The organism is Roseateles sp. (genome assembly GCF_044373315.1).
GTDB lineage: Bacteria > Pseudomonadota > Gammaproteobacteria > Burkholderiales > Burkholderiaceae_C > JACDQM01.
This window is the reverse complement of record NZ_JBILQK010000016.1, coordinates 1-56305: the sequence shown is the minus strand read 5'-3', so window position 1 is coordinate 56305 and position 56305 is coordinate 1. Positions and strand designations below refer to the sequence as shown.

Here is a 56305-nt window from a genome sequence, read left to right as displayed (position 1 = left end):
TACTACTTCCTGTCGGGCTACGACCCCAGCTACACCGACCCGCGCGGCCGCTATGTCTACCTGAGCCTGCACTACGCGATGAAGTAAGCGCCATCAGCGCTGTACGCCAAGACAAAGGCCCGGCAATGCCGGGCCTTCTTGCATATTGAGCGCAGACACGAGCGCGCCTGTCGGCGCAGCAAGTCTCAGCACAGCGTGCTGGTGCAGGACGCCTTGGCGGCAGCCAGGCGCTGCTCGGCGCCGACGCTGCGTCCCTCGATCACGACTTGCGGCAGGCGCACGATCTGCTGCGTCTCTTCGGACGACGGCACAGCACGCTTGCCGACCACCACCACGCGCTCGAGCTTCACCACCGCAAGGTGGCTGGCGCTGCTTCCGTCCACCTGATGCGTCAGCGCCAGCGTGACAGCAGCGACGAGTGCGAGGACGACGGTGGCGACAAAAGTCTTGGTGGCGGTGCGGCTCATGGTGAACTCCTTGATGGCTTGGCTGGCTTGATGGCCTGTCTCAGTGATTGCAGTTTCGGCGCCCGGCCCCTGCAATTCCAGCCACAAGCGACGAGTTGCAGGCTGATGCGGATCAAGGGTCGCCACGGACGATCAACTGAACCCCAAGCCGATGCCACAGCTGCTGGTGTTCACCATTGACGTTAGCTTGCCAATGCTGGACAGCCGCTGAAATGCACAGAGCCCGGACCAGCCGGGCTCTGCTCAACGGTTTGAAACGATGCGACTCAGGCGCGCCCGGCTCGTACGCGCTTGCCGGCCGGCAGCTGCGCATGCACCGCGGTCGGCGCAAGGGCATTCGGAGCGGCCACCGGCGCTGGCACCGTCGGACCTGCGGCACGTGTCAGCGTCTGCACCGGTGTGGTCTGCTCCGCCAGCCAGAGGCCGATGACGGCAGCGCCGGCCACGGCGACGAGGGCAGTCAGGAAGGTACTGCTGCTGTGATTGCGGTTTCTCATGGCAGGCTCCGAAGATGGCCAGGCTGTCAGTGCGGCTCTACTGTGCAGAGGTCCGCAGACGCCTGCCAGCGGTGGGCGACGAACTGCGAATCCCGGGCGCCGGCTGGCGCATGGCTAGGACGAAGTGCAGGCGGCGCAGAGCCGAGTCAGGGGCGCAGGCTCGCTGCGCCCTTGACTCGGCTCTCGGGCACGATGCGGTCAACGGACTGGAACATCAGCCGACCTCAGATGCCCGGAGCGGACTGGGCAGCCGCCAGGCGCTGGTTGTTCAGGCTGCGGCCCTCGACGATGACGCGCGGCAGCCGAACCACGCGGGTTTCAGCGTGCACCGACTTGCCGGTGATGACGACCATCGGCAGCTTTTCGATGCGCTGTGCGGGCTGGGCGTGGGCGATGCCGGCGGTGGTCAGGACGACGGCGATGAGGGCTTGGATCTTCAGCTTCATGATGGACTCCTTGTCGGTGGACTCGAACCCCTGATTGGGTGTCGATGGAGTCAGTATCGGCAGCGCCTGCGGGCCTTGCCAGGCGCCTGAGACGAGTTGCAGGCTGGCTGCGTCGAAGTGCAAATGCGCCGGACGAACGTCCAGCCGCGCGGCGTCTGGAGGGCTTCAGTCAGCCGGCCCCAGCACCTGGGTCAGCAGCGAGGACCACACGCTGCGCACAGAAGCCGATGTCTGCGGCTCAGGCGTCATGCCCCAGTCGGCCGAACCCAGCCAAAGGGTCAGCAACAAGGTCAGGCCGAGCAGGGCGAGATGGCGCTTCTTCATCGCTTTCGGATGGCTGGGGCGGTGCGGGCGCGAGTATGGCGCAAAGCGGAGTGGCCTGCTACACCCGTCCCCCGGCACTCCCCCAATTTAACCGGCACGGCCGCGTCCGAGCGGTGCGGATCGCACCATGACGCCCGTGGCAGCGAGCTCGACGCCGGCCTCGGCTCTATCATGGACGGTTTTTCACGCTCGCCCCGGCCCATGTCCTCACCGCTGCCAGATACCCCGAGCGCCACCTCAGCGCCGACGATTCGCGTGCCGTTCCAAGAGGCACCGATGATCCGCGTGCGCGGCGCTCGTACCCACAATCTGAAGAACATCGATGTGGACCTGCCGCGCAACCAGCTGGTGGTGATCACCGGCCTGTCCGGCTCGGGCAAGTCCAGCTTGGCCTTCGACACGCTCTATGCCGAGGGCCAGCGCCGCTACGTGGAAAGCCTGTCGGCCTACGCGCGGCAGTTCCTGCAGCTGATGGACAAGCCCGACGTTGATGTGATCGAAGGGCTGTCGCCAGCGATCTCGATCGAGCAGAAGGCGACCAGCCACAACCCGCGCTCGACCGTCGGCACGGTGACCGAGATCCACGACTACCTGCGCCTGCTCTATGCGCGCGCCGGCACGCCCTTCTGCCCTGACCACCACCTGCCGCTGGAGGCGCAAAGCGTCAGCCAGATGGTCGACGCAGTGCTGGCCATGCCCGATGAATCGAAGCTGATGTTGCTGGCGCCGGTGGCGCGCGACCGCAAGGGCGAGTTCGTCGAGCTGTTCGAGGACATGCAAGCCCAGGGCTATGTGCGCTTTCGTGTCGACGGCCAGACAGTCGAGGCACCCGACGTGCCAGCCCTGAAGAAGGCCGAGAAGCACGATATCGACGTGGTCGTGGACCGGGTCAAGGTGCGTGCCGATTCCGCCGACCAGCTGCGCCAACGCCTGGCCGAAAGCTTCGAGGCCGCGCTGCGCCTGGCCGAGGGTCGCGCACTGGTGCTGAACATGGACACCGGCGCCGAGACGCTGTTCTCCAGCAAATTCGCCTGCCCGATCTGCAGCTACTCGCTGCCGGAACTGGAACCGCGCCTGTTCTCCTTCAACTCGCCCGTGGGCGCCTGCCCGAGCTGCGAGGGCTTGGGCCAGCTGACGGTGTTCGACCCGGACCGTGTGGTGGCCTTCCCAACGCTCAGCCTGGCCAGCGGTGCCGTCAAGGGCTGGGACCGGCGCAATGCCTACACCTTCTCGATGCTGGAGAGCGTGGCCAAGCACTATGGCTTCGACATCGAGCTGCCGTTCGAAGAACTGCCCGAGCAGGCGCGCAGCGTTCTGCTGCAAGGCTCAGGCCTGGACGAGATCAGCTTCACCTACGAAGCTGAAGGTGCCAATGGCAAGAAGCGCTCGGTCAAGCGCTCGCATCCCTTTGAAGGCATCCTGCCCAACCTGACCCGGCGCTTCAAGGAAACCGATTCCAGCGCGGTGCGCGAGGATCTGGCGCGCTATATGGCCGCCAAGCCCTGCCCGCACTGCGAGGGCTCGCGCCTGCGCCGGGAAGCACGCCATGTCGTGCTGCAGCCTGCCGACGCCGCGCCCGGCTTCAAGGGCCGGCCCATCTATGAGGTGGAGCATTCGACGCTGGCCGACTGCCTGCACTATTTCGAAGGTCTTAAGCTCAAGGGCGCCAAGGCCGAGATCGGCGACAAGGTGATCCGCGAGATCGCCTCGCGCCTGCGCTTCCTCAACGACGTGGGCCTCAACTACCTCAGCCTGGACCGAAGCGCCGACACGCTGTCAGGCGGCGAGGCACAGCGCATCCGCCTGGCCTCGCAGATCGGCTCAGGCCTGACTGGCGTGATGTATGTGCTGGATGAGCCCAGCATTGGCCTGCACCAGCGCGACAACGACCGCCTGATCGCCACGCTGCGCCATCTGCGCGATCTGGGCAACTCGGTGCTGGTGGTCGAGCACGACGAGGACGCAATCCGCGCCGCCGACTATGTCCTGGACCTGGGTCCCGGCGCCGGCGTGCATGGCGGCCGCATCATGGCCCAGGGCACACCGGCCGAGGTGGCGGCCAACCCGGCCTCGCTGACCGGCCGCTATCTGTCCGGCAGCGCCAAGATCGAGGTGCCGACCAAGCGCCACAGCCTGGCCGACATGAAGGAGCCGCGCACGCTGAAGATCGTCAACGCGCGCGGCAACAACCTCAAGGGCGTGAGCGTCGAAATCCCGGTGGGCCTGCTGACCTGCGTCACCGGCGTTTCCGGCTCGGGCAAGAGCACGCTGGTGAACGACACGCTGTATGCGGCGGTGGCCAAGAAGCTCTACCAGAGCCACCAGGACCCGGCGCCGCATGACGAGATGGAGGGGTTGGACGCCTTCGACAAGGTCATCAACGTCGACCAGTCGCCGATCGGCCGCACGCCGCGCTCCAATCCGGCCACCTACACCGGCCTGTTCACGCCAATCCGCGAGTTGTTCGCCGAGATGCCCACCGCGCGCGAGCGCGGCTACGGCCCCGGCCGCTTCAGCTTCAACGTGGCCGGCGGCCGCTGCGAGGCCTGCCAGGGCGACGGCGTCATCAAAGTGGAGATGCACTTCCTGCCCGATGTCTACGTGCCCTGCGATGTCTGCCATGGCAAGCGCTACAACCGCGAGACGCTGGAGGTGCTCTACAAGGGCAAGAACATCACCCAGGTGCTGGGGATGACGATCGAAGATGCGGCGGAATTCTTCAGCGCCGTGCCCAGCATCTCGCGCAAGCTGCAAACGCTGCTGGACGTGGGCCTGGGCTATGTGAAGCTAGGCCAGAGCGCCACCACGCTCTCAGGCGGCGAGGCGCAACGCGTCAAGCTGGCGCTGGAACTGTCAAAGCGCGACACCGGCCGCACGCTCTACATCCTGGACGAGCCAACCACCGGCCTGCACTTCGCCGACATCGCGCTGCTGCTCAAGGTGCTGCACCAGCTGCGTGACGCGGGCAACACCATCGTCGTGATCGAGCACAACCTGGACGTCATCAAGACCGCCGACTGGCTGGTGGACATGGGTCCGGAAGGGGGCTCAGGCGGCGGGCAGCTGCTGCTGGCCGGCACACCCGAACAGCTGGCTGACTGCGCAAGCAGCCACACGGGCCGCTATCTGAAACCCTTGCTGGTCAGGTAGGGCGGCGGCGCTTGGCGACCCAGGCCACCACAGCCAAGCCGGACAGCAGCAGCGCCCAAGTCTCGGGCTCGGGCACGGGAGGTGTGACGGTGGGGATGCCGGGCGGCAAGGTCGGCACCAGAGGCGGCGCGCCTGGAATGAATCCTGGGCCGGGAGGTGCAGCCGTCACCGTCGTCGTCGGCAAGGGGCTGGACAGTTGCGCAAAACTCGGCCCGGCCGGAGATGGGGTGCTGCCTCCGGGCACACCGGCGCCCGGCGGCTCGAGTTCCAGTTCAGTCTGAGGATCAGCAGCCGGCGGAGCGACTGCCACGATCGTGGGCTTTGCCGCGGCGATGCGCTGGATGCGGCTGACGTTGCGGCACACAGTCGGCACCAGAATGCAGTGGCCGTCTTCGCAATAGACCAGACCGCGCTCCTGCATCTTCGCAGTCCACTTGCTGCGGGTCACGGTGCGGCAGACGCTGCCGGCGCCGAAGTGCATGTCGCGGATCTCGGCGCCGTACTGAGCCTTGCCTTCGATGCCGTCACGGGTGATCAGCGCGATCTCGTCGTACTGGCGCGCCTGCATGCGGGCCTTGAGCTTGGCACGCACCGGCGCCGGAATGTCCTGATAGCGGTCAACCGCAGCCACCACATCACCCATGAAAGGATTGACGCCGGGCTTGTCCCAACTGCATTGGGGCAAGGTCGCGGTTGAGGCGGCCAGTGCGATGGAGGCGAGGATGGACATGGTTTTGCTTTGGGTTCCGCTCCAGATCCATAGACCTGGCGAGTACCTACAGTTTACGGACTGCTGGGGGCAACCCTAGGCTGCCGCCCCCTTGATGAGGGGTTGTCCAAAGCTTGCATATGTCACGCTTTTGGACACTTCGCTGCGTTCATGGCGAGCTGCAGCGGAAATCGGGCACATGCACAGCCGGAACAACACAGCGCCGGTGATTCGCTGCTATCGTGCGCGGCGCGCTGAGCCGTGCTGCTGCTGCGCTTTCCGTGCCTGCCTGTCCGCTGCCATGTCAGATCTCACCACTTCACGCCTTGTGCTTTACGTCGAAGACGACCGCATCAACATCGTGTTGATGGAAGAGGTGTTCCGCCGAATGCCAGGCTGGCAGCTTGAGTGCGCTGAAGACGGCAGCCAAGCCTTGCACATGCTCACTGAGCTGCAGCCCGATTTGCTGCTGGTCGACATGAACCTGCCGGACATGAGCGGCCTGGACTTGCTGGCGCAGCTGCGGCGCGATCCGCGCCACAGCGAATTGGCCTGCGTTGCGCTGTCCGCCGACGCCCTGCCCGAGCAGGTGCAGGCGGCGCTACAGGCCGGCTTCAAGGAGTACTGGCTCAAGCCTATTGATGTGCCACAACTGACCCGCGCCCTGCAATCGCTGGATATTGCCTGAGCCTGGCTGAGGCCATGCAGCCTGCAGCTGGCAGGCCTGTCGAACCCAGACAAAAAAAGGCCCGGAAATTCCGGGCCTTGTGCACATGAAGACTTGCAGCACCGAAGTGCTGCAAAGCCAGCATCACTTCAGGTGGCTGTTGATCAGCTTGGTCATCTCGAACATATCGGCCTTGGCCTTGCCGAAGATTTCCTTCAGCTTGGCATCGGCAACGATGATGCGCTTCTGCACTTCGTCCTGCAGCTTGTGCTTCTTGATGTACTCCCACACCTTCTTGGTCACATCGGTGCGCGGCAGCGGTGCCGAGCCAACGATGGCGGCCAATGCAGCGCTGGGGGTCAGCGCCTTCATGAAGGCCGCATTGGGAGTGCGCTTCTTTGCAGGAGCCGCAGCCTTCTTGGCCGGTGCAGCCTTCTTGGCCGGTGCAGCGGCCTTCTTTGCCGGAGCTGCCTTCTTGGCCGCAGGAGCCGCCGCCTTCTTGGCCGGAGCGGCCTTCTTGGCCGGGGCCGCCTTCTTGGCGGGAGCAGCCTTCTTCGCAGTTGCCATTTCGATTCTCTCCATCAAAGGTTGTGTTGATGTGCCGGGGTCCGGGTGAAGGTCTGAGCCTTCGATACTCTCTGGCGCCCTGCGCGAGCAATGGTACTGCGCGCCTCTCTCATTGAGAAGGCTCTCATAGAGGAGATTTGCGTCAGGAGCGCGAGATTTGCCCGATCAACACCCCTGAATGTCGCGGCTGTGCATCACTCCTGCGATTGCCACAGCAGATGCGGCCCGATCTCGTCGCAACTGCGGCAGCCACTGAGCGCCATAGCGATCTCGAATTCATCGCGCAAAAGGCGCAGCGCATAGGCCACGCCATGCGCGCCGGCGGTCGCCAGCGCATGCACATAAGGCCGGCCCAGCAGCACTGCATCGGCACCCAAGGCCAGCGCCTTGAGCACGTCGGTGCCGCGCCGGATACCGCCATCGACCAGCAGCGGCAGCTCAGGCCCCACCGCTTCGCGCAGGCGCGGCAGCAGCGCTGCCGTTGGTGGCAGCGTGTCCAGCGTGCGGCCGCCGTGGTTGGAGACCACGAGCCCGGCCACATCGCGGCGCTGCGCTTCGCGCGCATCGTCCGGGTGCGCGACGCCCTTGAGCAGCAGCGGCAGGCGGCTGTGCTCGCGCAACCAGTCGACCTGCGCCCAGGTCGCCGCGCGCGGCATCAGGCCGTCGAACAGCAGGCTCTGGCCGAGCTGAAGTTCCACCGGTCGTTTGAGCCCGCCGAGGTTGACGGCACGGATCTGCGGCGGCAGCTTGAAGCCGGCGCGGCGCTCGCGATCGCGCGCGCCGTGCACGGGGGCATCGACGGTCAGCACCAGCGCCTCGTAGCCCGCCGCCTCCACACGGCCCAGCAGTTCGCGCATGAAGCCCGGGTCGTCGCGCCAGTAGAGCTGGAACCACAGCGGCCCGCGCTCAGCTTCGCTCGCCATGGCCCGGGCCACGACGTCCATCGCGACGCTGGACTGCGCGCTCAGCACCAGGCCCACACCCTGCGCCGCAGCGGCCAGCGCGCTGGCCAGTTCGCCCTCCGGATGGGCCAGCTGCTGATAGGCGATGGGCGCCAGCGCCACCGGAACCGGCCAGCGCCGCCCCAGCAGCTCGATGCGGGTGTGGCCGCCGGACAGATCGCGCAGGACGCGCGGCCACAGCCGGATGGCGTCCCACGCCGCACGGTTGACGCGCAGCGTCAGCTCGTCGGCCGCGCCACCATTGAGATAGGCGAAGGCCTCGGTGCTCATGCGTTCGCGCGCATGTGGCTCGAAGTCGGCCAGATTCGCCACATCGGGCGGAATCTGCTGCAAGGCGCCGCCGCTCATGTGTCGGCCCACATGCGCAGCAGGTTGTGATACGTGCCCGTCAGCTGCACGGTAGCGGGCGACTCGCCATGCTCGGCGCGCAGGCGCAGCAAGCTCATGTCCAGCTCGTACAGCAGACGACGCTGCTCATCGCTGCGCACCATGCTCTCGACCCAGAAGAAGCTGGCCAGGCGCTGGCCGCGCGTCACCTGCGTCACGGCATGCACGCTGGTACCGGGATAGAGCACCATATCGCCGGCTGCCAGCTTGATGCGTTGTTCGCCGAAGGTGTCGTGGATCAGCAGCTCGCCGCCGTCGTATTCATGCGGCTCGGCCAGGAACAGCGTGCAGGAGATGTCGGTGCGCACACGCTGCGTGCCGCCGGGCAAGTAGCGCACGGCCTGGTCGACGTGCGCGCCGTAGGTGTTGGCGGCATCGCCATAGCGGTTGAACATTGGCGGCAGCACCCGCTTAGGCAATGCGGCCGAGAAGAACAGCGGATGCTGCTCCAGCGCCTGCAGCACCAGTGCCTGCAGCGCCAGGGCCTCACGACTGTCGCGCGGCAACTGCTCGTTGTTCTTGACCTCGGCAGCCTGCGCGCCGGCCGTCTTGCGTCCATCTTCCCAAGACGCTTGCGCCAGCAGTGCGCGCGCTCGCGCCAGCGCTTCGGCACTCAGCACTTGCGCGATCTTCAGCAACATCATGGACTCCTTGGCGAGCAGTGCTCGGAATCGAGTAGGTGCGCCCTGCCGGGTGCACATGAAAAATGGCCCGGGGACGAGCCCCGGGCCGTAGAGGCCTTCTCGAAAGAAGGTAGCAGATCAACCCGTTGCTGGCCTTAGAACTTGTAGCTGCTCGTCAGCGCGACGATGCGGCCGGTGCCAGGGATGTAGTGGCCGCCGGCATACAGCGACTCGGCATACAGCTTGTTGCTCACATTGCTGACGTTGAGCTTGAAGCTCAGCTTGTCCTGGATCGCTGTGTACTCGGCCATCAGATCGCCCGTCACGAACTTGGGCGCAAAGAAGCCTGGGTTGCGGTTGGGCTGCTGGCCGCTGCGGCCGTTCAGACCCGCGCCCAGGCGCCATTGCGGCGTCAGCTGGTAGGTGGTCCACAAGGTGCCGGAGTAGCGCGGCGTCAGCGAGGGCCGCGTGCCCTGGCCTTCCGAGCCGGCCACGCCGACGTCGATCTTGGCCACCGGCATCCACATGAAGGAGGCAAAGACTTCCCAGCCCTGGGCCAGTCGGCCGGTGAAGTCGGCTTCAAAGCCGGCGGCATGGCGCTTGCCCGACAGCGTCACCAGGTTGACCAGCGGATCGGTGTTGCGCTCGTGCAGCTTGGTGCTGCGGAAGACCGCAAAACGGCTGGTCATCTTGCCGTCCGCCGAATCGAGCTTGGCGCCCAACTCCACATTGATGGACTTCTCGGGCGGCGTGCTGGCATTGTCGGCACCCAGCGAGTAGGCATCGCCCGAGGTGTTGAACGACGTCGCTGCGCCCAGATGGAAGGACATCAGGGCATTGGGCTGGAACAGCACTGCCGCGCGTTGGCTCCACTCCGAGATCTTCATGCGGTAGCTGGTGGTCGTCACCGGTGTCGCGGCGGCGTTGGGAATCGCGTAGGTGCTGTAGTCGCCGTCCAGGCTGTCGTAGCGCAAACCGGCCAGCAGCTTCCACTGCGGCGCGATCGTCACCAGATCCTGCGCATAGGCGCCCCAGCCCTTGGAGCGGTACTCGTTGGCCAGGCGCAGGCGGCGCAGGCTCTCGTCGACGGACGCGCCATCGTTGGGCGTGCCCACCGTGGTGGTCGGCTTGGCCGGCACGACGCCGCCCTGCGCGGCGCTGAGCTGGCTGTAGACCTGCTTCTTCTCGTCGGCAAAGTCGACACCGGCCTGCAGGCTGTGCTCAAGGCCGATGGCCTTGAACTTGGAGGCGAAATCGCTCTGCGCGGTCAGCGTCTGCATGTCCTGGATCTTCAGATGCGTGCCCCGGTTGATCACGGTTCTGGGACCGAAGGTGGCAAGCGAAACGGCTGTCCGGTCGGGCTGCGCGGCAGCTGCCGCGAAGCGCACCGTGCCGGAGCGCTGGTCACGCGTGTAGTCCGCCTTGCGCACCTTGGTGATCAGCTCGGCGTTCTGGCCAAAGCGGTGCGTGTGGGTCAGCATGCCGTAGTTCGCCGATCCCTTGTTGTAGTCGCTGGCTAGGCCGTAGTAGGCCGTCGGGTCCAGCGGCAGCAGCCTTGTTTCGCTGACGGCAGACGTGGTCGTCGGGCGGATCCAGGGCATGCCGTAGTTCATGCCGTTGTCGTTCTCCAGCGCATAGATCGTCGCGCTGAATTCGTCGCGCTCACCGATGCCCCAGCGGTAAGTGCCAGCCAGGCCGGCCTTGTCGATCTTGCTGCCGGCGCCGTTGTTGTCGGCATAGCTGTACATCGTGCCCACGCGCAGCGCCGAGGACTCGCCCGTCTTGGCATTGAAGTCGCCCACCGCACGCACGCCGCCGTGGCTGGACAGCGTCAGGTCGATCTGGTTCTCATTGAGCAGGCGCGGGGTCTTCATGACCTGGTTCACCGCACCGCCTGTGGAACCACGGCCGAACAGCATCGAGGCCGAGCCGCGCAGCAGTTCCAGGCGGTCGTAGAAGAAGGTATCGCGCTCATAGAACGCCGGGTCACGCATGCCGTCGATGAAGACGTCGCCCGTGGCCTGCAGCGGGAAACCGCGCAGACGGATGTCCTCCTCGCCGCCCTCAGCCGCCATGAAGGTGATGCCGGCGGTGTTCTTCAGCAGCTCCTTCATGGTGTCGAGGTTGCGGTCGTCGATCAGTTTCTCGGTGACGACGGTGATGGACTGGGGAATGTCACGCAGCTCCTGGCGCCCCTTGCCGATGCGGGTCTCGGTGGCCTGGTAGTCCGCCTTGCCGGGTTTTTCGGCGCTTGCCTTGCCGCGCACCACCGGCAGCGTGGCTTCAGCCTTGGCAGGCTCGGCCGGCTGCTCCGGCACGCCCTGGGCCAACGCGGCGGATGCCAAGCCGAACCCGGCCGCCAGTGCGCCCAGCGGCAGCAGGGCCGTGTTGCGCTTGCCCGATGCCGGGCTCTTCTTGTGCGTCTTTTTTGAAGACATATCTTCTCCTCGTTAGAAATTCTGGGCATGGCTCTGCCCGGTGAGCCGCCCATTGATGGCGTCCCACTTGATGGGGTTGCGTCAGCTCACGCGGGGGCCGGCAGCCTCAGCGTGACTCGGGCTGGCTCACGAAGCCGACCTTGCTGAGCCCCGCCTTGGACGCATCGGCCAGGGTCTCGGCGACCACGCGATAGGCCACGTCCTGGTCGGCGCGCAGATGCACCTCGGGCTGATCCGGTTTGGCACCCTCAAGGGCGAAGCGGCTGATGGCGTCGGCACGGCTGATCGCCTCGCCATTCCAGAAGCGCTGGCCCTGGGCGTCGATGGCGAACTCGATTTTCTGGGGCACCACCGCCTGAGCGGTCGAGCTCACCTTGGGCAGGTCCAGCTTTACCGCATGGGTCAGCAGGGGCGCGGTAACGATGAAGATCACCAGCAGCACCAGCATCACGTCGATCAGCGGCACCATATTGATTTCAGCCACCGGCGCGCTTGCGCGCTTGTTGTCGAAGGAAGCGAAAGCCATGGCTCTGGTCCTCAGGCCGCCGCGGGCTTGAGCGGCCGCACATTGCCTGCCTGCTGGCCGCCGGCGCCCGGCGCTTCGCCCAGGGTCAGGAAGCTGTGCAACTCGTAGGCAAAGGCATCGAGCTGTGCGCTCAGCACACGGTTGCTACGGGTGAAGGCGTTGTAGGCGATCACCGCCGGGATGGCCACAGCCAGGCCGACGCCGGTCATGATCAGCGCTTCGCCGACTGGACCCGCCACCTTGTCCAGCGTGCCGGCGCCACTGACGCCGATCGCCAGCAGTGCGTGATAGACACCCCAGACCGTGCCGAACAGGCCGACGAAAGGCGCGGTGGCGCCGACCGTGGCTAGCGTGGTCAGGCCGGACTCCAGACGGGTCGTCTCCTCATCCAGCACCTTCTTGATCGTGCGCGTGATGAAGTCATTGGCCGAGCCGGCTTCGGCCAGACGCGAGGCACCATGGCGGGCGTGATGGGCCTGGGCATGCAGCGCGTGGGCGCTGAGGTGCGAGAAGGGATCGCGTGCGCCGTGCGTGTTCAGCTCGGCCGTCACCGCATCAAGGGAGCGGGCGTTCCAGAAGAACTCAAGGAAGCTGGCGCTGCGCTTAGATCGCAGCCACTGGCTCAGGCCCTTGGCCGCGATCAGCGCCCAGGAGGCCACCGACATCAGTACCAGGGTGGCAAACAGGAACTTGCCGACCGCGTCGGTCTGCATGATGAAGTGGCTGAATCCCAGGGTGGGGGTGGCGGTGACGTCCATGTTCTCGCTCGGTAATGACAAAGTGTTCAGCGGTCCAGCTCGTAGGACAGCAGGGCCGTGGCCTCCCACTCGATGGGCTGGCCGTTCTCAAGATGCGGCGCAAAGCGCGCGCTGCGGATGTCCTGCAAGGCCTGCTGGTCAAGTCGGGCGAAGCCCGACGATTTCTTTAGGCTGACCTCCTTCAGGCGGCCGCGCACATCGACCAGCACGCGCACCTGCACCAGGCCCTGCTCGCCCAGACGGCGCGACAGCAGGGGCACCGTCAGCTGGGGCTCGACGAGATAGCGCACCGCACTAGACGGCAATTGCTTCGGCGCCGGTGGGGCCGACACCGCCGGCACCGGGGCGGGCGCCACCGGCTCGGCCGACACGGCCACTGGCGCCGCAACCGCTTCGACGGGAGGGGCCACAAAGGTCGGAGGAGCCGGGGTCGCCGTGGGCGCGGCCGCGATCAAGGGCGCAGGCGCAGGTGCCTTGACCGGCTGGCGCGCCGGGGCAGGCGCAGGGGCGGGTGGCTTCGGCAGGGGTGCCGGCGCGATCAGGCTCACCATCAGGGGCGCGACCTCGACCACCGCTTCCCTCACCGACTGCACCTGCATCAAGGCCCAGCCGCCCGCCAGATGCGCCAGCAAGACGCCACCGATCAGCAGATGCCGGCCGCTGCGTCCAAGCTCATCGGCGGCTCGCGCGGGCGGCCGCGGGGCGGTGCCGCTTCGTAAGGGCAGCACGGCAGTGTTGGGCGGGACGAGTGGTGCGGTACTCACGTGACTTGTGCTGAAGTGGGGCCATCCGGCAGGCCCCGCTCGAAGCGAGGCCTGCCGTGTTTGCGTGAGCGAATAGTAACACTAATGCGAACTATTCTTATTTAACAAACGGAGCCTGTAGGCCTATTCAGGGGCAAAGTCGCGCACAAAGTGAAAAGCCCCCGCAGACCAGTCGGTCGGCGGGGGCTTGATCGGCCCAGCGTGGCGGCGCCATGCGCCGCGCAGCAGAACTTATTGGCCGCGGATCTTGGGTGCGGTGCGCACGCTCAGGATCATGGTGAAGGCCAAAACAACCACCACCACACCCAGCGACACCAACACCGGGATCTTGTAGATGTCGATCAAAATCATCTTCGTGCCGATGAAGGCGAGCACCACTGCCAGCCCGTAGCTCAGCAGGTGGAACTTCGATGCCATCGCTGCCAGCAGGAAGTACATGGCGCGCAGACCCAGGATCGCGAAGATGTTGGACGTCAGCACGATGAAGGGGTCATTGGTGATGGCGAAGATCGCAGGGATGGAGTCCACCGCAAAAATCACATCGGTGATGCCCACCAGCGCGATGACCAGCAGCAGCGGCGTGGCCAGCTTCTTGCCGTTCTCCACAGTGAAGAAGCGCTCGCCATCGAAGTTCTGGCTGACCGGCATGATGCGGCGCAGCAGCTTCAGCGCGGGATTGCTTTCCAGATCAGGCTCCTGCCCGGCCGCCCACCACATCTTGATGCCAGTGATCAGCAGGAAGGCGCCGAACACGTAGAGGATCCAGTGGAACTGCGCGATCAGCCAGCTGCCGACCAGGATCATCACCGTGCGCAGCACGATGGCGCCGATGATGCCGTACATCAGCACCCGCTTCTGGTAGGCCGGCGGCACCGAGAAGTAGGTGAAGATCATCAGGAAGACGAAGATGTTGTCGACTGCCAGCGATTTCTCGATCAGGTAGCCGGTCAGGAACTCGAGCGATTTGGTGGTCGCGAGTTGTGAATCGCCGGTGCTGTCCTTGATGGCCCACCAGAACAGGACATTGAAAGCCAGGCTCAGGCCAACCCAGACGAGCGACCAGTTGATCGCTTCCTTGACGCCAACCTCATGCGCGCCTTGCTTGCGCAGCACGACGAAATCGACGAACAAGGCCACCAGCACGCTGGCGACAAAGAAGATCCACAGCCAAAGTGGCGCGATCGTGGTCATAGGCAAACCCCGCAAGAACAGAAAAAAGACCGGCACAGCCGATAGCGAACCGAAAGGTCTTGCGGGGCGGAGCCGGCGCATGACCGGCAGCTGCGAGGCCCGGGCGCGTACTGTCGCAGCACTCGCCGTATTGACGGACCTTCGCCACGGCCGCGGCCGCGTAGCTACTCCCCCTTCGGAACCCGCGATTGTGCCAGCAAGCCCGACTTCTGCAAAACCTGGGGGAGTCACGTACAGCATCCACGGCGTGACTCCGTTCACGCGGCGCCTGTATGCTTGACGCATGAAAACCTTGACGCGATGGCTGCTGCTGGCGGGCGCCCTCTTGCTCGTGGCCTGGCTTTACCCGGGCGTGGTGGTGACCAGCTATGGCTCGGCCCTGATCGCCGCCCTGGTGCTGGGGCTGTTCAACACCTTGTTGAGGCCGATCCTGGTGTTGCTGACGCTGCCCGTCACGGTGCTGAGCCTGGGCCTGTTCCTGTTTGTCATCAACGCCCTGCTGTTCTGGGCCGCGGCCTCGGTACTGGAAGGTTTCGCGGTCACCGGCTTCGGCGCCGCCTTGATCGGCTCGCTGATCTACAGCCTCTGCGGCATGGTCATCGACGTGCTGATCGAGCGCCTGTTCCCGACGCCCGAATAGCTCAAGCCGCGCGTCGGGTCAGCTGCCCAGCCGTGGCGACAAGGGCCGGCCCTGCAGATTGGGCAACTCGGCGCCCACAGGGGCGCCGCGCGGATACATCTCGGCCAGTAACTGACGACGCTCATAGATCAGGGCGCGCAGCCTTGCATCGATGACGGCCGCCTCCACTTGATCCGCCTCGCGCCCGCGCGACTGGCTCAGGCCCGAGCGCATGCGGTCGATCGCGCCGTTGAGATCCCCAGCGGCGGCCCGCGCCTCTCCCAGGGCCCGCACGGCCCGCAAGGGATGGCCGAGGCGCTCCCACAGCTGGGCCAGCAGACTCCAGGCACCAGCGTCCTGGGGATTGAGGCTGACGTGGGTCTGTAGGGCTTCGGCGGCCTGCCTCGCCGGCTCGATGGCGCCGTCCACCATCGCCAGCTGACCACGCTGCATCAGCAGCACGCGCGATTGATCCGTCTGCAAGGGCGCCAGGGCCGCCCAGCCGCCAGCAGCCTGGCCGCTGGCCTGCGCCAGCTCTGCACGCAAAAGCAGCAACATGCGGGATGAGCGTTCGTCCGGACCGATCAGCTTGAGGATCATCTCGGCCTGGCGCAGCGCATTCTCCGCACGTGGCCACTGGCGCAGCTTGATCGAGGCCAGTGCACTGGTGTAGCGCGCCGCCAGCTGTTCCATGCCATCCGCACCGGCTTGCACGCTGCGGGCCCCAGCGTCCAGCTCCTGCAGCTTGCCCAGACTCTCGGCCCGGGCATCCATCAGCACCCGGGCGCGCGCGCCCATCAACAGGTGCTCGGTGCGGCTGACCGGCCGCTGCCAGGCCGCGGCCCCGAGGCGCGCGCGCGCATCCCCGATACGCTCGGTCGTCAGGGGGTGCGAGCGCAGATAGGGGTAGCTGCCTGAATCCATCAGGTGATAGGCCTGCTCCATGCGCTCGAACATGCCCAGCATGCCCGAACCGGCGAATCCCGCCTGCGTCAACACATTAAAACCCACACGGTCCGCCTCGCGCTCCATGTCGCGCGAGAAGTTGAGCGAGGCCTGCTGTGCCGCCGCTTGGCTGCCGACGATGGCCGCATTCGCCATATCCACGCTATTGGTCCGGGACGCCGCAATCAAGCCCAGCACCAAGCCGGCCATTGCCAGCACGCCGGTGCGCGAATCGCCGACGATGCGCCGGGCAATGTGGCGCTGCGTGATGTGCGACAGCTCGTGTGCCATCACCGAGGCCAGCTCGTCACGGGCGCCCGTCATCGCAATCAGGCCCAGATGCACGCCGACGAAGCCGCCAGGCAGCGCGAAGGCATTGACACTGCGATCGCGCACGAGAAAGGTCTCCCAGGCGAAGCGTTCCACCGTGTCGTCGCCGATATGGCCCAGCTGCTTGGCTGCAGCCACCAGCGGGTCCCAGATGCCCAGCACGTACTCCAGCAGCAGCGGGTCGTCCAGGTAGTCGGGGTCCAGGCGGATCTGCCGCATCACCTGATCGCCAAGGCGGCGCTCGGCACCAATGCCGACGTCAGCTGACACGGCATCACCCAAGGAAGGCAAGTTGACCTGCGCCAAGGCCGGCTGCGCCAGAAAACTGGCGGCCAGCAGAGCGCACAGCAAACGTTGGGATGGTTTCAAGGTTCTCGAGCTCAACAGCGGTCTCCGGTGCACAGCCTCACTATGATGGCAGACAGCAGGTTTCCCGATTGTTTCCGCAGCAAACAAACCATGAGTTCAGCCAGCAATCCGCTCACCCATTTTGATGCTCAGGGTCAGGCCCATATGGTCGACGTGGGGGCCAAGGCCGAAACACATCGCGTGGCGCGGGCCAGCGGTCGCATCCGCATGCTGTCGGCCACGCTGGCGCTGATCCAGGCTGGCAACGCCAAAAAAGGCGATGTGCTGGGCGTGGCCCGCATCGCGGCCATCCAAGGCGCCAAGCGCTGCTCGGAGCTGATTCCGCTGTGCCATCCGCTGCCGATCACGCGGGTCGCGGTCGAATTCGAGATCGATGCCGCAGCGAACGCCGTCATCTGCACGGCCCAGGTCGAGACGCTGGGCCGCACTGGCGTGGAGATGGAGGCGCTGACCGCGGTGCAGATCGGCCTGCTGACCATCTACGACATGTGCAAGGCGGCCGATCGGGGCATGGTGATGGAGCAGATCCGCGTGCTGGAGAAGCAAGGCGGCAAGTCGGGCGACTGGAAGGCCGAGGTCTGAGGCGCACTCAGCCAGCCACGCAGCCCTTCTCTGAGCCGCGTGCGCGTCTTCAATCGACCTTGGCGCCGGAGACCTTGACGACCTGCGCCCACTTCTTGGTCTCGCTGGCAATCAGTGCGGCGAACTCGGCACTGCTCATGCCGCTGGCGATCGCGCCCTGCGAGGCCAGGCGTTCCTTGATGGCCGGGGTGGCCAGGGCCTTGGCAGTCTCCCGCTGCAAACGCGCCACCTGCTCGGCCGGCATGCTGGCCGGCGCCAGCAGGCCGAACCAGGAGCTGGCCTCATAGCCCTTCAGCGCCGGGCCGCCGACCTCCTCGATCGTGGGCAGCTCAGGCACTGCCTCGCTGCGCCTGGCACTCGTCACGGCGATGGCCTTGAGCTTGCCTGACCTGATGTGCGGCAGGGCTGAGGGCAGGTTGTCGAACATCAGATCGGTATCGCCGCCCATCAGGTCGATCAGGGCAGGGCCCGAGCCACGGTAGGGCAGATGCAGCATGAAGGTCCCGGTCATGCTCTTGAACAACTCCCCGGCCAGGTGGATGGAGGTCCCGTTGCCGCTGGACGCCATGTTCAGCTTGCCCGGATTCGCCTTCGCCGCCTTGATCAGGTCAGCCACCGAGTTGATACCGTAGTGCTGCGCCTTGGCCGGGTTGAGCACCAGCACATTGGGCACCGCGGCCACCAGCGTGATCGGCGCAAAGTCCTTCACCGGGTCGTAAGGCAGCTTGGGATAGAGCGACTGGTTGATGCCGTGCGTGCCCACCGTGCCCATCAGGATGGTGTGCCCGTCGGTCGACTTGGCGACTTCGGCGGTGCCCGGATTGCCACCGGCGCCGGGCTTGTTGTCCACCACAAAGGTCTGGCCGAAGGCCTTGGACAACTCAGGCGCCAGGGCCCGAGCGAGCAGGTCCGTCGTACCACCGGCTGCAAACGGCACGACGATGCGCACCGGTCGGCTGGGCCAGCTGTTCTGTGCTTGGGCCGCAGCCATCGGTAGAACGCTCAGGCACGCCAGGGTCAGGCAGGATGTCAGCGCGCGGCGACGGGTCAGGTGATGCCTCATCGTTGTCTCCGGATCAAGTGCTTGTTGTCGCACCAGTATGCGGCAGGCCGATGTCGGGCTGGATGCGGGCTCACCCCAGCGGTGGGCGCGCTGCGCACGCGCCCAGGCACGGCAGTTTCAGGTCGGCCCGTTGATGTGCTTCAAGCGCACCTGTCCCTTGCTGCACGCAGACTCCAGGTCCCCCTGAATCGCCTTGAGCGCCTGCGGATCGGGCGCTTCCACGGCTTCAATACCGACCGCGCGATTGCGGCCCTGGGACTTGGCAATGTAGAGCGCCATATCGGCGCATTCCACCGCCTGCTCCCAATGCAGCGGCAAGCGATTGGCCGGCAAAGGGAAACCCGCGAAGCCGATCGAAACCGTGACGCGCAGCTCGCCGGACTCGGTGCGCACGGCCGAGCCGCCGACGCTGTTCAACACCCGTTCGGCCAGCAGCTGCAGCTGCTCGCTGCTGACATGCGGTGCGAACACCAGGAACTCCTCGCCACCCCAGCGCACCACCAGATCCTCGGCACGCACGGCATGCTTGACACGCCGTCCCACTTCGCAGATCACCGCATCGCCGGCGCCATGGCCGTAACGGTCGTTGACATGCTTGAAGTGGTCGATATCAATCATCATCAACGCGCCATCCAGCCGCTCCGGCGCCTGCTCGGCCATCACCGCCTGGAAGTGCCGGCGATTGGCCAGATCCGTCAGCGGATCGCGCTCGCTCTGCGCGCGCAACAGCCGCTGGTTGGCCTTGAGCTGGCGATTGGCAGCGCGCACGCGCTTGAGCATCACACCGACCAGCACGACCGACAAGAGGAGCAACAGCCCCAAAGCCAGGCCCGCCTTGCGCGCCAGATCGTGATTGAGCAGCTGCTGGTCCTTCAGATGGGTTTCACGCGTCAGCAGGTCCAGATTGCGCTGCTCGCGCTCGCTGTCGAACTTGATGCGAAGCGCCTGCAGCTGCGCATCGCGGTTGAGCGCATGGGTCTTGGCCGTGAGAGCGCGCTCCTGATGGAAGATCGCAATGGCCTCGCGGGGCTGGCCGGCAGCGGCCCAGGCCTCGCCGACCTCGCGCAGTTCCGCGGCACGCCTAGCCGGCTCCTGCTGCGTCTCGCCCAGCGCCTGAGAGCGTGCCAGTTCGCGCCGCGCGGCCTCGAGCTGCCCCAGCATGATCAAGGCCACGGCCGTGTTGTGGCGCAGCGTACGCTCCAGACGCAGGTCCTTGAACTCCAGCACCACCGGCAAAGCCAGGCGTGCCATGGCCAAGGCTTCACTGGCGCGACCGGCATGCATGTGCAGGTCGGTGAGGTTGGTTTGTACTTGGGCTGCCACACGCTTGGCGCCGGCAGACTGGGCTAGCTGCAATGCATCTTCAAGGCCTCTGCGCTGCGTCACGCTGTCGCCACGCACATTCGCCACGCCCGCCTCGAAGACCAACATGCGTGACAGCAGCAGCGGCTCGCCTTCGGCCAGAGCGCGCCCTTCGGTCAGCCAGCGTCGGGCCTGGCCGGCTTGATCAAGTTGCTGATTCAGCACAGCCAGCGCGCCCGCGCTGATGACGGCACGCGCCACGTCCTGCACCGAAGATGCCAGATTGAAGCCTTGCTGAGCCAACCTTGCGGCTTCAGCCAGCGCGCCCGCCGACTCACGTTCTCGCTGCAACAGCCGCAAGGCGCTCCAGGCCGCAGCCACGTCACAGCCAATCAGCCGCCCGGGCTGCCCTGCCAGCTGTGAAGCTGTCGGTTGCTCGCAGCGGCTCGCCACCAGGCTCCAGGCCTGTTTCGCCGACTCGACGGCCTGGGCAAAATTGCCACGCCGATCGGCCACCACGGCACGCACTACCGCCGCACGCGGTCGCCCTTCCGGCAAGCCGTCCAGCTTGCTTGCCAGCGCAAGCGCAGATTCCAGCCGCCCGGCCTCCGTCAACACGATCGCCTGGGCATGCAGCTGGCTGACCTCGGCTGCGCCGCCCGGCGCTTCGGCGTGCAAGGTCTTGAGCACGTCCTCCGGCTGGTCGAAGGCCCGCAGGAGCAGCATCGACAAGCGGGCTTCCGCCTGCGCCTGAGTGTCCGGCAGGGTCTGAGCCTGCAGCGCGGGCACCTGCAAGGCGGCAATCAGGCAAAGGATCAGCGCGCCGCGTCTCATGCAGCCTCCTGCAGCGGCTTGGGGCCATGCAAGGTCACCACTTCGGCACGCCCTTCTTGCCAGGCAGCCTCAAGCCTGGGCATCAACTGCAGCAGCTCAGCCTCGTTGCTGGATCCGACCCCCTGCACACCGTAGGCACGGTTGCGCCCATGCGCCTTGGCGACATACATCGCGGTATCCACAAGATCGATCGCACGCTCCCACGTCAAGGCCAGACCGTGCGGGCCCAGCGGGAAGCTGGCGAAGCCGATGGACGCGCTGACCGCGACCTTCTTGTCACCATGCAGCACCGGCTCCTGGCCCACGATGTCCAGCAAACGCTGGGCCAGCAGCCGCGCCGCTTCGGCATCGCGCTCGGGAACGACGATCAGAAACTCCTCCCCGCCCCAGCGCACCACCAGATCATCCTCGCGCAGAGCGGCGCGCAAACGCCGCGCCACCTCGACCAGCACGCTGTCACCCGCGGCATGACCATGCATGTCGTTGATGCGCTTGAACAAATCGATGTCCATCAGATAGACGGTCGCCGTCAGGCCGCCTGCGGGCGTCAGGCGCTGAACGGCCTTCTGGAAGTGCCTTCGGTTGGAAAGACCGGTCAGAGGATCGCTCTCGCTTTGAAGTTTCAGATGCTCGTTGCTGTGCTTGAGCGCTTCGTTGGTGCGGCGAATGCGCTGGTAGGCCAGGCCAAGCAGCACGGCAGAAACCACCACACAGCCCGCCACTGCGGCCCACAGGCGCAGCTGCAGATCCTGGGCGCGGATCTGCTCGGCCTTCAGGCTGTTGTCGCGCGCCAGCAGCTCAATGTCCTTGGCGCGCCGCTCGGCCTCGAAACTCTCCTGCGCCTCCAGCACCGACTTGCGCGTTTCGTCGCGCAGCACCTGATCGATCAGGCGCCGATAGTTGTGATGCGCATCGATCGCCCCCGCCCAGTCACCGGCGCTCTCCAGATACTTGCCGAGTTCGGCCCAGCCTTCGGCGGCATAGGCAATCGCCCCCTGGTCCAGATCAAGCTTGATGGCCATGCGCACATCGCGCGTGCCTTCGGCCAAGCGCTTGAGGCCGATCTTGGCGATGCCCATATTGTGCAAAGCCAGCACTTCCGCGCTGAGCAGCTGTTGGCGCTGCGCCAGCGGCAGCGCCTGCTCGGCCAGCTTCAGCGCCTGCGCAAAATCGCCGCGCCTCAGGTAGTAGTCGGCAAAATTGCCCAGGCCCAGCGCCAGCATGCCCTGGCCACCAGCGGCTCGCGCCTGCTCCAGCGCTTCGGCATAGGCTTTCTCGGTGATTCTGGTATCCGCATGGTCGGCATAGACATTGCCAAGAATGGTCAGTGCCGCATTCAAGGTCTCGGGGTCCGGGTCCTGCCGCGCTCGCTCCAGCGCCCTGTTGGCAAGCTCCCGGGCGCGCTCGCCCTGCTCGGCGCGCAGATAGACCCAGGCCATGTCGGACAGCGCCAGCGCCTGCCGCCAGCTCTGGCCGAGTTGGTCCGCCAAGCGCATGGCCTCCTGACCGGACAGCAAGGCCGCATCGAATTCGCCACCATCCGCCAGCACGACCGAGCGCAAGCCCGCGGCCCGATAGCGTTGACGATCAGTCAATTGCGCGATTGATTCATCCGTCAGGCTCAACAGCGTCTTCTTCGCGTCGCGCAGCTGGCCCTGATCCTGCTGGAAGCGCGCCAGCGTCAAGGTCGCCACCACCTCAGCTTCCGGCCGTCCATCGAGCACCGGCCAGTTGCGCAACTCAGACAGGATGGGATCCAGCATCGCCCGGTCACGCAGGCGTGCCGCCATCGCGCCGCGTAGACTCAAGGCCTCCAGGCGCTCGGCACTGCCGGGCAGCGTCCGGCTGTAGAGCTGCTGCAACTCACGCGCCTGTTCTGCCGGCCGCGCGCGCGCCGCGCGCTCGATGCGCTCGAAGTCCGTCCACAGGGTCTCGGCCTTGGACGCGGCGGGCGGCAGCGGTGCGCTGGCGGGTTGGCACGCACCGAGAGACATCAGCACCAGAAGCGCTGCAAGGCTCAGCCCGATTCGACAGGCAAAGCCACGCCACAGCCCGACCAGGGGCGGCAACGTGCGGACCTGACTGTGGACAGTCTTGCTCATTCCTCACTGTATCGACCGGAGACGAGCGCGCTTGAGCAGGAAAGCCGGTACGCACTCGCATGCGGACCGGCCCGGTGTGGAGAAATTGGCGGCGAGTGCGGCTTTGCCACGCGCGCAGAATCGCGCCTCGCCAGCAGGGCGCCTCAGGTCTTGAAGCGCGACAGACTGCCGACCAGATGTGAAGCCTGCGTCCGCAGCGACTCGGTCGCCGCCGTGGCCTCTTCCACCATCGCAGCGTTCTGCTGCGTCGATTTGTCCATCTCGGCCACGGCACTGTTGACCTGCGCGATGCCGTCGGCCTGCTCGGCCGCTGCACGGGTGATGTCACCCACCATCTGCGACACCTTCTGGATCGAGTCGACGACGCGCGCCATGGTCTGACCCGCCACTTCAACCTTGCCGGTGCCGGCATCGACCTGCTCGACCGATGCGCCAATCAGGCTGCGAATCTCCTTGGCTGCATCGCCACTGCGCTGCGCCAGCGTGCGGACCTCACTGGCCACCACGGCAAAGCCGCGGCCCTGCTCGCCAGCACGGGCGGCTTCGACCGCCGCGTTCAGCGCCAGGATGTTGGTCTGGAAGGCGATGCTGTCGATGGTGCCGATGATCTCGGCAATCTTGCGGCCTTGGGTATTGATGGCATTCATCGCGGCCACCACTTCGGACACTGCCGTGCCGCCCTGCACCGCCACGGCAGCGGCCTGGCGGGCCAGCGCGTCGGCGGCGCGGGCGTTCTCGGCCGTGCCGCGGATCGTCGCCGACAGTTCCTCGACCGAGGCGGCCGTCTGCTCCAGCGCGGACGCGGTGTTCTCGGTGCGCGAGGACAGATCGGCGTTGCCGGAAGCGATCTCGCTGGCTGCGGTGTTGATCTCATCGGCCGTCGAGCGCACGCCACCGACGATCTGGTTCAGGTTGGACGCCACGTTCTGCAGCGCCGCGAGCACCTGGCCCGTCTCGTCGCGCCCGGCCACAGCGTCGCGCCGAGTCAGGTCGCCATCGGCCAGAGCCTGCGCCTGCACGACTGCCTCACGAAGCGGTGCGGCAATGGCACGCGCCACCAGGAAGGCAAAACCGATACAGGCGATCAAGGCAATCGCCGACACCAGCAGAGAGACATTGGAGGCCTGCTTGCCAATGCTCTCGGCCTTGGCCACCGCCTGCTCGCTCAATTCGACCTCACGCTTGACGAATGCGCTCAGCTGGGTCTGGATGGCTTCGTACTGCTTGTCCACCGTCACAACATAGCTCGCAGCCGTCGCAACGCCAGCCGACTTGATGTCCAGCGTGTCCTTGGCTGTCTTGGCATAGAGCAGGTAGTCCTTGGCGACCTGCGCCAGCACCTTGCGCTGCTCCTCACTGATCTCTGCATCATCCGATGCCGCTTGCAGCGTCTTCGCCAGGGCTTCGAGCTGCTTCAGCAAGGACTGGTCCAGCGCGGTGATCGCCTCCGCGCGGTAGCCGATCGCCTCCCAGGTCAAGGACTGGTAGAGCTGCTGATGGATCCGCGAGACATCGGTGATCATGGACTCAGCCGCGACGATGCGCTGGACGCCAACACCGCCCACTTGATGCAGCTCATCCGTCAGCATCCGCGTCGAAGACCACCCCATGGCCGCGACGACCAGGATGCACAGAACGGCGAATGCCGGCGCGAGCGCGACCTTGATGCGGATGGAAGCGTTGCGAAGGAGCTGATTCACTGCGGTCTCCTGCAGAAGTTCTTCTAGGCTCGGGCGACAACAAGCGTCACCATGCCTGACCAAGCAGCAGAGGCGCCGGGGCGCCTCTGCTGCGGAGTTGCGATCGTCAGGCCGGCATCAGCGGTAGATGCCCACGCCAATGAAGCCATCGCCATTGGGCTGCTTGATGGCGTAAGTCGTCTTGGGAGCGATTTTCTTGGTGACGGGGTCCGGCCAGTCGTAGTCGTACCAGCCGCCGCCCTTGGCAGCGACACTAATCAGACCCAGCACGACCGGGTTGCCGTTGGCATCCTTGACGGCGCTCATGTCCTTGCCCACCAGCTTCTCGTTGGCGCCATGCGCCAGCGCCACGGCCTTGCTGTCATAGACCATCACATACAGATCCTTCTTGACCCAGGCGGCCTTGTCGCTGGTGAAGTCTTTGTAGGCCTTCTCGGCGCCCACCTTCTTGATGTGCTCGAAGGCCGCCTTGGTCATGGCGATCGCCTCTTCCTTCGTGCCGCGCTCCTGCGCCAGGGCGGAGCCCATCAGGCCGACACTGGCGACACCTGCAGCCAGCCATTTCATCCAAGTCTTCATGTACGTCTCCTTGCGTTGAGATTCAGCCTCGTGACGCAGCCAGCCGGCTCAGCCTTGCGCTGCGATATCACAGACTTCGGCACAGAATGCACCAACTTAAGGGGGGGCGCGCGGCAACAATGCACGGCAGGTCGGCGCTGGTGCGCCAGCTTGGGTCGTGCCGTCTTCACGGCGCCACAGTGCCGGGCCGGCCAGACGATCGAGCTCGGGTACTTGGCACCAGCGCACGGCTTCACTGCCGGGCTGCCCGGCCGGGCAGGGCTCAACGCAGGGGGACGGGTGGCCGGCTCACTTGCAGCTGAAGCTGCGCGTGCTGACTTCCTTGACCTGGCCTTCGCCGCAGGTCTTCAGCGCCTGCTCGCTCATGCGGGCCAGTTCGGCCGAGTCGTTGATGCGCACCGAGCTGGGCGGCGCGAAGACGCAGGCGGCGGTCAGCAGGCTGGCGCACAGCGCGAAGGTCAGGGCGGCATATCGGTTCATCACAAGTCTCCGGTCAGAGCGGTTCGACAAAGGCTGGACTGTACGAAGCACCGCGTCAGAGGCCCTGCGGCAATCGATAGACTGCAGAACGGCAGCCCTCGAATGCGTCTGGGCGAAGCTGGACCGACGCTCGTCCGACTGCTCAGCCGAAAAAAAAGGGCGCCTTGCGGCGCCCCTCGCGAATGAGCTCGGCAAGCTCAGGCCGCCGCCGCCGAGGCCTGCGCCTGATAGCCGCGCGGCACCGCGCCGAGCAGGCGGCGCGTGTACTCCTGCTTGGGCGCGGCCAGCAGGCTCTGGGTCTCTGCCTGCTCGACCACATCGCCGTTCTGCATCACCAGTACCTCGTCCGAGATGAACTTCACCACCGCCAGATCGTGGCTGATGAAGATGTAAGACAGGCCGAACTCGTCCTGCAAGTCCTTCAGCAGGTTCAGCACCTGGGCCTGCACCGAGACGTCCAGCGCCGATACCGCTTCGTCCAGCACCAGCACCTCGGGGTTGAGCGTCAGGCAGCGCGCGATCGCGATGCGCTGGCGCTGGCCGCCGGAGAACTCGTGCGGATACTTGTTCAGCACCGAATCATCCAGGCCCACCTTGACCAGCAGGGCGCTGGCACGGGCCATGCGATCCGCCGTGTCCTTGCCGATGCCGTGGATCTCCATCGGCTCGACCAGGGTCTGGCCGATGGTGAAGCGCGGGTTCAGCGAGGCATAGGGGTTCTGGAACACCACCTGGATACGGCGGCGCATCTTCTGCCAGTCATTGCCGCTCATCTTCAGGAGGTCCTGGCCTTCGAACAGCACCTCGCCACCGCTGGGCTCGTGCAGGCGGAGCAGCGTCAGGCCCATCGTGGTCTTGCCCGAGCCGGACTCGCCCACCACGCCCAGCGTGTAACCCTTGCGCAGCTTGAAGTTCACGTCCTTGACGGCCTTGAACTCCTTCTTGCTGAACAGGCCTTCCTTGAAGAAGAAGCTCTTCTTCAGGCCGCGCGCTTCCAGGATGACGGGAGCGTTCGGATCCTTGGCCTTGGCCCCATTGCTGGCCGCGCGACCGGCGATGTGGTCGTCGATCACCATCAGGCGCGCCGGGTTCTCGGTGAGGGACGGCCGGCAGGCCAGCAGCGCCTTGGTATAGCCATCCTTGGGCGCATTGAAGATGTCGGCCACCGGCGCCTTCTCGCGGATCTCGCCGTGGCGCATCACCACCACATGGTCGGAGATCTCGCCCACCACGCCCAGATCGTGCGAGATGAACAGCAAGCTCATCTTGTGCGATTCCTTGAGCTTGGCCATCAGCTCCATCACCTGGCGCTGGATGGTCACGTCCAGCGCCGTGGTCGGCTCGTCGGCGATCAGCAGCTTGGGCTTGCAGGCCAGCGCGATGGCGATCATCACGCGCTGCTGCTGGCCACCCGACATTTCGTGCGGATAGGCCTTCAGGCGGCGCTTGGGCTCGGGGATGCCCACTTCATTGAGCAGTTCCTCGGCGCGCACCAGCGCCTGCTTGCGGCTCATGCCCATGTGCTTGATCAGCGGCTCCATGATCTGGTCGGCCACGGTGAACACCGGGTTCAGCGAGGTCATCGGATCCTGGAACACGCAGGCGATCTCGCGGCCGCGGATGCCTTGCAGCTCCGGCAGCGAGGTCTGCAGCAGGTCACGGCCCTGGAAAAGGATCTTGCCCTGGCGCTCGGCGTTGTCCGGCAGCAAGTTCAGGATGGACATGGCGGTGACGCTCTTGCCCGAGCCCGACTCGCCCACCAGGGCGACCGTGCTGTTCTCGGGGATGTCGAAACTGACACCCTTGACGGCCAGTGCGCGCTGCATCTCGCCGTTCACCTTGCCCATCCGGAAGGCGACCTTCAGGTCTTGAATACTCAAAAGCATGTCTTTACTCCAGGCCGCGCAGCTTCGGGTCCAGCGCATCGCGCAGTGCGTCGGTGAACAGCGCGAAGGCCGTCACGAACACTGCCATGAAGGCGGTCACGGCAGCCAGCTGCCACCAGTAGCCTAGGATCAGCTCGCTCTGGCTCTCGGCCAGCATGGTGCCCCAGGAGACCTGGTCCACGCCCACACCCAGACCCAGGTAGGACAGGATCACTTCGCTCTTGATGAAGGCCACCACATGCAGCGAGAGCTGGACCAGCGCCACGTGCGAGACGTTGGGCAGGATGTGCTTGAACATGCGCGAGAACTTCGAGGCGCCAATGGCCTCGGCCGAACGCACGTAATCACGCACCGAGTGCTTCATGAACTCGGCCCGGATCAGGCGGTAGATGCCCGGCCAGCCCGCCAGCCCCAGGATCAGCACCACCGAGGTGACGCCCTTGCCGAAGATCACAGCGAAGGCAAAGATCAGCAGGATGCCGGGGATGGCGGTGAAGACGTTGTACAGCCACTCCAGGAAGTCACCGATCTTGCCGCCGAAGAAGCCCGACAGGGCGCCGAGCACGGTACCGATCAGCGTCGCAACGATGGCCGCCAGCACGCCCACCGTGATCGAGACCTCGGCGCCCTTCAGCACCTTGGCCAGCACGTCGCGGCCCAGACGGTCGCCGCCGGCCGGCAGGGTCTCGGCCTTGACCGTGTCCACGGTCTTGAACTGCTTGGCGCGCTCTTCCCATTCCTGGTACTTGGGCGCCAGCGGGTCGATATCGCTCAGGTCGACGTTCGGTCCCTTGGGCTGCTCGACCGTGCCGATGGCCTCGGCTGGGGCCGGGCCCATGAAGGTCGGCGGCGCATTGGGAACGCCCACTTCCTTCTGCCAGTCGGCGGCGATCAGGCCGCTGCCCGAAAGCGTCACCAGCACCAGGAAGAAGGCCACGATGGTCATGCAGACCATGCCCACCTTGTCGGAACGCAGGCGGCGCCAGGAGGCCGCCCACACGCCTTCGGAGCGCTGCGCCGGCTTGGCCGCAGCGGTGTTGTTGGAGAGAACCGCGCTCATTTCAGCACCACCCGTGGGTCGACCAGCTTGTACAGCAGGTCCGTCAGCAGATTGACCACCATGGTCAGGAAGGCGATGTAGATCGCGAAAGCCTGGATGACCGGGTAGTCACTGCGGTTCACGGCCAGCAGGATCTCGCGACCCAGGCCCGGAATCGAGAAGAACACTTCCAGCAGGAAGGAACCGACGAACACGCCGGGCAAGGCCACGGCCACGTTGGTCAGGATCGGGATCATCGCGTTGCGCAGCACATGCTTGAGCAGGATGGTGCGCTCGGTCAGGCCCTTGGCACGTGCGGTGCGCACGTAGTCATGGCCGATCTCGTCCAGGAAGAAGGTGCGGTACAGACGCGTGTAGGGCGCCAGCGCCACCGCCACCGCCACAATGATCGGCAGCGGCGCGTAGGTCGTGAGGTTGGTCCAGACACTGTCCGTCCAGCCCTGCACCGGGAACCAGCCCAGGCGGAAGGCGAAGAAGTACTGGAACACGATCACGTAGACCAGCAGCGAGATCGACACCGCCACCGTCGTCACCACCATCACCGCGCGGTCCGTCAGGCTGCCACGCACATAGGCCACGGCCAGGGCGAAGGGGATGGCCAGCATCACTTCCAGCACCAGGATGGGCAGCATCACCGTCAGCGTCGCCGGCAGGCGGGTCGCGAACAGATTGGCCACCGATTCATTGGTGGCCCAGCTCTTGCCCCAGTCGAAGGTAACGATCTGCTTCAGGAAGATCCAGAGCTGTTCCCAGACCGGCTTGTTCAGGCCAAGTTGCTCGCGGATGGCGTCAATCTGTTCCGGGCTGGCGTTCAGGCCGCCGAGGATTTCGGCCGGATCGCCACCAAAGTATTTGAAGAGGAAGAACACCAGCAGCACGACGCCCAACAGGGTGGGAATCATTTGCCACAAGCGCCTTATGAGGTATGCCGCCATCGCTGTCGGATCTCCATGCCAAGCGTCTTGAGTAGACAAAAGCGAGACCCCGCCCACTTGTGGTGAGGGGGGTCTCCGTATTGAAAGCAGGCGCGAGTCTAATGGACAGAAGACCACAATTCACCCGCGTTTGCCCTTGATCTGGGCTTGGAACCCCGGCAAATACGGGGGCTGGCGGCAGATTCGGTCCGATCTGCGCCACAATGCGCGACCCGTCGGGGCCGACTTCACTAGGGGTTGGCGTGCATGGATTCGGGCGCGGCGCGACACTAGACTGCGCGCTCCAAACGAGTCGCCGCCGACCCCGGCGCGCCCCGGAAGATTCATGGTGCTGCGCCCACGAGGCCCGCAGCACCCTGTCAAAAGCAAGGATTCTGATCGTGATGCGAGCTGGCTTCGCACGTGCGGCAACCGCCGCGCTGCTCATTAGTGGTACTTCTCTCTCGGCCCATGCCCAGCCGGCCACGCCAGCCCCAGCCGACGCCAAGGTGCTTCGCTACTCGTTCCGGGTTGCCGAAACCGGCTTCGACCCCGCGCAGATCAGCGACCGCTACTCCAAGACCATCGCGGCCGGCATCTTCGAAGCGCCGCTGGAGTTCGCCTACCTGGCCCGCCCGTACCAGATGCGTCCGTCCACCGCGGCGGCCATGCCCGAGATCTCGGCCGACTTCAAGACGCTGACCTTCAAGATCAAGCCCGGCATCTACTTCGCCGACGATCCGGCCTTCGGCGGCAAGAAGCGCGAGCTGACCGCGGCCGACTACATCTATTCGATCAAACGCCACTACGACCCCAAGCTCAACAGCCGCAATCTCTACCTGCTGGAGAACGTGCAGATCCTGGGCCTGTCGGAGCTGCGCAAGGAGCTGATGGCCGCCAAGAAGCCCTTCGACTACGACCGCGAAGTCGAGGGCCTGAAGCTGCTGGACCGCTACACCTTCCAGGTGCGCCTGGGTGTGGGTGATCCGCGCTTCATCAACCAGTTCGCCGATTCGGCCTTCCTGGGCGCACTGGCGCGCGAAGTGGTCGAGTACTACGGCGACAAGATCATGGACCATCCGGTGGGCACCGGCCCCTACCGCCTGACCGAATGGCGCCGCAGCTCGCGCATCGTGCTGGAGCGCAACCCGGCCTACCGCGAGGAGCTCTACAACGAGCAGCCGCCGGCCAATGCCGATCCGGTGCTGAAAGCCCAGGCCGCCAAGCTGCAGGGCAAGCGCCTGCCGCTGACCGACCGCGTCGAGATCGCCATCATTGAAGAGAACCAGCCGCGCTGGCTGAGCTTCCTGAATGCCGAAGCCGACGTGATGGAGGAGGTGCCGGCCGAGTACGTCAGCATCGCCACCCCGCATGGCAAGCTGGCCCCCGGCCTGGCCAAGAAAGGCATGCGATCGGTGCGCTTCCCCTACCCGGAAGTGGCCTTCACCTACTTCAATATGGAAGACCCGCTGGTGGGCGGCTACACGCCCGACAAGGTGGCGCTGCGCCGCGCCATCTCGCTGGCCGTGGACGTCGACAAGGAAATCCGCCTGCCGCGCCGCGGCCAGGCGATGGCCGCACAAGGCCCGTTCGCTCCCGGCACCTTCGGCTACCGGCCGGACTTCAAGTCCGAGATGAGCGAGTACAGCCTGCCCAAGGCCAAGGCCCTGCTGGACCTGTATGGCTATGTGGACAAGGACGGTGACGGCTGGCGTGATCTGCCCGATGGCAAGCCGCTGGAGCTGATCTACGCCACCCAGCCCGACAGCCAGAGCCGCCAGCTGGTGGAACAGTGGCAGAAGAACATGAACGCGCTGCAGGTGCGCATCGAGTTCAAGACCGCCAAGTGGCCTGAGAACCTGAAGGCGGCCAATGCCGGCAAGCTGATGATGTGGGGCGTCAGCTGGGTGGCCACCGCGCCGGACGGTGACACCTTCCTGGCGCTGGGCGACGGCCGTGCCAAGGGCCAGGCCAACAAATCGCGCTTCGACCTGCCGGCCTACAACGCGCTGTACCAAAAGCAGAAGCTGCTGCCCAACGGGCCCGAGCGCCAGGCGGTGATGGAAGAAGCCGGCAAGCTGATGGTGGCCTACATGCCCTACAAGATCACGGTGCACCGCCTGTTCACCGATCTGGCCCAGCCCTGGGTGATCGGCTACGACCGCAACATCTTCCTGCGCGACTTCTGGCAGTACGTCGACGTCGACAACACACTCAAGCCCAAGTCGGACTGAGTCGGCACGCGCTGCAGATTCACCCCCCCAGCTGAAAGCGCCCCGCCATGCTGAGTCCCCTTCTGCGACGCCTGGCCGGCGCGGCCCTGCTGCTTGGCTGCAGCACCATCAACGCAGCATCGCCTGCCGAAACAGTCCAGCCGCCCAAGGTGCTGAAGTACGCCTTTCTGGTGGCCGAAACCGGCTTCGACCCCTCGCAGCTCTCGGACCTGTACTCGCGCACGATCACTGCGCATATCTTCGAGACGCTGTACCAGTACGACCATCTGGCGCGGCCGGTCAAGATCAAGCCGCTGACCGCGGTGGGCATGCCCGAGGTCAGCGCCGACTTCAAGACCTACACCATCCGCATCAAGCCCGGCATCTACTTCGCCGACGATGCGGCCTTTGGCGGGAAGAAGCGCGAGCTGGTGGCGGCCGACTATGTCTACAGCTTCAAGCGTTTCGCCGACCCGGCGCTGAAGAGTCCCGTCTGGTCCACCTTTGAAGACGCCGGCATCCTGGGCCTGAAGGCGCTGCGCCAGCAGGCGCTGGAAAGCAAGAAGCCCTTCAACTACGACCGCGAGATTGAGGGCCTGCGCGCGCTCGATCGCTACACGCTGCAGATCCGCACCGAGCAGGGCCGTCCGCATCTGCTGCAGTCGCTGCTGGCTGGTTCCGACCTCTACGGCGCGCTGGCGCGCGAGGTGGTCGAGCATTACGGCGACAAGATCATGGCGCACCCGGTCGGCACCGGGCCCTTCATGCTGAAGAGCTGGCGCCGCAGCTCGCTGATGGTGCTGGAGAAGAACCCCAACTACCGCGAACGCTATTACGACGCCGAGCCCGCCGCCGACGATGCCGAGGGTCAGGCCTTGCTGGCGCGCTTCAAGGGCCGCCGCATCCCGATGGTGGACCGCGTCGAGATCGCCGTGATAGAGGAGGCGCAGCCGCGCTGGCTGTCCTTCCTGAACGCTGAGAAGGACTTCCTGGAGCGCGTGCCGGCCGACTTCATCAGCCAGGCCCTGCCGCATGGCCAGCTGGCGCCCAACCTGGCCAAGCGCGGCATCCAGGGCCTGCGCATCGTCGGGCCCGAGTCGACGATGACGGTCTTCAATATGGAAGACCCGGTGGTGGGCGGCTACACGCCCGACAAGATCGCGCTGCGCCGCGCGGTCAGCCTGGCCATCGATGTGCAGCGCGAGATCCAGCTGGTGCGCCGCGGCCAGGCCATCCCGGCGCAAAGCCCGGTGGTGCCGCACACCACCGGCTACGAGGCGCAGTTCAAGAGCTCGATGAGCGACTTCGACCCGGCGCGCGCCAAGGCGCTGCTGGACCTGTATGGCTACAAGGACGTGGACGGCGACGGCTGGCGCGAACTGCCCGACGGCAGCCAGCTCACGCTGACGCGCAACACCCAGCCCGACAACGCCTCGCGCCAGCTCGACGAGATCATGCAGAAGAACATGGCGCAGATCGGCCTGCGCCTGGCCTTCAAGACCGCCAAGTGGCCCGAGAACCTCAAAAGCGTGCGCGGCGGCAAGTTCCAGATCTGGGGCGTGGCCTCCTCGGCAGACAAGCCCGATGCGCAGGCCGCGCTGCAGCGCCTGTACGGCCCGGCCACCGGCGGGCAGAACCTGTCGCGCTTCAAGATGCGCGAGTTCGATGCAATCTACGAGCGCATGCAGACCCTGCCCGACGGCCCCGAGCGCCTGGCCCTGATCCACGAGGCCAAGCGCATCGCCGCCGTCTACCTGCCTTACCGTAACCATGTGCACCGCCTGCTGACCGACCTGGCGCAGCCCTGGGTGATCGGCTACCGCCGCCCGCTGTTCTGGCAGGAGTGGTGGCATATGGTGGATATCGACGAGAGCAAGAAACGACCATGAGCATGATGACGAACAAGCCCAAGCGACAGATCCTGCGTGCCGCGCTGGCCAGCCTGCTGGCGATGCAACTCGGCGCTGCAGCCACGCCAGCGCAAGCTGAGGACGCCAAGCTGCTACGTTATGCCTTCGTGGCCGGTGAAACCGGCTTCGATCCGGCGCAGATCAGCGATCTGTATTCGCGCATCATCACCGGCCACATCTTCGAGGGCCTGTACAAGTACGACTATCTGGCGCGGCCCTTCAAGGTGAAGCCGAATGTCGCGGCCGCGATGCCCGAGGTCAGCGATGACTTCAAGACCTGGACCGTGCGCATCAAGCCCGGCATCTACTTTGCCGACGACCCGGCCTTTGGAGGCAAGAAGCGCGAACTGGTGGCCGAGGACTTCGTCTACTCGCTCAAGCGCTTCTTCGACCCCGCCACCAAGAGCCCGGCCTACACTGCCTTCGCTGGCCTGGGCATCATCGGCCTGGACGAGCTGCGCCAGGCGGCGCTGAAGGACAAGAAGCCGTTTGACTACAACGCCCCGGTCGAAGGTCTGCGGGCGCTGGATCGCTACACGATCCAGTACCGCCTGAAGTCCCCGCGCCCGCGCCTGATCTACAACATCACCGGCGGCGACCAGTACGGCGCCGTGGCCCGCGAGGTGATCGAGGCCTACAAGGACAAGACCATGGAGCATCCGGTGGGAACCGGACCCTTCATGCTGAAGAGCTGGCGCCGCAGCTCGCAGATGGTGCTGGTGCGCAACCCCAACTATCGCGAGGTGTTCTACGACGGCGAGCCGAATGCCGACGATGCCCGCGGCCAGGCCTTTGCCGCGCAGTTCAAGGGCCGTCGCCTGCCGATGATCGACCGCGTCGAGGTGTCCATCATCGAGGAGTCGCAGCCGCGCTGGCTGGCCTACCTGAACCGCGAGCTCGACCTGGTGACGGTGCCGCTGGAGTTCAGCAACATCGCCGCGCCCAAGGGCCAGCTGGCACCGAACCTGGCCAAGCAGGGCATGCAGATGGAGCGCGTCGTCAACACCGACCGCACCATGTACTACTTCAATATGGAAGACCCGGTGGTGGGCGGCTACACGCCCGAGAAGGTGGCGCTGCGTCGCGCCATCGGCCTGGCCACCAACATCAACCGCGAGATCAACACCGTGCGCCGCGGCCAGGCGGTGATCGCGCAATCGGTGGTGGCGCCCAGCACCTGGGGCTACGACCCCATGTTCAAAAGCGAGAACAGCGACTTCGATCTGCCGCGCGCCAAGGCCTTGCTGGACATGTACGGCTACAAGGACGTGGACGGTGACGGCTGGCGCGAGCTGCCCAACGGCAAGCCCTTCGCGATCGAATACGCCAGCCAGCCCGACGCGCTCTCGCGCAGCTTCGACGAGCTGTGGAAGAAGAACATGGACGCGATCGGCATCAAGATCACCATCAAGGCTGGCAAGTGGCCCGAGCAGCTGAAGGCCGCGCGCGCTGGCCAGCTGCCGATCTGGGCGCTGGGCTATTCGGCCAGCGACCCTGATGTGCAGGCCGGCCTGGAAATCCTCTACGGCCCGGCCTCCGGCGGCCAGAACCTGGCGCGCTTCAAGCTCGATCGCTTCGACGAGGTCTACCGCCGCATGCAGGACATCCCCGATGGCCCCGAGCGCCTGGCCCTGCTGCGCGAGGCGCAGAAGCTGACCACCGCCTACATGCCGCACAAGTATCAGGTGCACCGCATCGTCACCGACCTGGCGCAGCCCTGGCTGCAGGGCTACAAGCGCCCGCCCTTCGGCAATATGTTCTGGCAGTACGTGGACATCGACAACGCCAAGCGGCCCGCCAAGCCGTGACGATGCGCAGGCGCGGCTGGCTGCAGGGCTCGCTGGCGCTGGCCGCCAGCCCCTGGGCGGCAGCCCAGGCTGACGGCAGCCGCAGCGGCAGCAAGAAGATCCTGCGCACTGCCTTCAACACAGGCGAAGTGGGCTTCGATCCGCCGCAGGTGTCTGACCAGACCTCGGTCATCATCAACGCGCACATCTTCGAGCCGCCGCTGACCTACGACTGCCTGGCTCGCCCGGCCCTGCTGCGCCCGCTGACCGCCGCTGCGCTGCCCGAGGTCAGCGACGAGGCCCGGCGCTTTGTCTTCACGCTGCGGCCCGGCATCTTCTTCAGCGAAGACCCGGCCTTCAAGGGTCGGCCGCGCGAGCTGGTGGCGCAGGACTATGTCTACAGCATCAAGCGCTTCTTCGACCCGCGCCTGAAGACCGAGCACCTCTACCAGTTCGAGAACGCGCAGATCCTCGGCATGACTGCGCTGCGCCAGCGCGCGCTGAAGGCCAAGACCGGGCTGGACTACGACAGCCCCGTCGAAGGCCTGCGCGCGCTGGACCGCTACCGCTTCGAGCTGCGGCTGGCGCAGAGCGACCCACGCTTCATCCATGTGTTCGCCAATGCCGGGCTGACGGGCGCCGTCGCGCGCGAGGTGGTCGAGGCTTACGGCGCCGATCTGATGGCGCATCCGGTGGGCACCGGGCCGTTCCGTCTCAAGTCCTGGCGGCGCGGCTCGCTGACGGTGCTGGAGAAGAACCCGGGCTTTCGCGAGCAGCGCTTCGACAGCGTGGCGCCCGCCGGTGATGCGCAGGCCCAGGCCATGGCGCAGCGCCTGGCCGGCCAACGCCTGCCGCTGGTGGACGAGGTGCATGTCAGCATCATCGAAGAAGAACAGCCGCGCTGGCTGGCCTTTGCCGGCGGTGAACTGGATGTGCTGGAAATGCCACCCGGCGTGGCGCCGATGGCCTTGCCCGGCGGCCGGCTGGCGCCGAATCTGGCCGCACGCGGCGTGCAGGCGCGCCAGACCGTGGGCGCCGACGTCAAGCTAAGCTACTTCAACTTCGAGGATCCGCAGATCGGCGGCTTCACGCCGGAGAAGGTGGCGCTGCGTCGCGCCATCGCGCTGGCCTATGACAACGCGGCCGAGATCCGCCTGGTCTTCAAGGGCCAGGCCGTGCCGGCGCAGTCGCTACTGCCGCCCGCCGTGTATGGCCACGACCCGCAGCTCAAGAGCGAGATGAGCGCGGCCGACCTGCCACGCGCCCGCGCGCTGCTGGCCACCTATGGCTACAAGGACGCGGATGGCGACGGTTATCTGGAGAACCCCGACGGCTCGCGCCTGACGCTGCGCATGGCCGGCGTCAGCAACAGCCGCCAGCGCGCCCTCAACGAGCTGTGGAAGAAGCGCATGGACGCCCTGGGCCTGCGCATGGAGTTCGAGACTGGCCAGTTCGGCGAGCTGATCAAGAAAGCCCTGGCCGGCCAGCTGATGATGTGGGGCTACAGCTGGAACAGCTCATCGCCCGACGGCGACTTCTTCCTGGGCATGGCCTACGGCCCCAACAGCGGCCAATCGAACGATGCGCGCATGCAGCTGCCGGCCTATGACGCGCTGTACCGGCGCCAGCGGGCCCTGTCCGACGGCCCCGAGCGCCAGGCCGCGATGCGCGACGCCAACCGCATGATGCTGGCCTATGTGCCCTATCTGGCGCACTGGCATGCGATCCGTGTGGACCTGAGCCAAAAGCGCGTGCACGGCTTCTGGCGCCACCCCTTTGCGCGCGACTGGTGGCGCTTCGTCGACATGGGCGACTGAGCCCCAGGCTGCATCCGGCCTGCGTGTCCGGAAGCGGCGAGACAGCGTCCCCCGGCCTTGCTTCAATGCCGGCAGCGGCGAGACAGGCTCGCTGACGAAAGGGACGCTCGATGAAGACAACGTTCGTGGTGCGCGGCATCGAATCCGTCTGGGTCGACCAGGTGCGCAAGGGCGGCGGCGACGCCAACGGACAGGCGGCGCTGCGCAGGTGTCGGTTCTCACTCAGCTTTGAACTCTCTGCGGCCTGTCATAGGTGATCGAGACGCTTTGTTGATCGAGGCGTGTGCAAATGAAGGCGAGTGGGTACACCGCTCTGAGCGGTCACCGACTTGCAGCACCCCCCTTCCATTGAGTTAAGGCGACGCTGAATAAGTCCCCGCGATACGGCGAGCCCTGGTTTGGGATGAGCTGCAAGGCGCGAACCGCAGCCGTAGCGTGGGCTACGGCGAGGATTTGCAACGCAGCAGATCGCCCAAAGCAGGGATTCTCCGTGCGCGAGGGACTTGTTCAGCGTTGCCTTAAATGCAGTACAAAAATCTACAGCATGCAGGCCGATGTCGAGGAGCTGTACCGGCTGTGAGTGCGCCGTCAGCGGGAGGAGGTGCGCGGTGCTACGCCGGTGCGCGCTGAGCTGGATCTGGATCGGCTGTGGAGCTGGTCCAGCGTTGCCCGCGAGCGGGCCCAGGATGAGAGCGGCCGGCCGGACATCGACGGCCGGAGCTCTCGACCTTGCCGACAGTCTTGATGGTCAGGTCCCGACAAACTGCCCGCTGGCCGGCGCTTTCCTGATGCAGACCTCGGCTCGATCACCGAACCCCGGCGTCCCGCGCCAGGATGTCGTTCAGACACGCGGCGAGTCTCGCGATGTTCTCGCCGCCGATGATGCCGGGCGCCATGCGATTCATCATGTAAGCCAGGGTCGTCCGTCGGTCGGCATCGTTGATGACCATCGAACCGCCCCAGCCTCCCCAGAAGCAAACCCGACCTTGGGGCACGTACGGAACGGTTGCCGGTTCGGGCAGGCCCCAGCCGAGGCCCATGTGCACGGGTACGCCGAACACCAGATCGACACCCCGGCTTCGGGTTTCGAAGATGCGCTCCACGGTTTGCGAACTGAGGAGACGCACGCCGAATGCCTCACCGCCGTTGCTGACGAGGCTCTGCACGCGTGCGACCGAACGCGCGTTGCCGTGGCCATTTGCAGCACCGATGTCGGCCGCACGCCAGGCGGCCGTGTTGGCAGCGCCCGCGTCTGGCAGCGGGCCCGTGAAGGTGCGGTAGACCGGGCTGCTGGGGTCCAGGGTCGAAAAGTCGACAGGCAGCGGCGGCGGCGGCACCACGGGGCTGCACCGATGGAGTTCGCTCTCGGGCAGGCCGATGTGGAAGTCCGCGCCGAGCGGGCGCGCGATCTCATCGTCGAAGAACGCCTTCAGACCCCGCCCGGTGATCCGGCGCACCACTTCGCCGACCAGGTGTCCGCTGTTCAGTGCGTGGTAGCCACTCGCCGTCCCAGGGGGCCACCAGGGCGCCTGTGCCGCCAGGCGCGCCGTGCTGCGCTCCCAGTCGTACAGGTCATCCAGCACCACGGGTGCATCCCAGCCGGAGACACCCGAGGTGTAGGACAGAACCTGTGCCAGCGTGATGGCCTGCTTGCCGGCTGCGGCGAACTCGGGCCAGTAGCGAGCGATCGGCGCATCCACGTCCAGTTCGCCGCGGTCGACCAGCAACAGTGCAGCCAGCGACGTCATCGTCTTGGTCGTGGACCACACGTTGACAACCGTGTCCTCCTCCCAAGGGCGGGTGCGCGCTTCATCCGACCAGCCGCCCCACAGGTCGACCTCGAAACGACCGTCGACGGTCAGTGCCAGCGAGGCGCCGAGGTCGGCATCCGAGCTCAGCAGTGACGCGAACAAGTGCCGCAGGGGCTCGAAGCGTTCGCTGCATCGGCCTCGAACGGGTGCCATGGCTGGGGCTGGGGTTGGGGTTGGGGTTGGGGTTGGGGTTGGGGTCATGATCACGGAGACTGTGGGTTCAGAAGTCCATCGAGGCCCCGACCGCCACGCGACGCGGCGGTGTGTAGTTCACCTGACGCGACCCCCCAAGTACTGGGCTGGCGATGTTCATGCTGGTGATGGCCGTGCTGTTGCCGACGTTCAGCAACTGCGCGTACGCCTTCCAGGCCCCTTGGCGTGGCCGCAGCACCACGCCAAGATTCAAGGTGCCGTAGGCCGCCTGTTCTGCATCGGGTGTGTTGAACTCGGTGAAGCAGTACTTGCTGCGCCAGGCATAGTCGGCGCGGAACAAGGCCCGCAGATCACCCAGGGTCTGCGTCCATTCGGCGCCGAGGCTGGCCTGCTGCTTGGAGACTTGGGCCAGCTGGCGGCCGCTGACATCCACCGTGACCCCGGGGCCATTGCGCAGGTCGACGTTCAGGAAGCGCGTGTATTTCGGGTCCATCAGCCCGAGCGTGGCCGAAAGCGTCAGCGCCGATACCGGCCGCATCGACAGCTCCAGTTCCAGGCCGTTGATCTTGGCCGCCGAGGCGTTGGTCAGGATCGCCGAAGCCAGACCCACTTGCGAGACCTGCATGTCGCGGTACTTGCTGGAGAAGACCGCGGCCGAGAACGCGCCGCGACGCTCCAGGAAGCCGGTCTTGAAACCGAGTTCGGCGCTGTTGACCGTCTCCGGACGCACCGCGGTGCTTTGCAGGGCGCCCAGGTTGATGGCACCGGACTTGAAGCCCCGCGACAACTTCCCGTAGATCAGCGTGTCCCGTGCCAAGGTGGCCTCGAAACCCAGGCTGCCCGGTGTGCTGCTCCAACTGGCTGACGGTGCGCCCGTGCCGTTCAGGCCAAAGGCGGCCACCGTCTGGTACTCCTGGGCCTCCTTGGTGTCGCGGCTGCTGCGCAGGCCCGCGAGCACGGCGAACTGCTTGCTCAGTGCGTAACGCAGGTCAGCGTAGGCCGCGGTCGAGCGGGTGTCGACCTTGCCGCCCAGCAGAAACCTCACGCCGCCCGGGAACGGCACGTTCACGGGCTGGCCAGGCGCCAGGAAACCCAAGGGAATCTGCGTATCGACCTGGATGTCCTGGCGCTGGTCGAACTGCAGCCAGCTGGCGCCGACAAGCCACTGCAGTGCACCCTCGCCGCTGGCCACGTGCACGTTGATGCTTCGGTCGCGGCTGCCCGTCTTGAAGCGCGTGGTCGCCATCAAGGCCTCGGTCGCGTCGCCGTCCCAGAACATGTCGGCGTCGCTCTTGCGGTGGCTGGCGACCACGCTCAAGGTGGCGTCTCCCAGCGGTCGCTCGTAGACGACCTGGAGCGCCTTCACGTCGACCAAGTTCGACGCCCCCTGGCTCTTGGTCGCGCGGGGGTCGGCCACCGGCCTGGCGTTGTACAGCAGGATCGGGATCGTGACCGGATCGACGAGCTGCTTGTTGCCGGGCCCGGCTTCGTCCTGGCGGTAGCTGCTGGCAATCAGGCGCAGCGTGCCGGCCGCACCCAGGTCGGTCAGTGTCTGCAGCCGCAAGGCACTGGAATCGAGGTCGTCCAGCCGCTCAGGGCCCATCGTGTCAACCCCGCCCGGCAACACCGGCCCCGAGCGCACGCCCGCGAGCTGGTTGACGATGTAGCCGTCGAGCTTCTTGACCTGGTACGACAGCCGCGCACTGGTGTTCGCGAAACCCAGCCCGCCTGAGACGAAGCCTTCGCTCTCGCGGCGACCGTACTGCCCCAGCAAGGCGCCGAACTGCGCCTTGAAAGCCTGCGTAGGCAGGGCCGAGATCAGGTTCATCGCACCGCCAGTGGCGTTGCGCCCGTACAGAGCGCCCTGCGGGCCGCGCAGCACCTCGACGCGCTGCACGTCGAACAGGCTGGCATTGGAACTCGTCTGGTCCGAGATGTAGGCGCCGTCCGTGTAGAGCGCCACCCCAGGGTCGCCACCCGCGGTGAAGAAGACGTTGCCGATACCGCGGATGAACAACTGGCTGGCGCCATAGCCCGTGGTGAATGACATGTTCGGCACCAGTGTGACCAGGTCGGCCAAGCCGGTGGCGCCGGATTCGGCCAACCGGCGACCATTCAGCACCGAGATCGCCGACGGTGTCGTGTCCAGCACAGTCAGTCGCTTTTCAGCGGTGATCTCCACGCGCTCCAGCACCAGCGCACCTTCGGTGCCGCTGGCCTGGGCCAGCACGGGCATTGAAGACAGTCCGCCCAGGGCGGAAAGAACGGCGGTGGCGACGGCGTGTCGGTGGTGCGAGTGCGATGCTGGCATGTGGTGTCTCCTGGCAGGTGTACACAGGGTGCCAAGCCAGCCCGCAAGGGCCACTCGGTACCGCGTGGAGACAGTGTCCGGCCGGTGCGCGCCCGCGCGCCATCGAGAATCGGTACCCTGCAGTCGCAAAACGGAACACGTAGGGAAACCCCCGGCGGCTGCGAGGCTTCAGCCGCGACCCTTGCGTTGGGTCTCCGAAGGCAGCTCGCCAAACCGATTGCGGTAGCGAGCCGCAAATTGCCCTGCGTGGGTGAAGCCCCACCGGTGCGCGACCTCAGTCACATTGCCCTCCCGACCATGGGCCTGCAATTGCTGGCGAACACGGTCGAGGCGCAGGTTGATCATGTACTGCAGCGGCGACGTGTTCAGGTGACGGGCGAACCCCCTGGCCAGCGCACGCACGCTGACGCCGCAATGGCGCGCCAGGTCACCCACCGTTGGCAAGTCTTCGCAATGCTCATGCAGATAGTCCCGCGCCCTGCGCGTCGTCTCGGGCAGGCTGGCCGGCTGCGCGAGGTACCCGCTGACCGCACTGGGCCATGCCAGCAGCAACTCGAACATCACGGCCTCCTGCAGGCTGCGTTCGAAGCAGACTGAGGCCGCATGCGCGTACTGCGGCGTGTTCGCCAGCAGCAACGTGATGCGGTGCAGAGCCTCGGAAGCAGCGCTGCCAGCCGGCAGGTGGTCGTCGAAACCGAGGCTCCCCCCGGGCTCGACACCCGAGAGCGCATGGCACGCCCTGATCATGTCCTCATGCGCGATGCGCAGGTTGATCAACTGCATGTCGGCGGACAGGTGTACTTCGTGGGTTTCGCCAGGCGCCAGCACGCTGGCATCGCCGGCACCAAAGGTGCGCCCATGCCGACCGCGCGTCGCCGTGCCTCGCTGCAGCCGGGAAAACACCCAGTGGGCCTGCTGCGGGGCCAGCTGTGCGATCACGGGGCTGCCGTAGCTGATGGCACCCACATGAATGTGACCGAACTCGAAGCCGCCGAGTTGCATGTCGAATCCATCGACGCGGCCGACACGAAGCGCATGCGGCGAGTACAGCCTGCCCACGAAGTCGGCGGCCCGCTCGGGCACTTGCGTCCGGAAAAGGCTGGCCCACCGAGTGGTTGCCGCACCCAGAAACTCCGATGAACTAACGTACGACAGCGTTTCAACCATGCCGGCATTGTCGTCATCGGGCAGGCTTGACCAAACAATACAAACCCCATCCGCGCCAGCAAGAGTCGCCCAGCACCGCAGCACGCCCTTGACGGACGGCCCCGTCAGGCAGGTCACGCCTGGTCGCCTACGCGCTTGTCGCTGTTGGGTGACGCCTGCCTGAATCGGAGCGGATGGCTTGACACCGGCGCGGGCGAGCGCTTTGCGGCGATCAACCCTGGGGGCTGAGGGTCGCTGAAGGGTCGATCAGAGACAGTCGCGCGTTACATCTGCGGCCGTTCAGGCAGCCGCGGCACCAACGCAAGCGGCGAGAGGCCGGCATGCGAGCCGAAATTGCCGGCCAAGCCGCCTACGCACATCGCCGAAGTGCCCGCTCAAGACCGGCGAAGCTGGCAAGCAACGGATCCGCCCCCACGGAAAATCGATGCGGATCTGCGGGGAAGTCCAGTCGACCTTGTTCGGTCGCAGCAGGCATCAACGCCGCCAGGGCGCCGACACTCCCCACCGCCTGACGCCGATGCTGAGCGTCAAGGCTTGCTCAGGGAGTCGCCATCTCGACAGGCAGCCGCTCGGCATTCCAGCGCAGCATGCCGCCGGCCATATTGGCCACGCGCTTGAAACCGGCGCGCTGCAGCAGCACCGTGGCCTGGGCCGAGCGGGTGCCGGAGCGGCAGACGGTGATGACGGGGCGCGCCGGGTCAAGCTCAGCCAGGCGGGCCTGCAGTTCGGCCAGCGGCAGCAGCCGCGCCTGCGCGATATGGCCCAAGGTGTTGTTGAACTCCTCGGCTTCGCGCACGTCGAGCAGCTGGATGGCGGCGCCGTCGGCGCTGCGCAGCTTTTCCTGCAGCGCCGCGGGCTGGATCTCCCAGATGCCGCCGAAGGTGAAGCTCAGCGGCGCCCAGTCGGGCTCGTCGCCGCTGCCCTGGCCTTCGGACTCGGGCCGGCCGCAGCGCAGATTGGCCGGCACGGCGATGTCGATCAGCTTGGGGTGCGGCAGGCCCAGCGCGTTCATGTAGCCGGCGAAATCGCCCTCGCTGGCGTCGCCGCCCAGGCGCGGGTTGTAGCGCAACTCCTCGGCCACGCTGGTGACCGTGAGACCGCGGTAGTCGTGGCCGGGGTAGAGCAGGCAGGCCGGTGGCAGCGAGAGGATCTGCTCGCGCACCGAGCGGAACAGCCGGCTGGCGCTGCCCTGCTGGAAGTCGGTGCGACCGCAGCCGCGGATCAGCAGGCTGTCGCCGGTGAAGGCCATGCTGTGGTCGTCCAGCACATAGCTCAGGCAGCCGTCGGTATGGCCGGGCGTGGCGCGAACCTCAAGATGGCGCGTCCCGAACGCCACATGCTCGCCATGCTGCAGCAGGCGGTCGGCATTGCCCGCGCCCGAGGCGGCGGACAGCAGGATCTGGCTGGCGCAGCGCTGCTTGAGCAGCCAGGCGCTGGTGACATGGTCGGCATGCACATGCGTGTCCAGCGTGGCCACCAGGCGCAGGCCCAGCTCGCGCAGCAGCGCGCTGTCGCGCCGCACCTGCTCGAACACCGGGTCGATCAGCAGCGCCTCGCCGCTGGCGGGGTCGCCGAGCAGATAGGTGTAGGTGGATGAAGCCGGGTCGAAGAGCTGGCGGAAGATGAGGGGGGCAGCAGACATGGGACGAGCGGGTGTGCAGTGCGTGTCGTCGAATGATCTTAGGGCAACGCCCACCTACAGCCGGGTCCACTCTTTCACCGCCGGGTGGAAGAAGCCCGACTGCGTGTAGGCGCGTTTGAGCTGGCCGCTGCGGCGCAAGGCCTGCAAGCCGGCATCCAAGGCCGGCGCCAGCTGCGCGCTGGCCGGATGCTTGGCCGACAGCACATAGTGGCGGGTGCCGTGCATCGAGATCTTCAACCCTGGCACCGGCACCAGCGTGATGCCCTCCACTTTCAGCACCATGCCCTCACCCGGCTGGAACGGTGCCAGCAGCACATCGGCCCGGCCGCTCTGCAGCATGCGCGGCATCAGCGACCAGTTGCCCACATGCTGCAGGCGATCCTGCAGGCCGAGCTGGATCAGGGTCTGCCAGTCCACGTGCCAATCGCGGTTCGAGAGCAGCCGCAGGCGCCGCAGATCGTCAAGGCTGCGCGCCGCCAGCGCCAGGCGATTTGAAGGCACGGTGTAGAGCCCGGCTTCGAACTCACCGTCTTCGACCAAGGGCAGGCTGAACAGCAGACCGGGCTCCTTGTCGGCAAAGTCACCGCGCCAGTAGGTGGTGGCGGTGCAGGCGGCGAGCCCGGCCCGCAGGTCCAGTTTGAGACGCGCGTCGGTCGGCCGGGCCAGCATGTCCAGCGCGCTGGCGAAGGTCGCCTGGGCCAGGGCCTGATGGATCAACACCACCTCGGCCACATCACGGCGTGCATGCGCGCCGCCAAAGTCGGTGACCTCAGCCGGCGGCCGGCCGCCGAGGAAGCGTTGATAGTCCAGCAGAACGTCATCGGGCACCAACGCTGGCAGCTGTGCCGGCGGGCGCTTCACCGCAGCAGGCGTGGTGAGCAGCTTGTTGCTGGCCAGCACGGCCCCTGATGCAGCCAGCCCCATGGACAGGCCCGCAAGAATGTCCCTGCGCCGCAGTGCATGAAGCTTGGGGCCGGGCTGGACGCTCGGGGAAGTCATGGCTCAGTTTAGCCTCGCGCCCAGGGCTTCGGCAGGGTCGAACCGTCCCTTTCGCAGGGGGATTCATGCAGCGCCACCGACTTCGCTGGCGCCGTCACCTTCAGGACTCGACATGGCCGGCTTCGGGACCAGAATGCCGCTTCACAGAGCCCAAGAAAAACCGGAGACCCACCCATGACGACGCCTGTGGCACAGCAGCCCCACCAGATCGAACGCTACCAGGCCTTCCTGCAGCAGCGCCTGGACCTGCGCTTCGACAGCTACGACGCGCTGTGGCAATGGTCGGTCAGCGAGCTCGGTGCCTTCTGGCTGAGCGTCTGGGACTTCTTCGAACTTCAGTCATCGACCCCATTCAAGCAGGCGCTGTGCGAAGAACGCATGCCCGGCGCGCGCTGGTTCGAGGGCGCCACGATCAACTACGCCGCCCAGGCGCTGCGCCATGCCGCCGCCGCCAGCGCCGCGGGCCGCCCGGCCATCGTCCACGCCAACGAGGCCATGCTGGCGCGCGGCGAGCTGGCCGAGCTGTCCTGGCCCGAGCTGCAGCGCCAGGTCGGCACGCTGGCCGCCGCGCTGCGCGGCATGGGCGTGCGCCGCGGCGACCGCGTCGTCGCCTATATGCCCAACATCCCGCAGACGGCGGTGGCCTTTCTCGCGGTGGCCAGCCTGGGCGCGATCTGGTCGGTGTGCTCGCCCGATATGGGGCCGGTGGCGGTGCTGGACCGCTTCACGCAGATCGAGCCCAAGGCGCTGATCTGCGTCGATGGCTATGTCTACGCCGGCCAGGCCGTGCCGCGCCTGGCCTTGCTGCGCGAGATGCTGGATGCACTGCCCACGGTGGCGCATGTCTTGCTGCTGCCGCAGCTGGACGCCGCCGCCGACGTCCAGGCCCTGGCCCGCCCCGGCCGCCAGGCGCATCACCTCGGCGCACTGCTGGCGCAAGACCTGGCCCCAGCGCAGTGGGTGCAGCCCGAGCCGCTGCCCTTCGACCACCCGCTGTGGATCGTCTACTCCAGCGGCACCACCGGCCTGCCCAAGCCCATCGTGCACGGCCATGGCGGCATCGTGCTGGAGCAGCTCAAAGGCGGGGTGCTGCACAACGATCTGCGGCCCGAAGACCGCTTCCACTGGTACAGCTCCACCGGCTGGATCATGTGGAACTGCCAGATCAGCGCGCTGCTGGCTGGCTGCACGATCTGCCTGTTCGACGGCAGCCCCGGCGGCAGCCGCGAGCAGGCGGACTGGGCCACGCTGTGGCGCTTCGCCGCGCTGAGCAAGGCCAACTTCTTCGGCGCCGGCGCGGCCTTCTACGCCAGCTGCCTGAAGGCCGGCGTCGAGCCCATGGCCGAGGGCGATCTGTCGGCGCTGCGCGCGGTCGGCTCGACCGGCAGCCCGCTGGCCGATGAGTGCTATGACTGGATCTGGGCGCATTGCCCCAAGCCCGGCGGCCGAGACATCTGGATCGCCTGCATCAGCGGCGGCACTGATTTCGCCGGCGCCTTCCTGGGCGGCCATCCACTGCTGCCGGTGCGGCGCGGGCAGATGCAATGCCGCTGCCTGGGCGCCGCGGTCTATGCCTACGGCCCGCCGGACACGCAAGGACAAGGCCAGCCCTTGGTCGACGAGGTGGGAGAGCTGGTCTGCACGCGGCCCATCCCATCAATGCCCCTGCGTTTTTGGAACGACGCAGGCGACCAGCGCTACCTCGACAGCTACTTCGACATGTACCGCGGCCCCAGGGGCGAAGGCATCTGGCGCCACGGCGACTGGCTGCGCATCACGCCCGAGGGCGGCGCCATCATCTACGGCCGCTCGGACGCGACCATCAACCGCCACGGCATCCGCATGGGCACGGCCGAGCTGTACCGCGCGGTGGAGACGCAGCCCGAGCTGCTGGACAGCCTGGTGGTGGACCTGGAATACCTGGGCCGCGAGAGCTATATGCCGCTGTTCGTCGTGCTGCGCGAGGGCCTCGCGCTGGACGAGGCGCTGAAGCGCCGGCTGCGCGATGCGATCAAGGCCGCGCTGTCGCCACGCCATGTGCCCAGCGAGATCCTGCAGGTGCAGGCCGTGCCGCGCACGCTGTCGGGCAAGAAGATGGAACTGCCGGTGAAGAAGCTGCTGCTGGGCGCCGCGCCCGAGACGGTGTTCAAACGCGACGCAATGGCCAATGCCGGCTGCGTGGACTGGTTCGTCGCCTTTGCCGCCAGGCGGCTGGCGCAGGGCTGAGAGCGCCCGGGCCGTTCAGCGCCTCTGCTGCTGCATCAGCCACTGCAGGATCTGCGGTGCCTGCATCGCGCCGGAGATGCGGCCCTGCTCCTGGCCGCCGCGGATCAAGAGCAGCGTGGGCAGGCTGCGGATGCCCCATTGCTGCGACAGGCGCGGGTTGGCATCGCTGTCGACCTTGACGAACAGGGCCTGGCCCTTGAGCTGCTGGGCGGCCTGCGCGAAGTGCGGCGCCATCATGCGGCAGGGACCGCACCAGGCAGCCCAGAAATCCACCACCACCGGCAGCTCGCTGCCGGCGATGACGGCGTCGAAATTGGCCTCGGTCAGCACCACCGGATCACCGGTCAGCAAGCCGGCCTTGCAGTGGCCGCAGACCGGGTCCTGCGCGGCGCGCTCGGCGGGCACGCGGTTCTTGGTGAGGCAGTGGGGACAGGTGATGATCATGATCGGCAAGCACTCCTTGCCGATCAGATGGGGCGCGGCCTGAGGCTTTCAAGCGTTCACAAGTCAGACCAGCCCGAGGCGTGGCACTCAGCCGCGGCCCATTCGGCAATCTGGTGGGCGGCCATCGCGCCGCCATGGCGCTGCAACTCCTGCCCGCGCAGGAACAGCAGCATGGTGGGCTGAGTGCGCACCGCAAAGCGAGTGACCAGACGCGGGCTCTTGTCCACATCGACGCGGAACACCGCCACCCGCCCCTTCATCGAGCGCGCCGCCAGCGCCAGCTGCGGCCCCATCATGCGGCAGGGCCCGGCCCAGCTGGCCCAGAACTCCACCAGCACCGGCAGGCCATGCGGCAGGACTGCGGCATCGAAGTTGGCTTCGCCCAGCTCGCCGACTTCGCCGCTGAGCAGCGCATGGCCACATTGCGGGCAGGTCGGGCCCGACAAGGCGCGAGCCTCGGAGACCTGGCTCTGGCCCAGGCAGGCGGGGCAGGGAATCAACAGCATGGCGGACCTTTCCAGGCCCGCATCAACAACTCGGGCCTTTGTGGCGCGATTCTGCGCAGCCGGGCCACGCCCAGGCGTTTCAAAGCCTGCCAGGGCGTAACAAGCTATAGCGGCAGCTCGGTGTAATAGCGCCCACCGTGAAAAATCAACGGTTGCGCCGCCGGATTGAAGGCGCAGCGCTCGACCTCGCCGACAAAGATGACGTGATCGCCTTCCTCATACTGGCTGCGGTTGGCGCATTCGAACACCGCGGCCACACCGTCCAGAACCGGCGCACCGCCGGCGCCCTCGCGCCAGGCCACGCCGGCAAAGCGGTCGATATCGCGGGTGGCGAAACGTTCAGCCAGGGCTTTCTGATCGGCCGCCAGGATGTTGATCGCATAGTGCGACCCGCGGCTGAAGACCGGCATAGAACCGGCCCGCATGCCCAGGCTCCACAGCACCAGCGGCGGCGCCAGCGAGACCGAATTGAAGGAGTTGGCGGTCAGCCCGACCAGCACACCATCAGCCCCGCGGGCGGTGACGATGGTGACGCCGGTGGCGAACATGCCCAGGGCCGAGCGAAACTCGCGGCTGTCGGGGCCGGGCAGGGCGGAGGGGTCGGAGGCGCTGGACATGGCCCGTATTGTCGACCACCCACCGGCTGCGCTGTGGCACAAGGAATGGCGCGCTTGCCGCAAAATGCAGGCCATGGTCGATACAGCTCACTTCGAAGTCCACGCCGATCCCCACCTGCCCAGCGCGCCGAGCTATGGCTTCGGCCGCTGCGACTGCGCACGCTGCGGCCCGCCCTCCCAGCCGCAGCGGCGCCTGTTCACGGGCTTGCTGGCCGGCGGCGCGGCACTGTCCAGCCTGCCCGCCTGGGCGCAGCAGCAGCGTGAGGGGGTGGATGTCGGCGAGCGCAGCAAGCTGGCCGGCCTGGTGCCCGCCGAGCAGATTGAGTCCGCCGGCGCGCAGCAATACCAGCAGATGATGCGCGAGGCGCAGGATCAGCGCGCGCTGGCGCCGGCCGATCATCCGCAGGTCAAGCGCCTGCGCGCCATCGCCAACCGCATCATTCCGCAGTCCTACGGCTGGAACCCGCGGGCGCGCCAGTGGAAGTGGGAGGTCAACCTGATCGGCAGCAGCCAGCTCAATGCCTTCTGCATGCCGGGCGGCAAGATCGCCTTCTATTACGGCATCCTCGAAAAGCTCAAGCTCGACGACGAGGAAGTCGCCTTCATCATGGGCCACGAGGTGGCCCACGCGCTACGCGAGCATGCGCGCGAGCGCATGGCCAAGACCACGGCGACGCGCATCGGCGCCAACCTGCTGTCCAGCGTACTGGGTCTGGGCAGCCTGGGCGATGCGGCACTCGGCATGGGCGCGCAGCTGCTGACGCTGAGGTTCAGCCGCGAGGACGAGACCGAAGCCGATCTGGTGGGGCTGGAGCTGTCAGCCCGCTCGGGCTACCGGCCCGAAGCCGGTGTCAGCCTGTGGCAGAAGATGGCCGAAGCCTCCAAGGGCGCGCCGCCGCAATGGGCTTCCACCCACCCGACCGGCCCGACCCGCATTCGCGACATCGAGACCAACATCCCCAAGGTCGAGGCCCTCTACGCGCGCGCCGAGAAGCCGCAACAGCGCTTCGAGGTGGCGCAGCCGCTGCGCCGCCGCGACAGCTGAGATGCCTACCAACGCGCCGGCAGCGCCTTGAGAAGGACAAAGCGCCCGCCGGCCTCGCGCTGGACATAGCCGCCCAGCTCCAGGTCCTTCATCAGCTTTGAGACCATTTCGCGCGAGCAACCCAACTGGCTGGCCATCGATTGGTGCGTCAGCCGGCCGTCGGGCGGGTTTTCCAGCAGGGCCTTGAGGCGGCCGTAGACATCGTTGAGCGCCAGCTGCTTGGTCGACAGCGTGGCAGCGCGCGCCCGGCGTATCACCTTGGTCAGCAGCTCCAGCGCAAACTCGGGATGCGCGGCGATATGCGCCAGCAGGCTCTGGCGGGTCAACAGCACGCAGCGGCTGCTTTCCTCGGTGATCACGCTGGCCGCACGCGGGCCGCCGTCCAGGCTCATCTCGCCGACGTAGTCCCCGGCGCCATAGCTGCCGTAGGTGACTTCGCGGCCCCGGCTGTCGCAACCGAACACGCGCAAGCGCCCGGAGACCACCAGATACAGGCTGTCGCCTTGCGAACCTTCCTCGATCAGCAGCGTGCCCTTGCGATAGCTGCGCAGCACGCCGCGCTCGGCCAGCAAGGCGAGTTGCGGCGGCAAGGCACTGAGTGCAGGATCGGTGGCGAGGGCGGCAGGCGAAGGCTTGGGCATCGGGCGCGATGGCGCGGCCCCGATGGCCGCGACAAGCGCCGGATGTTAAGGGCTCGCTGGCCTCAGTTGCGCAGCGCCGACACCAAGGGCGGCAGCACCGCCAGCTGACGCAGCAGTTCGCGGATGCTGCGCGCGCCGGACTTGGCGCGGATGCTCTGGATCTGGGTGCGCACGGTGGAGATGGCCACGCCTTGGCTCTCGGCAATGCTGGTGGGCCGGGCACCGCTGCTCAGGCCCTTGAGCACCTCGGTCTCGGCCGGCGTGAGGCCATAGCGCAGCGCAAACCACTGCGCGGCCAGCGCGCCGCACAGCTCCTGGCGCTCCAGCACCAGCAGCACCGCCGCTTGCTCGACATCGCGGTTCAGCGGCACCACCACCACGTTGGCGCGGTCCTGCTCCTCGCCCAGACGCAGCAGGCAGCGGCGATCATCGCGCTCGGCCTGCAGCAAGGCGTCGAACAGCGGCTTGATGTCCTGGCTGAAGCGGGCGCGCAACTGGCCGCCCAGCAGCTGCAGCGGGTGGTGTTCGTTGAGCACCTGCCGGGCCGCGCGATTGCTGTGCAGCAGCCCGCCGCTGGCATCCACCAGCAAGAGCCCGTAGTCGAGCTCGTCCAGCACCAAGGCCAGCCAGTGGCTGCTCAGGGACGCCGCACGCCGGCGTTCAGCCAGCGGCGGCGCAGAACTGAACCGGCGCCCTGCAGTGGTTTCGTTGACCAGCATTTTTATACTCCCTCATCACGCTCGGATCGAGCAACAACAACGCGGATGACAGCGTGTTGCTCTGAAGCTTAGAGGGATCAACCCCGGGTGCTGGGTAAATCCTGGGGTCTGTCTTTGTGAACTATTCACCCTCGGCGGGCGGCCGGCGCTCAGGTGCCCAGCACGTGGGGGTTGCTGCGGCGCTCGCGGCCGAAACTGCTTTCCGGGCCGTGGCCGGGGATGAACACCGTTTCGTCGCCCATCGGCCACAGGCGCTGCGTGATGGAGGCAATCAGCGTGGCGTGATCGCCACCCGGGAAATCGGTGCGGCCGATGCTGCCGGCAAACAGCACATCGCCGACGAAGCAGCGCTCGATCTGCGGCGCATGGAACACCACATGGCCGGGCGTGTGGCCCGGGCAATGGCGCACCTGCAAGGTCTCGCGGCCCAGCGTCACCGTGTCGCCATCGGCCAGCCAGCGCGTCGGCTTGAAGCCCTCGGCGGCTGGGAAGCCGAACATCGCGCTCTGCTGCGGCAGGCCGTCGATCCAGAACTGGTCGCCCGGATGCGGCCCGACGATGGGCAGGCTGTGCTCGCGCGCCAGCTGGCCGGCAGCACCGGCGTGGTCGATATGGGCATGGGTCAGCCAGATCGCCTTCAGCGTCAGGCCCCGCTCGGCCACCGCCGCCAGCAGCCGCGGCAGCTCGCCGCCCGGGTCGATCAAGGCGGCTTCGTTCGTCTCGTCGCACCACAGCAGCGAGCAGTTCTGCTGAAAAGGTGTCACGGGCAGGGTCTGGTAGCGCAAAGTCATCTGCGGATTATCCCGGGCCCGCTGGCACGGCATCGCTGGTGAACGGATGAGCCACCGCACAAACCCGCTGCAGTGCAGCAAGTTGCTTCCGCAACAATGACGATGTCTACCACCAAGAACACAACGAGCATGCGCGGGCAAGACACGCCGGGGGAGGCCTGGCCGGAGTTGACGAGGAGCACCAAGACCATCGTCGTGGTCGACCTGGTCGAGTCCGTGCGCCTGATGCAGCTCGACGAGGCCGGCGTGATCGATCGCTGGCGGCGCTTCGTCCACGAAGTGCGCAGCCAGGTGCTGCCCTCCCTCGAGGGGCGCATGGTGAAAAGCTTGGGGGATGGGATGTTGCTGGAATTCGAGACGGTGCCGAGCGGCGCGGCGGCAGCACTGGAGATCCAGCGCCGGCTGTCGGCCAGGCAGCCGCGGGCGGCGCACGAGGTGCCGCTGCAATTGCGCATCGGCATGCACCACTGCGTGGTCGTGCATGACGAACTCGACATCTACGGCAGCGGCGTCAACCTGGCCGCACGGCTGACGACGCTGGCGCAACCCGGCGATATCGTGGTGTCGCCCGAGGTGCGCGAACAGCTGCTCGACGGCATCGATGCCGGTATCGAAGACATGGGTGAGTGCTGGCTCAAGAGCCTGAGTGAGCCGATCCGCGCCTGGCGGCTGCGGCCGGCGGCCCAGCCGGCTGGATCTGGCGGCAGCCTGTCGCTGGACCGCACCGAACTGCGTGCCAGCGTGGCGGTGCTGCCGCTGCGCACCCTCGCCGGCGAGCAGCCGCAGCTGATGCTGGGCGAATTCGTCGCCGAGGAACTGACCGCCGGCCTGAGCCGCGTGCCCTATCTGGCGGTGATCTCCAGCCTGTCGACCGCCACGCTGCGCCAGCGCGTGCTGCCGGTGGCCGACATCGCCCGCAGCCTGGGCACGCGCTATCTGGTGCAGGGCAGCTGCGCGTTGCTGGACGCGCAGCTGCGCATCCATGTGCAGCTGGTCGACAGCCACAGCCAGGCCGTCGTCTGGGCCGGCAGTGCCACCGGCGGCATGGCCGAGCTGCTGCAAGGCCAGAGCACCGCCATCGCCGAGCTGTCCAGCCAGCTGGCGCAGGCCCTGGTCGGCGCCGAAGCATTGCTGGCCGACACCCGCCCGCTGCCAGCGCTGGAGAGCTACACGCTGCTGTTCGGCGCGATTGCCAAGCTGCACCGGCTCTCGCCCGACGCCTTTGCCGACGCGCGCCGCATGCTGGAGCACCTGGCCGAACGGCATCCACGCTCGCCCATTCCCAAGGCCTGGCTGGGCAAGTGGCATGTGATGCGCATCGGCCAGGGTTGGTCGCCTGATCCGGCCGACGACGGACGCCAAGCCGCCTGGCAGACCGGCAATGCGCTGGACCTGCATCCCGAACATCCGCTGAGCTTGACGCTGGACGGCTTCGTGGCCGGCTATGTGCGCAAGGATTTCGCCACCGCCGAACAGCGCTACGACATGGCGCTGCAGGCCAACCCCAACGAGAGCCTGGCCTGGCTCTTCAAGTCGGCGATGCTGGGCTATCGCGAAAGCACGGCCGAGGCCATCAGCTGCGCCGACCGGGCGATGAGTCTGTCGCCGCTGGACCCGATGCGCTACTACTACGAGCATTTCTCGGCCCTGGCGCGGCTGCTGGCGGGCGAGTATGGCGAGGCCATCCGCCTGGGTCAGAAATCCTTGCAGGGCAACCGCACGCATGCCTCGACGCTGCGCGTACTGGTGATGGCGCAGGCGCTGGACGGGCAGATCGACGCCGCGCGCGCCTGCGCAGCGCAGTTGCGCAGCATCGAGCCGCAGCTCACCGTCAGCAGCTTCCAGGCGCGCTACCCCGGCCAGCGGCAAGGCCAGGTCGATCGACTGAGCTACGCGCTGGCGCTGGCTGGCATCCCGCCCTAACCGCTGCCTTGGCACCGGTTCGACAACAGCAGACGCAAAACGGAGGACAAGCCCATGAGCGGAAAGACTGGAACCACAGGCACCACCGGGACCACAGGAACGACCGGTACTACGGGTACTACTGGCACGACGGGGACGACCGGAACAACAGGCACCACCGGCACGACAGGGACGACGGGCACCGTCGCCGGGCCGGGGCATTTCAACGGCTATTCGGGCTATGCGGGCACCGTGATGAATCCGACGCTGGCACTGGCCGTGGAGGCCATGCGCAAGGAGCTGATTCACGCCATCAAGCCGCAGCAGAACGGGCCCTACAGCCCCGGCCGACGCCGCCTGTCCGAGCTCGATGACCCAGCCAATCTGGCGCGCTGGCAGCCGGCGGTGCGCCTTTCGACACTGGGCTGGGAGCTGGGCTCGGGCCTGAGCGTCCACACCACGCCGGCCAGCTCGGTGGAGCTGCATGCCAACGGCCAGTTGATGGTCAGCCTCGTGCGTCCCACGTTGGACGAGCTGCGCAAGCAGGCGCTGCGCACGTTGGACTTCCGCGAGAAAGCGGTCGGCTCCGAAGTGCTGACGTCTGGCCTCAACGAAGGTCTGACCCAGCTCACGCCGGCCATCGCCTTCTGGAGCGCGCTGCTGCCGCTGCACCCCGACCGCACCGGCCGCACGCTGGAGCTGATCGAGCTGACGCTGCAGCTGGCCTCGGCCGCCGTGCTGCGCATCAAGCATGCACTGGCGGTGCCGCGCCCTTATGAGGTGAACATGGCGATCCAGCCGCTGATCCTGACACCTGCCCATGGCGCCTTCCCCAGCGGCCATGCGACCGAGTCCTCGGCGGTGTCGACCCTGCTGGCCTATCTGGTCTCGGACAGCGGCCACGCGACCTCGCCCGACTATGCCGACGCGCTGCGCGTGCTGGCCCAGCGCATTGCCCGCAACCGCGTCGTGCTGGGCGTGCACTACGAGATCGACAGCATCGTTGGCCAGTTGCTGGGCGAGACCCTGGGCTCCTATGTGGCTGGCGTCTGCACCGGCGCGGTCGAGACGCCGGCCGGCGCCTTCAACGGCCAGGGCGAGATCGACGATCTGTGGATGGTGCGCACGGGCGTCCCCGCCTTGCAGCAGATGGGTTGCCGCGCACTGGACGGGCAGATCCGGCCGGCGCTGAATCGCCAGCTGGCCTGGCTGTGGCAACGCGCCCGGGCCGAATGGGGCTACACCGGCGCCTGAGCGGGGGCAGGCATGACAACAACACACCAAAGACCGAATTGGCGGGACGTTCCCAGAGCTGAGCTCGACGCCACACCCGACCCCTGGCTGCAATGGGCCAGCCGCCGCCGTGGCGACGAGCTATTGCAGCACCGTCTGTGCGAAGGCGAGCGCCCCGCTGCGGCAGGCACGCAGGCGGGCTGGCAGATCCCCGCCGTCTACCCGGCCGGCTGCGCCTTCTTCACCGCCCACTGCGCCAACCGCCAGACCCTGCCTCCGTCCGTGCCGGGCGCGCGCCGCAGCGTGCTGAGCTCCGGCACGCTGGCGCTGGCCAGCGCTGCGCAGCCGCCCTGCCAGACGCATCAGGCCGACAGCCCGCCAGCCAGCCGTGCAGCGCTGGCCTCTGGCACCCCGGTGCTGGGCATCATCGACGCTGATATCGCCCTGCTGCACCCGATGTTCCGCGCCGTGAACGGCCGCGCGCGCATCCGGCATTTCTGGGACCAGGGCCAAGGCCCCTTGCGGGCGCCCTGGCGCACCCCGCCCGAGCTGGGCTATGGCCGCGAACTCGACGGCGCTGCGATCGAGTCATTCGGTCCGCTGCCCGACACGAGGGCGCAGGCGCGCGCCTACCGCGGACTGGGCCTGCCGATCCCGCGCTGGGGCCATGGCACCCAGGTGCTGGCCCTGGCTGGCGCTAGCGCTGATCCGCTGACGGGCAAGGCCGACGCCGCCGGTGCGCTGGAGATCGTGGCGGTGCAGGTGCCTGGCCCGGTCTTTGCGCAGACGCATGGCAACTGGCTCAACAGCTGCGTGCTGGACGGGCTGCGCTACCTGCTGGCGCGCACCGCGCCTGAATCCCCGCTGGTCGTCACCCTGAGCCTGGGCGCCCACAGCGGCTCGCACGACGGGCAGGGGCTGCTGGAACGCGCCATCGATGCGCTGATCGACGAGCAACAGGGGCGGCTGACCGTGGTGATCGCCGCCGGCAACAGCCAGCTGGCGCGCGCCCATGCCAAGTTCATGCTGCCGCCGGCCCAAGACGGTGCGGCGAGCGAGCAATCACTGTGGATCAGCATGCCCTACGACGATCCGAGCCCGAACTTTGCCGAGTTCTGGATCGATGGCCT

Annotated in this window: 47 protein-coding genes and 1 pseudogene; 14 read left to right on the top strand and 34 right to left on the bottom strand. The window is 66.7% G+C overall.

Going from position 1 to position 56305, the window contains the following annotated elements; translation table 11 throughout:
* Positions 1–185 precede the first annotated feature (185 nt).
* The 4 genes from ACIQ67_RS06295 to ACIQ67_RS06280 all read right to left on the bottom strand — a co-directional run bounded on the left by ACIQ67_RS06295 (position 186) and on the right by ACIQ67_RS06280 (position 1734).
* Positions 186–467 (bottom strand): hypothetical protein, encoded by a 282-nt coding sequence (locus ACIQ67_RS06295; protein ID WP_397533505.1) that lies wholly within the window; start codon positions 465–467, stop codon positions 186–188.
* A 266-nt stretch (positions 468–733) separates the two neighbouring features.
* Positions 734–964: a hypothetical protein gene (locus ACIQ67_RS06290; protein WP_397533504.1), complete on the bottom strand. Its 231-nt coding sequence runs from the start codon at positions 962–964 to the stop codon at positions 734–736.
* A 224-nt stretch (positions 965–1188) separates the two neighbouring features.
* Positions 1189–1410, bottom strand: coding sequence for a hypothetical protein (locus tag ACIQ67_RS06285; RefSeq protein WP_397533503.1), 222 nt, complete (start codon positions 1408–1410; stop codon positions 1189–1191).
* Between the two features lie 165 nt (positions 1411–1575).
* Positions 1576–1734 carry a hypothetical protein gene (locus ACIQ67_RS06280; RefSeq protein ID WP_397533502.1) on the bottom strand — a complete coding sequence of 53 codons (159 nt, stop codon included), beginning with the start codon at positions 1732–1734 and terminating at the stop codon, positions 1576–1578.
* Between the two features lie 276 nt (positions 1735–2010).
* Between ACIQ67_RS06280 and uvrA the strand changes: the two genes are divergently transcribed.
* On the top strand, positions 2011–4884 hold the full coding sequence (uvrA, locus tag ACIQ67_RS06275) for an excinuclease ABC subunit UvrA (RefSeq protein ID WP_397533507.1): 2874 nt from the start codon (positions 2011–2013) through the stop codon (positions 4882–4884).
* Here the strand turns inward: uvrA and ACIQ67_RS06270 are convergent.
* Positions 4877–5614: an MHFG family PEP-CTERM protein gene (locus ACIQ67_RS06270; protein WP_397533501.1), complete on the bottom strand. Its 738-nt coding sequence runs from the start codon at positions 5612–5614 to the stop codon at positions 4877–4879. The two genes, uvrA and ACIQ67_RS06270, sit on opposite strands and share 8 nt — an antisense overlap.
* Before the next feature lie 280 nt (positions 5615–5894).
* Between ACIQ67_RS06270 and ACIQ67_RS06265 the strand changes: the two genes are divergently transcribed.
* Positions 5895–6281, top strand: coding sequence for a response regulator (locus ACIQ67_RS06265; RefSeq protein WP_397533500.1), 387 nt, complete (start codon positions 5895–5897; stop codon positions 6279–6281).
* 123 nt (positions 6282–6404) lie between these two features.
* Here the strand turns inward: ACIQ67_RS06265 and ACIQ67_RS06260 are convergent, their stop codons facing one another.
* The 8 genes from ACIQ67_RS06260 to ACIQ67_RS06225 form a co-directional block, all read right to left on the bottom strand.
* Positions 6405–6827 (bottom strand): SWIB/MDM2 domain-containing protein, encoded by a 423-nt coding sequence (locus ACIQ67_RS06260; RefSeq protein WP_397533499.1) that lies wholly within the window; start codon positions 6825–6827, stop codon positions 6405–6407.
* A 194-nt stretch (positions 6828–7021) separates the two neighbouring features.
* Entirely contained in the window at positions 7022–8137 is a 1116-nt protein-coding gene (locus ACIQ67_RS06255) for an alpha-hydroxy-acid oxidizing protein (protein ID WP_397533498.1), read from the bottom strand.
* On the bottom strand, positions 8134–8817 hold the full coding sequence (locus ACIQ67_RS06250) for a Fe2+-dependent dioxygenase (protein ID WP_397533497.1): 684 nt from the start codon (positions 8815–8817) through the stop codon (positions 8134–8136). The genes ACIQ67_RS06255 and ACIQ67_RS06250 overlap by 4 nt, the downstream gene beginning before the upstream one ends.
* Before the next feature lie 137 nt (positions 8818–8954).
* Entirely contained in the window at positions 8955–11237 is a 2283-nt protein-coding gene (locus tag ACIQ67_RS06245) for a TonB-dependent receptor (RefSeq protein WP_397533496.1), read from the bottom strand.
* A 106-nt stretch (positions 11238–11343) separates the two neighbouring features.
* On the bottom strand, positions 11344–11763 hold the full coding sequence (locus ACIQ67_RS06240; protein WP_397533495.1) for an ExbD/TolR family protein: 420 nt from the start codon (positions 11761–11763) through the stop codon (positions 11344–11346).
* A gap of 11 nt (positions 11764–11774) precedes the next feature.
* Entirely contained in the window at positions 11775–12521 is a 747-nt protein-coding gene (locus ACIQ67_RS06235; RefSeq protein WP_397533494.1) for a MotA/TolQ/ExbB proton channel family protein, read from the bottom strand.
* A gap of 26 nt (positions 12522–12547) precedes the next feature.
* Positions 12548–13285, bottom strand: a complete 738-nt coding sequence (locus ACIQ67_RS06230) for an energy transducer TonB (protein ID WP_397533493.1) — start codon at positions 13283–13285, stop codon at positions 12548–12550.
* A gap of 231 nt (positions 13286–13516) precedes the next feature.
* Positions 13517–14476: a TerC family protein gene (locus ACIQ67_RS06225; protein WP_397533492.1), complete on the bottom strand. Its 960-nt coding sequence runs from the start codon at positions 14474–14476 to the stop codon at positions 13517–13519.
* Positions 14477–14759: 283 nt separating this feature from the next.
* On the opposite strand from ACIQ67_RS06225, the gene ACIQ67_RS06220 reads away from it, so the two are divergent.
* The gene (locus tag ACIQ67_RS06220; RefSeq protein ID WP_397533491.1) at positions 14760–15116 is read left to right on the top strand and encodes a phage holin family protein; all 357 of its coding nucleotides are present in this window, start codon (positions 14760–14762) and stop codon (positions 15114–15116) included.
* 18 nt (positions 15117–15134) lie between these two features.
* Here the strand turns inward: ACIQ67_RS06220 and ACIQ67_RS06215 are convergent, their stop codons facing one another.
* On the bottom strand, positions 15135–16739 hold the full coding sequence (locus ACIQ67_RS06215) for a M48 family metalloprotease (RefSeq protein WP_397533490.1): 1605 nt from the start codon (positions 16737–16739) through the stop codon (positions 15135–15137).
* A 90-nt stretch (positions 16740–16829) separates the two neighbouring features.
* Here ACIQ67_RS06215 and moaC point away from each other — a divergent pair, with 90 nt between their 5' ends.
* Positions 16830–17321 (top strand): cyclic pyranopterin monophosphate synthase MoaC, encoded by a 492-nt coding sequence (moaC, locus tag ACIQ67_RS06210; protein ID WP_397533489.1) that lies wholly within the window; start codon positions 16830–16832, stop codon positions 17319–17321.
* A gap of 49 nt (positions 17322–17370) precedes the next feature.
* On the opposite strand, the gene ACIQ67_RS06205 is transcribed toward moaC, so the two are convergent.
* From ACIQ67_RS06205 to ACIQ67_RS06165, 9 genes are all read right to left on the bottom strand, one after another.
* Complete coding sequence (locus tag ACIQ67_RS06205) at positions 17371–18384, bottom strand: Bug family tripartite tricarboxylate transporter substrate binding protein (RefSeq protein ID WP_397533488.1); 1014 nt, start codon at positions 18382–18384, stop codon at positions 17371–17373.
* Between the two features lie 117 nt (positions 18385–18501).
* Positions 18502–20520, bottom strand: coding sequence for a diguanylate cyclase (locus tag ACIQ67_RS06200; RefSeq protein WP_397533487.1), 2019 nt, complete (start codon positions 20518–20520; stop codon positions 18502–18504).
* A complete protein-coding gene (locus tag ACIQ67_RS06195) occupies positions 20517–22622 on the bottom strand; it encodes a diguanylate cyclase (protein ID WP_397533486.1) in 2106 nt (701 codons plus the stop codon). The genes ACIQ67_RS06200 and ACIQ67_RS06195 overlap by 4 nt, the downstream gene beginning before the upstream one ends.
* A gap of 143 nt (positions 22623–22765) precedes the next feature.
* On the bottom strand, positions 22766–24322 hold the full coding sequence (locus ACIQ67_RS06190; RefSeq protein WP_397533485.1) for a methyl-accepting chemotaxis protein: 1557 nt from the start codon (positions 24320–24322) through the stop codon (positions 22766–22768).
* A gap of 117 nt (positions 24323–24439) precedes the next feature.
* Positions 24440–24901 (bottom strand): cache domain-containing protein, encoded by a 462-nt coding sequence (locus tag ACIQ67_RS06185; protein ID WP_397533484.1) that lies wholly within the window; start codon positions 24899–24901, stop codon positions 24440–24442.
* Positions 24902–25189: 288 nt separating this feature from the next.
* On the bottom strand, positions 25190–25381 hold the full coding sequence (locus ACIQ67_RS06180) for a hypothetical protein (RefSeq protein ID WP_397533483.1): 192 nt from the start codon (positions 25379–25381) through the stop codon (positions 25190–25192).
* A gap of 197 nt (positions 25382–25578) precedes the next feature.
* On the bottom strand, positions 25579–27267 hold the full coding sequence (locus tag ACIQ67_RS06175) for an ABC transporter ATP-binding protein (protein ID WP_397533482.1): 1689 nt from the start codon (positions 27265–27267) through the stop codon (positions 25579–25581).
* Between the two features lie 4 nt (positions 27268–27271).
* Complete coding sequence (locus ACIQ67_RS06170; RefSeq protein WP_397533481.1) at positions 27272–28327, bottom strand: ABC transporter permease; 1056 nt, start codon at positions 28325–28327, stop codon at positions 27272–27274.
* Positions 28324–29262, bottom strand: coding sequence for an ABC transporter permease (locus ACIQ67_RS06165; protein ID WP_397533480.1), 939 nt, complete (start codon positions 29260–29262; stop codon positions 28324–28326). Before ACIQ67_RS06165 ends, ACIQ67_RS06170 begins: the two co-directional genes overlap by 4 nt.
* Before the next feature lie 383 nt (positions 29263–29645).
* Between ACIQ67_RS06165 and ACIQ67_RS06160 the strand changes: the two genes are divergently transcribed.
* The 5 genes from ACIQ67_RS06160 to ACIQ67_RS06140 all read left to right on the top strand — a co-directional run bounded on the left by ACIQ67_RS06160 (position 29646) and on the right by ACIQ67_RS06140 (position 37225).
* Positions 29646–31475, top strand: coding sequence for an ABC transporter substrate-binding protein (locus ACIQ67_RS06160; RefSeq protein WP_397533479.1), 1830 nt, complete (start codon positions 29646–29648; stop codon positions 31473–31475).
* A gap of 47 nt (positions 31476–31522) precedes the next feature.
* The gene (locus ACIQ67_RS06155) at positions 31523–33343 is read left to right on the top strand and encodes an ABC transporter substrate-binding protein (protein ID WP_397533478.1); all 1821 of its coding nucleotides are present in this window, start codon (positions 31523–31525) and stop codon (positions 33341–33343) included.
* A complete protein-coding gene (locus tag ACIQ67_RS06150; RefSeq protein WP_397533477.1) occupies positions 33340–35172 on the top strand; it encodes an ABC transporter substrate-binding protein in 1833 nt (610 codons plus the stop codon). Before ACIQ67_RS06155 ends, ACIQ67_RS06150 begins: the two co-directional genes overlap by 4 nt.
* Positions 35173–35174: 2 nt before the next feature.
* A complete protein-coding gene (locus tag ACIQ67_RS06145) occupies positions 35175–36968 on the top strand; it encodes an ABC transporter substrate-binding protein (RefSeq protein ID WP_397533506.1) in 1794 nt (597 codons plus the stop codon).
* Between the two features lie 110 nt (positions 36969–37078).
* Entirely contained in the window at positions 37079–37225 is a 147-nt protein-coding gene (locus tag ACIQ67_RS06140) for a hypothetical protein (RefSeq protein WP_397533476.1), read from the top strand.
* 549 nt (positions 37226–37774) lie between these two features.
* On the opposite strand, the gene ACIQ67_RS06135 is transcribed toward ACIQ67_RS06140, so the two are convergent.
* The 5 genes from ACIQ67_RS06135 to ACIQ67_RS06115 form a co-directional block, all read right to left on the bottom strand.
* On the bottom strand, positions 37775–38881 hold the full coding sequence (locus ACIQ67_RS06135) for a serine hydrolase domain-containing protein (RefSeq protein WP_397533475.1): 1107 nt from the start codon (positions 38879–38881) through the stop codon (positions 37775–37777).
* A gap of 118 nt (positions 38882–38999) precedes the next feature.
* Positions 39000–41243: a TonB-dependent receptor gene (locus ACIQ67_RS06130; protein ID WP_397533474.1), complete on the bottom strand. Its 2244-nt coding sequence runs from the start codon at positions 41241–41243 to the stop codon at positions 39000–39002.
* 168 nt (positions 41244–41411) lie between these two features.
* On the bottom strand, positions 41412–42410 hold the full coding sequence (locus ACIQ67_RS06125; RefSeq protein ID WP_397533473.1) for an AraC family transcriptional regulator: 999 nt from the start codon (positions 42408–42410) through the stop codon (positions 41412–41414).
* Positions 42411–42948: 538 nt separating this feature from the next.
* A complete protein-coding gene (locus ACIQ67_RS06120) occupies positions 42949–44052 on the bottom strand; it encodes a rhodanese-like domain-containing protein (protein ID WP_397533472.1) in 1104 nt (367 codons plus the stop codon).
* Positions 44053–44106: 54 nt separating this feature from the next.
* A complete protein-coding gene (locus ACIQ67_RS06115; protein ID WP_397533471.1) occupies positions 44107–45051 on the bottom strand; it encodes a hypothetical protein in 945 nt (314 codons plus the stop codon).
* A 174-nt stretch (positions 45052–45225) separates the two neighbouring features.
* On the opposite strand from ACIQ67_RS06115, the gene ACIQ67_RS06110 reads away from it, so the two are divergent.
* Positions 45226–47277, top strand: coding sequence for an acetoacetate--CoA ligase (locus tag ACIQ67_RS06110; RefSeq protein WP_397533470.1), 2052 nt, complete (start codon positions 45226–45228; stop codon positions 47275–47277).
* Between the two features lie 15 nt (positions 47278–47292).
* Here the strand turns inward: ACIQ67_RS06110 and trxC are convergent, their stop codons facing one another.
* From trxC to ACIQ67_RS06095, 3 genes are all read right to left on the bottom strand, one after another.
* A complete protein-coding gene (gene trxC / locus ACIQ67_RS06105; RefSeq protein WP_397533469.1) occupies positions 47293–47721 on the bottom strand; it encodes a thioredoxin TrxC in 429 nt (142 codons plus the stop codon).
* A 56-nt stretch (positions 47722–47777) separates the two neighbouring features.
* Complete coding sequence (locus tag ACIQ67_RS06100; RefSeq protein WP_397533468.1) at positions 47778–48227, bottom strand: thioredoxin family protein; 450 nt, start codon at positions 48225–48227, stop codon at positions 47778–47780.
* 104 nt (positions 48228–48331) lie between these two features.
* Positions 48332–48844, bottom strand: coding sequence for a flavin reductase family protein (locus ACIQ67_RS06095; RefSeq protein ID WP_397533467.1), 513 nt, complete (start codon positions 48842–48844; stop codon positions 48332–48334).
* Between ACIQ67_RS06095 and ACIQ67_RS06090 the strand changes: the two genes are divergently transcribed.
* Positions 48843–49889 (top strand): M48 family metallopeptidase, encoded by a 1047-nt coding sequence (locus tag ACIQ67_RS06090; RefSeq protein ID WP_397533466.1) that lies wholly within the window; start codon positions 48843–48845, stop codon positions 49887–49889. The two genes, ACIQ67_RS06095 and ACIQ67_RS06090, sit on opposite strands and share 2 nt — an antisense overlap.
* A gap of 5 nt (positions 49890–49894) precedes the next feature.
* Here ACIQ67_RS06090 and ACIQ67_RS06085 read toward each other — a convergent pair whose 3' ends face one another.
* The 3 genes from ACIQ67_RS06085 to ACIQ67_RS06075 all read right to left on the bottom strand — a co-directional run bounded on the left by ACIQ67_RS06085 (position 49895) and on the right by ACIQ67_RS06075 (position 52040).
* Positions 49895–50530, bottom strand: coding sequence for a Crp/Fnr family transcriptional regulator (locus ACIQ67_RS06085; RefSeq protein ID WP_397533465.1), 636 nt, complete (start codon positions 50528–50530; stop codon positions 49895–49897).
* Between the two features lie 62 nt (positions 50531–50592).
* Entirely contained in the window at positions 50593–51249 is a 657-nt protein-coding gene (locus ACIQ67_RS06080; RefSeq protein ID WP_397533464.1) for a helix-turn-helix transcriptional regulator, read from the bottom strand.
* A gap of 149 nt (positions 51250–51398) precedes the next feature.
* Entirely contained in the window at positions 51399–52040 is a 642-nt protein-coding gene (locus ACIQ67_RS06075) for an MBL fold metallo-hydrolase (RefSeq protein ID WP_397533463.1), read from the bottom strand.
* A 102-nt stretch (positions 52041–52142) separates the two neighbouring features.
* On the opposite strand from ACIQ67_RS06075, the gene ACIQ67_RS06070 reads away from it, so the two are divergent.
* The 3 genes and pseudogenes from ACIQ67_RS06070 to ACIQ67_RS06060 all read left to right on the top strand — a co-directional run.
* Positions 52143–53963 carry an adenylate/guanylate cyclase domain-containing protein gene (locus tag ACIQ67_RS06070; protein WP_397533462.1) on the top strand — a complete coding sequence of 607 codons (1821 nt, stop codon included), beginning with the start codon at positions 52143–52145 and terminating at the stop codon, positions 53961–53963.
* 54 nt (positions 53964–54017) lie between these two features.
* Positions 54018–55196 (top strand): phosphatase PAP2 family protein, encoded by a 1179-nt coding sequence (locus ACIQ67_RS06065; RefSeq protein ID WP_397533461.1) that lies wholly within the window; start codon positions 54018–54020, stop codon positions 55194–55196.
* Between the two features lie 12 nt (positions 55197–55208).
* A pseudogene (locus ACIQ67_RS06060) lies at positions 55209–56305 on the top strand (hypothetical protein); the annotation flags it as partial.

Bases quoted from the DNA above. Each gene is read 5' to 3' on its own strand.
- ACIQ67_RS06295 (WP_397533505.1), bottom strand. From the start codon at position 467: ATGAGCCGCACCGCCACCAAGACTTTTGTCGCCACCGTCGTCCTCGCA.
- ACIQ67_RS06290 (WP_397533504.1), bottom strand. From the start codon at position 964: ATGAGAAACCGCAATCACAGCAGCAGTACCTTCCTGACTGCCCTCGTC.
- ACIQ67_RS06285 (WP_397533503.1), bottom strand. From the start codon at position 1,410: ATGAAGCTGAAGATCCAAGCCCTCATCGCCGTCGTCCTGACCACCGCC.
- ACIQ67_RS06280 (WP_397533502.1), bottom strand. From the start codon at position 1,734: ATGAAGAAGCGCCATCTCGCCCTGCTCGGCCTGACCTTGTTGCTGACC.
- uvrA (WP_397533507.1), top strand. From the start codon at position 2,011: ATGATCCGCGTGCGCGGCGCTCGTACCCACAATCTGAAGAACATCGAT.
- ACIQ67_RS06270 (WP_397533501.1), bottom strand. From the start codon at position 5,614: ATGTCCATCCTCGCCTCCATCGCACTGGCCGCCTCAACCGCGACCTTG.
- ACIQ67_RS06265 (WP_397533500.1), top strand. From the start codon at position 5,895: ATGTCAGATCTCACCACTTCACGCCTTGTGCTTTACGTCGAAGACGAC.
- ACIQ67_RS06260 (WP_397533499.1), bottom strand. From the start codon at position 6,827: ATGGCAACTGCGAAGAAGGCTGCTCCCGCCAAGAAGGCGGCCCCGGCC.
- ACIQ67_RS06255 (WP_397533498.1), bottom strand. From the start codon at position 8,137: ATGAGCGGCGGCGCCTTGCAGCAGATTCCGCCCGATGTGGCGAATCTG.
- ACIQ67_RS06250 (WP_397533497.1), bottom strand. From the start codon at position 8,817: ATGTTGCTGAAGATCGCGCAAGTGCTGAGTGCCGAAGCGCTGGCGCGA.
- ACIQ67_RS06245 (WP_397533496.1), bottom strand. From the start codon at position 11,237: ATGTCTTCAAAAAAGACGCACAAGAAGAGCCCGGCATCGGGCAAGCGC.
- ACIQ67_RS06240 (WP_397533495.1), bottom strand. From the start codon at position 11,763: ATGGCTTTCGCTTCCTTCGACAACAAGCGCGCAAGCGCGCCGGTGGCT.
- ACIQ67_RS06235 (WP_397533494.1), bottom strand. From the start codon at position 12,521: ATGGACGTCACCGCCACCCCCACCCTGGGATTCAGCCACTTCATCATG.
- ACIQ67_RS06225 (WP_397533492.1), bottom strand. From the start codon at position 14,476: ATGACCACGATCGCGCCACTTTGGCTGTGGATCTTCTTTGTCGCCAGC.
- ACIQ67_RS06220 (WP_397533491.1), top strand. From the start codon at position 14,760: ATGAAAACCTTGACGCGATGGCTGCTGCTGGCGGGCGCCCTCTTGCTC.
- moaC (WP_397533489.1), top strand. From the start codon at position 16,830: ATGAGTTCAGCCAGCAATCCGCTCACCCATTTTGATGCTCAGGGTCAG.
- ACIQ67_RS06205 (WP_397533488.1), bottom strand. From the start codon at position 18,384: ATGAGGCATCACCTGACCCGTCGCCGCGCGCTGACATCCTGCCTGACC.
- ACIQ67_RS06200 (WP_397533487.1), bottom strand. From the start codon at position 20,520: ATGAGACGCGGCGCGCTGATCCTTTGCCTGATTGCCGCCTTGCAGGTG.
- ACIQ67_RS06195 (WP_397533486.1), bottom strand. From the start codon at position 22,622: ATGAGCAAGACTGTCCACAGTCAGGTCCGCACGTTGCCGCCCCTGGTC.
- ACIQ67_RS06185 (WP_397533484.1), bottom strand. From the start codon at position 24,901: ATGAAGACTTGGATGAAATGGCTGGCTGCAGGTGTCGCCAGTGTCGGC.
- ACIQ67_RS06180 (WP_397533483.1), bottom strand. From the start codon at position 25,381: ATGAACCGATATGCCGCCCTGACCTTCGCGCTGTGCGCCAGCCTGCTG.
- ACIQ67_RS06175 (WP_397533482.1), bottom strand. From the start codon at position 27,267: ATGCTTTTGAGTATTCAAGACCTGAAGGTCGCCTTCCGGATGGGCAAG.
- ACIQ67_RS06170 (WP_397533481.1), bottom strand. From the start codon at position 28,327: ATGAGCGCGGTTCTCTCCAACAACACCGCTGCGGCCAAGCCGGCGCAG.
- ACIQ67_RS06165 (WP_397533480.1), bottom strand. From the start codon at position 29,262: ATGGCGGCATACCTCATAAGGCGCTTGTGGCAAATGATTCCCACCCTG.
- ACIQ67_RS06160 (WP_397533479.1), top strand. From the start codon at position 29,646: ATGCGAGCTGGCTTCGCACGTGCGGCAACCGCCGCGCTGCTCATTAGT.
- ACIQ67_RS06155 (WP_397533478.1), top strand. From the start codon at position 31,523: ATGCTGAGTCCCCTTCTGCGACGCCTGGCCGGCGCGGCCCTGCTGCTT.
- ACIQ67_RS06150 (WP_397533477.1), top strand. From the start codon at position 33,340: ATGAGCATGATGACGAACAAGCCCAAGCGACAGATCCTGCGTGCCGCG.
- ACIQ67_RS06145 (WP_397533506.1), top strand. From the start codon at position 35,175: ATGCGCAGGCGCGGCTGGCTGCAGGGCTCGCTGGCGCTGGCCGCCAGC.
- ACIQ67_RS06140 (WP_397533476.1), top strand. From the start codon at position 37,079: ATGAAGACAACGTTCGTGGTGCGCGGCATCGAATCCGTCTGGGTCGAC.
- ACIQ67_RS06130 (WP_397533474.1), bottom strand. From the start codon at position 41,243: ATGCCAGCATCGCACTCGCACCACCGACACGCCGTCGCCACCGCCGTT.
- ACIQ67_RS06125 (WP_397533473.1), bottom strand. From the start codon at position 42,410: ATGGTTGAAACGCTGTCGTACGTTAGTTCATCGGAGTTTCTGGGTGCG.
- ACIQ67_RS06120 (WP_397533472.1), bottom strand. From the start codon at position 44,052: ATGTCTGCTGCCCCCCTCATCTTCCGCCAGCTCTTCGACCCGGCTTCA.
- ACIQ67_RS06115 (WP_397533471.1), bottom strand. From the start codon at position 45,051: ATGACTTCCCCGAGCGTCCAGCCCGGCCCCAAGCTTCATGCACTGCGG.
- ACIQ67_RS06110 (WP_397533470.1), top strand. From the start codon at position 45,226: ATGACGACGCCTGTGGCACAGCAGCCCCACCAGATCGAACGCTACCAG.
- trxC (WP_397533469.1), bottom strand. From the start codon at position 47,721: ATGATCATCACCTGTCCCCACTGCCTCACCAAGAACCGCGTGCCCGCC.
- ACIQ67_RS06100 (WP_397533468.1), bottom strand. From the start codon at position 48,227: ATGCTGTTGATTCCCTGCCCCGCCTGCCTGGGCCAGAGCCAGGTCTCC.
- ACIQ67_RS06090 (WP_397533466.1), top strand. From the start codon at position 48,843: ATGGCCCGTATTGTCGACCACCCACCGGCTGCGCTGTGGCACAAGGAA.
- ACIQ67_RS06095 (WP_397533467.1), bottom strand. From the start codon at position 48,844: ATGTCCAGCGCCTCCGACCCCTCCGCCCTGCCCGGCCCCGACAGCCGC.
- ACIQ67_RS06085 (WP_397533465.1), bottom strand. From the start codon at position 50,530: ATGCCCAAGCCTTCGCCTGCCGCCCTCGCCACCGATCCTGCACTCAGT.
- ACIQ67_RS06080 (WP_397533464.1), bottom strand. From the start codon at position 51,249: ATGCTGGTCAACGAAACCACTGCAGGGCGCCGGTTCAGTTCTGCGCCG.
- ACIQ67_RS06075 (WP_397533463.1), bottom strand. From the start codon at position 52,040: ATGACTTTGCGCTACCAGACCCTGCCCGTGACACCTTTTCAGCAGAAC.
- ACIQ67_RS06070 (WP_397533462.1), top strand. From the start codon at position 52,143: ATGTCTACCACCAAGAACACAACGAGCATGCGCGGGCAAGACACGCCG.
- ACIQ67_RS06065 (WP_397533461.1), top strand. From the start codon at position 54,018: ATGAGCGGAAAGACTGGAACCACAGGCACCACCGGGACCACAGGAACG.